38 protein-coding genes, 1 tRNA gene and 2 pseudogenes (1 of these 41 cut by a window edge) are annotated in these 48,802 nt (G+C 73.2%); 17 read left to right on the forward strand and 24 right to left on the reverse strand.

Going from position 1 to position 48,802, the window contains the following annotated elements; all coding sequences use genetic code 11:
• The 4 genes in view from AB0G79_RS26250 to AB0G79_RS26265 are tightly spaced (at most 2 nt apart) and all read left to right on the forward strand, a layout consistent with a single transcriptional unit that may run on beyond the window.
• Positions 1-654, forward strand: the 3' portion of a protein-coding gene (locus AB0G79_RS26250) for an amidohydrolase family protein (protein ID WP_360810506.1). It extends 285 nt beyond the left edge of the window; only the last 654 of its 939 coding nucleotides appear in the window; its start codon lies off the left edge, out of view; its stop codon occupies positions 652-654.
• Positions 655-656: 2 nt separating this feature from the next.
• On the forward strand, positions 657-1,964 hold the full coding sequence (ligA, locus tag AB0G79_RS26255; protein WP_360810508.1) for a protocatechuate 4,5-dioxygenase subunit alpha: 1,308 nt from the start codon (positions 657-659) through the stop codon (positions 1,962-1,964).
• Between the two features lies 1 nt (position 1,965).
• Positions 1,966-2,940: a Gfo/Idh/MocA family oxidoreductase gene (locus tag AB0G79_RS26260; RefSeq protein WP_360810510.1), complete on the forward strand. Its 975-nt coding sequence runs from the start codon at positions 1,966-1,968 to the stop codon at positions 2,938-2,940.
• Positions 2,937-3,944 carry an aldo/keto reductase gene (locus AB0G79_RS26265; RefSeq protein ID WP_360810512.1) on the forward strand — a complete coding sequence of 336 codons (1,008 nt, stop codon included), beginning with the start codon at positions 2,937-2,939 and terminating at the stop codon, positions 3,942-3,944. The genes AB0G79_RS26260 and AB0G79_RS26265 overlap by 4 nt, the downstream gene beginning before the upstream one ends.
• A gap of 114 nt (positions 3,945-4,058) precedes the next feature.
• Here AB0G79_RS26265 and AB0G79_RS26270 read toward each other — a convergent pair whose 3' ends face one another.
• The 4 genes from AB0G79_RS26270 to AB0G79_RS26285 form a co-directional block, all read right to left on the reverse strand.
• The gene (locus AB0G79_RS26270) at positions 4,059-5,876 is read right to left on the reverse strand and encodes a methyltransferase (protein ID WP_360810514.1); all 1,818 of its coding nucleotides are present in this window, start codon (positions 5,874-5,876) and stop codon (positions 4,059-4,061) included.
• A 100-nt stretch (positions 5,877-5,976) separates the two neighbouring features.
• A complete protein-coding gene (locus AB0G79_RS26275; RefSeq protein WP_360810516.1) occupies positions 5,977-7,185 on the reverse strand; it encodes a 4-hydroxybenzoate 3-monooxygenase in 1,209 nt (402 codons plus the stop codon).
• Positions 7,186-7,272: 87 nt separating this feature from the next.
• Complete coding sequence (locus tag AB0G79_RS26280; protein ID WP_360810518.1) at positions 7,273-8,154, reverse strand: YegS/Rv2252/BmrU family lipid kinase; 882 nt, start codon at positions 8,152-8,154, stop codon at positions 7,273-7,275.
• A gap of 116 nt (positions 8,155-8,270) precedes the next feature.
• On the reverse strand, positions 8,271-9,866 hold the full coding sequence (locus AB0G79_RS26285; protein WP_360810520.1) for an FAD-binding oxidoreductase: 1,596 nt from the start codon (positions 9,864-9,866) through the stop codon (positions 8,271-8,273).
• 84 nt (positions 9,867-9,950) lie between these two features.
• On the opposite strand from AB0G79_RS26285, the gene AB0G79_RS26290 reads away from it, so the two are divergent.
• The 6 genes from AB0G79_RS26290 (at position 9,951) to AB0G79_RS26315 (ending at position 16,668) form a co-directional block, all read left to right on the forward strand.
• On the forward strand, positions 9,951-10,550 hold the full coding sequence (locus AB0G79_RS26290) for a TetR/AcrR family transcriptional regulator (protein ID WP_360810522.1): 600 nt from the start codon (positions 9,951-9,953) through the stop codon (positions 10,548-10,550).
• Complete coding sequence (locus AB0G79_RS26295) at positions 10,547-12,136, forward strand: glycerol-3-phosphate dehydrogenase/oxidase (RefSeq protein WP_360810524.1); 1,590 nt, start codon at positions 10,547-10,549, stop codon at positions 12,134-12,136. Before AB0G79_RS26290 ends, AB0G79_RS26295 begins: the two co-directional genes overlap by 4 nt.
• 189 nt (positions 12,137-12,325) lie before the next feature.
• Positions 12,326-12,961: a TetR/AcrR family transcriptional regulator gene (locus AB0G79_RS26300; protein ID WP_360810526.1), complete on the forward strand. Its 636-nt coding sequence runs from the start codon at positions 12,326-12,328 to the stop codon at positions 12,959-12,961.
• 64 nt (positions 12,962-13,025) lie between these two features.
• Positions 13,026-14,402, forward strand: a complete 1,377-nt coding sequence (locus tag AB0G79_RS26305) for a GH1 family beta-glucosidase (protein WP_360810528.1) — start codon at positions 13,026-13,028, stop codon at positions 14,400-14,402.
• 16 nt (positions 14,403-14,418) lie between these two features.
• Positions 14,419-15,717, forward strand: coding sequence for an MFS transporter (locus tag AB0G79_RS26310; RefSeq protein WP_360810530.1), 1,299 nt, complete (start codon positions 14,419-14,421; stop codon positions 15,715-15,717).
• A 165-nt stretch (positions 15,718-15,882) separates the two neighbouring features.
• Positions 15,883-16,668: an IclR family transcriptional regulator C-terminal domain-containing protein gene (locus AB0G79_RS26315; protein ID WP_360810532.1), complete on the forward strand. Its 786-nt coding sequence runs from the start codon at positions 15,883-15,885 to the stop codon at positions 16,666-16,668.
• Positions 16,669-16,710: 42 nt separating this feature from the next.
• Here AB0G79_RS26315 and AB0G79_RS26320 read toward each other — a convergent pair whose 3' ends face one another.
• The 9 genes and pseudogenes from AB0G79_RS26320 to AB0G79_RS26360 all read right to left on the reverse strand — a co-directional run bounded on the left by AB0G79_RS26320 (position 16,711) and on the right by AB0G79_RS26360 (position 26,329).
• Entirely contained in the window at positions 16,711-18,249 is a 1,539-nt protein-coding gene (locus tag AB0G79_RS26320; protein ID WP_360810534.1) for an aminopeptidase P family protein, read from the reverse strand.
• Between the two features lie 57 nt (positions 18,250-18,306).
• Positions 18,307-18,816, reverse strand: coding sequence for a MaoC family dehydratase (locus AB0G79_RS26325; RefSeq protein ID WP_360810536.1), 510 nt, complete (start codon positions 18,814-18,816; stop codon positions 18,307-18,309).
• 85 nt (positions 18,817-18,901) lie between these two features.
• On the reverse strand, positions 18,902-20,263 hold the full coding sequence (locus tag AB0G79_RS26330; RefSeq protein WP_360810539.1) for a hypothetical protein: 1,362 nt from the start codon (positions 20,261-20,263) through the stop codon (positions 18,902-18,904).
• Positions 20,250-21,236 carry an ornithine cyclodeaminase family protein gene (locus AB0G79_RS26335; protein WP_360810541.1) on the reverse strand — a complete coding sequence of 329 codons (987 nt, stop codon included), beginning with the start codon at positions 21,234-21,236 and terminating at the stop codon, positions 20,250-20,252. The genes AB0G79_RS26330 and AB0G79_RS26335 overlap by 14 nt, the downstream gene beginning before the upstream one ends.
• Positions 21,233-22,090 (reverse strand): aldolase/citrate lyase family protein, encoded by an 858-nt coding sequence (locus AB0G79_RS26340; RefSeq protein ID WP_360810543.1) that lies wholly within the window; start codon positions 22,088-22,090, stop codon positions 21,233-21,235. Before AB0G79_RS26340 ends, AB0G79_RS26335 begins: the two co-directional genes overlap by 4 nt.
• On the reverse strand, positions 22,087-23,358 hold the full coding sequence (locus AB0G79_RS26345; RefSeq protein ID WP_360810545.1) for an aminotransferase class I/II-fold pyridoxal phosphate-dependent enzyme: 1,272 nt from the start codon (positions 23,356-23,358) through the stop codon (positions 22,087-22,089). The genes AB0G79_RS26340 and AB0G79_RS26345 overlap by 4 nt, the downstream gene beginning before the upstream one ends.
• Positions 23,358-24,224 (reverse strand): cupin-like domain-containing protein, encoded by an 867-nt coding sequence (locus tag AB0G79_RS26350; RefSeq protein ID WP_360810547.1) that lies wholly within the window; start codon positions 24,222-24,224, stop codon positions 23,358-23,360. Before AB0G79_RS26350 ends, AB0G79_RS26345 begins: the two co-directional genes overlap by 1 nt.
• Before the next feature lie 183 nt (positions 24,225-24,407).
• Positions 24,408-25,403: pseudogene (gene dmpG, locus AB0G79_RS26355) on the reverse strand (4-hydroxy-2-oxovalerate aldolase); the annotation flags it as partial.
• Positions 25,400-26,329 carry an acetaldehyde dehydrogenase (acetylating) gene (locus AB0G79_RS26360; RefSeq protein WP_360810549.1) on the reverse strand — a complete coding sequence of 310 codons (930 nt, stop codon included), beginning with the start codon at positions 26,327-26,329 and terminating at the stop codon, positions 25,400-25,402. The pseudogene dmpG and the gene AB0G79_RS26360, both read right to left, overlap by 4 nt.
• 693 nt (positions 26,330-27,022) lie before the next feature.
• Between AB0G79_RS26360 and AB0G79_RS26365 the strand changes: the two genes are divergently transcribed.
• Together AB0G79_RS26365 and AB0G79_RS26370 are read left to right on the forward strand one after the other, a co-directional pair.
• Positions 27,023-28,342 carry an MFS transporter gene (locus AB0G79_RS26365; protein WP_360810551.1) on the forward strand — a complete coding sequence of 440 codons (1,320 nt, stop codon included), beginning with the start codon at positions 27,023-27,025 and terminating at the stop codon, positions 28,340-28,342.
• On the forward strand, positions 28,339-29,757 hold the full coding sequence (locus AB0G79_RS26370) for a hypothetical protein (RefSeq protein WP_360810554.1): 1,419 nt from the start codon (positions 28,339-28,341) through the stop codon (positions 29,755-29,757). Before AB0G79_RS26365 ends, AB0G79_RS26370 begins: the two co-directional genes overlap by 4 nt.
• Before the next feature lie 77 nt (positions 29,758-29,834).
• Here AB0G79_RS26370 and AB0G79_RS26375 read toward each other — a convergent pair.
• Positions 29,835-30,343 (reverse strand): annotated as a pseudogene (locus tag AB0G79_RS26375) (hypothetical protein).
• A gap of 416 nt (positions 30,344-30,759) precedes the next feature.
• On the opposite strand from AB0G79_RS26375, the gene AB0G79_RS26380 reads away from it, so the two are divergent.
• Positions 30,760-31,698 carry a hypothetical protein gene (locus tag AB0G79_RS26380; protein ID WP_360810556.1) on the forward strand — a complete coding sequence of 313 codons (939 nt, stop codon included), beginning with the start codon at positions 30,760-30,762 and terminating at the stop codon, positions 31,696-31,698.
• Positions 31,699-31,727: 29 nt separating this feature from the next.
• Here the strand turns inward: AB0G79_RS26380 and AB0G79_RS26385 are convergent, their stop codons facing one another.
• On the reverse strand, positions 31,728-32,189 hold the full coding sequence (locus AB0G79_RS26385; protein WP_360810558.1) for an Rrf2 family transcriptional regulator: 462 nt from the start codon (positions 32,187-32,189) through the stop codon (positions 31,728-31,730).
• A gap of 273 nt (positions 32,190-32,462) precedes the next feature.
• Here AB0G79_RS26385 and AB0G79_RS26390 point away from each other — a divergent pair, with 273 nt between their 5' ends.
• Complete coding sequence (locus AB0G79_RS26390) at positions 32,463-35,177, forward strand: FAD/NAD(P)-binding protein (protein WP_360810560.1); 2,715 nt, start codon at positions 32,463-32,465, stop codon at positions 35,175-35,177.
• Between the two features lie 73 nt (positions 35,178-35,250).
• On the opposite strand, the gene AB0G79_RS26395 is transcribed toward AB0G79_RS26390, so the two are convergent.
• A tRNA-Leu gene (locus tag AB0G79_RS26395) sits at positions 35,251-35,335 on the reverse strand.
• 172 nt (positions 35,336-35,507) lie between these two features.
• On the opposite strand from AB0G79_RS26395, the gene AB0G79_RS26400 reads away from it, so the two are divergent.
• Complete coding sequence (locus AB0G79_RS26400) at positions 35,508-36,176, forward strand: DUF2278 family protein (RefSeq protein ID WP_360810562.1); 669 nt, start codon at positions 35,508-35,510, stop codon at positions 36,174-36,176.
• A gap of 9 nt (positions 36,177-36,185) precedes the next feature.
• Here the strand turns inward: AB0G79_RS26400 and AB0G79_RS26405 are convergent, their stop codons facing one another.
• From AB0G79_RS26405 to AB0G79_RS26430, 6 genes are all read right to left on the reverse strand, one after another.
• The gene (locus AB0G79_RS26405; protein WP_360810564.1) at positions 36,186-37,223 is read right to left on the reverse strand and encodes a LacI family DNA-binding transcriptional regulator; all 1,038 of its coding nucleotides are present in this window, start codon (positions 37,221-37,223) and stop codon (positions 36,186-36,188) included.
• A 67-nt stretch (positions 37,224-37,290) separates the two neighbouring features.
• Positions 37,291-39,120, reverse strand: a complete 1,830-nt coding sequence (locus tag AB0G79_RS26410; protein ID WP_360810566.1) for a glycoside hydrolase family 36 protein — start codon at positions 39,118-39,120, stop codon at positions 37,291-37,293.
• A 4-nt stretch (positions 39,121-39,124) separates the two neighbouring features.
• On the reverse strand, positions 39,125-40,003 hold the full coding sequence (locus tag AB0G79_RS26415; RefSeq protein ID WP_360810568.1) for a carbohydrate ABC transporter permease: 879 nt from the start codon (positions 40,001-40,003) through the stop codon (positions 39,125-39,127).
• Positions 40,000-40,821, reverse strand: a complete 822-nt coding sequence (locus tag AB0G79_RS26420; RefSeq protein ID WP_360810570.1) for a sugar ABC transporter permease — start codon at positions 40,819-40,821, stop codon at positions 40,000-40,002. The genes AB0G79_RS26415 and AB0G79_RS26420 overlap by 4 nt, the downstream gene beginning before the upstream one ends.
• Positions 40,822-41,012: 191 nt before the next feature.
• Positions 41,013-42,350, reverse strand: coding sequence for an extracellular solute-binding protein (locus AB0G79_RS26425; protein WP_360810572.1), 1,338 nt, complete (start codon positions 42,348-42,350; stop codon positions 41,013-41,015).
• A complete protein-coding gene (locus AB0G79_RS26430) occupies positions 42,335-43,672 on the reverse strand; it encodes an aminotransferase class V-fold PLP-dependent enzyme (RefSeq protein ID WP_360810574.1) in 1,338 nt (445 codons plus the stop codon). The genes AB0G79_RS26425 and AB0G79_RS26430 overlap by 16 nt, the downstream gene beginning before the upstream one ends.
• Before the next feature lie 166 nt (positions 43,673-43,838).
• On the opposite strand from AB0G79_RS26430, the gene AB0G79_RS26435 reads away from it, so the two are divergent.
• Positions 43,839-44,327, forward strand: coding sequence for a VOC family protein (locus tag AB0G79_RS26435; RefSeq protein ID WP_360810576.1), 489 nt, complete (start codon positions 43,839-43,841; stop codon positions 44,325-44,327).
• A 100-nt stretch (positions 44,328-44,427) separates the two neighbouring features.
• Here the strand turns inward: AB0G79_RS26435 and AB0G79_RS26440 are convergent, their stop codons facing one another.
• Together AB0G79_RS26440 and AB0G79_RS26445 are read right to left on the reverse strand one after the other, a co-directional pair.
• Positions 44,428-44,718 (reverse strand): hypothetical protein, encoded by a 291-nt coding sequence (locus AB0G79_RS26440; protein ID WP_360810578.1) that lies wholly within the window; start codon positions 44,716-44,718, stop codon positions 44,428-44,430.
• Positions 44,719-44,808: 90 nt separating this feature from the next.
• A complete protein-coding gene (locus AB0G79_RS26445) occupies positions 44,809-46,296 on the reverse strand; it encodes a TerD family protein (protein ID WP_360810580.1) in 1,488 nt (495 codons plus the stop codon).
• Positions 46,297-46,487: 191 nt separating this feature from the next.
• On the opposite strand from AB0G79_RS26445, the gene helR reads away from it, so the two are divergent.
• Positions 46,488-48,659: an RNA polymerase recycling motor ATPase HelR gene (gene helR, locus AB0G79_RS26450; RefSeq protein ID WP_360810582.1), complete on the forward strand. Its 2,172-nt coding sequence runs from the start codon at positions 46,488-46,490 to the stop codon at positions 48,657-48,659.
• The last annotated feature ends 143 nt before the right edge of the window (positions 48,660-48,802 follow it).

Here is a 48,802-nt window from a genome sequence, read left to right on the forward strand (position 1 = left end):
GACGCGCTCAAGGCCTCGAAGGGCACGGCCCGCGGCGTCGCGACGATCCGACCCGACATCTCCGAGGGCGAGCTGCGCGAGCTCCACGCGGCCGGTGTCCGCGGCGTGCGCTTCAACTTCGTGAAGCGGCTCGTGGACGCGTCGCCGCGGCAGGCGCTGCTCGACGTCGTCGAGCGGATCGCCCCGTACGGCTGGCACGTCGTCCTCTACTTCGAGGCACCCGACCTCCCCGACCTGCGCGACTTCTTCCTGTCGATCCCGGTGCCGCTGGTCATCGACCACATGGGCCGCCCGGACGTCACGAAGGACCCGGAGGGCCCCGAGTTCGAGGCGTTCCTCGACTTCCTGCGCGCCCGCCCCGACACCTGGTGCAAGGTCACCTGCCCGGAGCGGCTCACGGTGGACGGTCCGCTCGCCCTGGACGGCGAGCAGCTCGCGTACCGCGACGTCGTCCCGTTCGCCCGGCGCGTGGTCGAGGAGTTCCCCGACCGCGTGCTGTGGGGCACGGACTGGCCGCACCCGAACCTCAGGAGCCACATGCCCGACGACGGCCTGCTCGTCGACTTCATCCCGCACATCGCGACCACGCCGGAGCTGCGCCGGAAGCTCCTGGTCGACAACCCGATGCGCCTGTACTGGCCGGAGGAGCGCTGACCATGCCGCTGGACAAGAGCTACAAGCTGGTGCCGGGCACGACCATCTTCGACGCCGAGCAGTCCGCCAAGGGCTACCACCTCAACCAGTTCTGCATGTCGCTGATGACGGCCGAGAACCGGGCCCTGTACCTCGCCGACGAGCGCGCCTACCTCGACGCGTGGCCGCTGCGCGAGGAGCAGAAGCAGGCCCTGCTCGACCGCGACCTCAACGCCGCGATGCGCGAGGGCGGGAACATCTACTTCCTCGCCAAGTGGGGCGCCACGCTGGGCTTCTCGTTCCAGCAGATGGCGGGCTCCATGACCGGGATGTCCGAGGAGGAGTACCGCGCCATGATGGTCGGCGGCGGCCGCTCCGTCGAGGGCAACCGCATCGACCACGCGGTCCTGGAGGCGGCGCACGCCGACCCGAACCCGCCGGCCGAGCACGCCGGGATCACCGGCGCCGTCTTCACCTCGCACGTGCCGGCGATCGGCGCGGCGATGGACCTCGGGAAGACCGGGGAGTCGTACTGGCAGCCGCTGTTCGAGGGGTACGAGTACTCCAAGGAGTGGCTGCGGGAGAACACGCCCGACGTCGTCTTCCTGGTCTACAACGACCACGCGAGCAACTTCGACCTCTCCCTCATCCCCACCTTCGTCCTCGGCACGGGCGCCTCCTTCCCGACCGCCGACGAGGGGTACGGCCCCCGGCCCGTCCCCGGCGTCGAGGGCGACCCCGACCTGGCGGCGCACATCGCGCACTCCCTGATCAGGGACGACTTCGACCTCACCCTCGCCAACGAGCTGACCGTCGACCACGGCCTGACCGTCCCGCTGTCGCTGATGTTCGGCGACGTCGAGAAGTGGCCCTGCAAGGTCATCCCGTTCCACGTCAACGTCGTGCAGTACCCGGTGCCGTCGGGCGCCCGCTGCTTCGAGCTGGGCCGTGCCCTGCGCCGGGCGATCGAGTCGTACGATCGACCCCTGAAGGTCCAGGTCTGGGGCACCGGCGGCATGAGCCACCAGCTCCAGGGCCCCCGCGCCGGTCTCATCAACCGGGAGTGGGACAACGCGTTCCTCGACCGGCTGATCTCCGACCCGGCCGGTCTGGCGCGGGTCCCGCACCTGGAGTACGTCGAGGAGGCGGGCTCCGAGGGCATCGAGCTCGTCATGTGGCTGATCGCCCGCGGCGCGCTCGCCGACGTGGACGGGGGCGGCGAGACCGAGGTGAAGCACCGCTTCTACCACGTGCCGGCGTCCAACACCGCCGTCGGCCACCTGATCCTGGAAAACCGCCCGCGGGCCGAGGCGCCCGCCGTGAAGGAGTGACATGACTGACGACCGAACCCTTCGGGTCGCGCTGGCCGGCGGCGGAGCCTTCGGCGCCAAGCACGCCGCCGCGCTCCGGCGGATCGAGGGCGTCGAGGTGGCCGCCGTGGTGAGCAGCTCCCTGGAGAGCTCGCGGAAGTTCGCCGCCGACCAGGGCATCGACCGCGCCGCCGGCAGCCTCGACGAGGTCCTGGCCATGGACGACGTCGACGCGGTCGTCCTGGCCACGCCGACGCAGCTCCACGCGAGCCAGACGCTCGCCTGCCTGGAGGCCGGCAAGCACGTCCAGGTCGAGATCCCGCTCGCCGACAACCTCGGCGACGCGGAGGCCTGCCTGGAGGCGCAGCGGCGCACGGGCCTGGTCGGCATGGTGGGCCACACCCGCCGCTTCAACCCGAGCCACCAGTGGGTGAAGCAGCGGATCGAGGCCGGCGAGTTCGGCATCCAGCAGATGGACGTGCAGACGTACTTCTTCCGCCGGACGAACACGAACGCGCTGGGCAAGCCGCGCTCGTGGACCGACCACCTGCTGTGGCACCACGCGGCGCACACGGTCGACCTGTTCGCGTACCAGACCGGTTCGCCGATCGTGCAGGCCAACGCGATCCAGGGCCCGATCCACCCCGAGCTCGGCATCGCGATGGACATGTCCATCCAGCTGCGCGCGGAGAACGGCGCGATCTGCACCCTGTCGCTGTCGTTCAACAACGACGGCCCGCTCGGCACCTTCTTCCGGTACATCGGCGACACCGGCACGTACATCGCGCGCTACGACGACCTGGTCACCGGCAAGGACGAGGCCATCGACGTCAGCGGGGTCGACGTGTCGATGGACGGCATCGAGCTCCAGGACCGCGAGTTCGTCGCCGCGATCCGCGAGGGCCGCGAGCCGAACTCCTCGATCGCCCAGGTGCTGAACTGCTACCGGACGCTGGACTCCCTGGAGCAGCAGCTGAAGGCGTTCGACGCCCGATGAGTACGTCCGCATCGCGTCGCATCGGCCCCTTCGAGGTCCCGGCGATCGGCCTCGGCTGCATGAACCTCAGCCACGCGTACGGCGAGAAGGTGTCGCCGGAGCAGGCCGAGCGGGTGCTGCTGACGGCGCTCGACGAGGGGGTCACGCACTTCGACACGGCGGCGCTCTACGGCTTCGGCGCCAACGAGGAGCTGGTCGGCCGGGTGCTCGGGCCGCACCGGGACCGGATCGTGCTCGCGAGCAAGTGCGGCATGACCGGCGTCGACGGCACGCGCGTCATCGACGGGCGGCCGGAGACCCTGCGGCGTACCGTCGACGAGGCGCTGACCCGTCTCCGTACCGACGTCATCGACCTCTACTACCTGCACCGGCTCGACCGGGCGGTGCCGGTGGAGGAGAGCGTCGGCGCGATGGCGGAGATGGTCGCGTCGGGCAAGGTGCGGGCCCTCGGCCTGTCCGAGGTGTCGGCGGACACGCTGCGCCGCGCGCACGCCGTGCACCCGATCGCCGCGCTGCAGAACGAGTACAGCCTGTGGTCGCGCAATCCCGAGCGGGGGACCCTGGAGGCGACGCGGGAGCTCGGCGTGGCGCTGGTGGCGTTCAGCCCGGTCGCCCGCGGCTTCCTCACCTCGGTCGCCCCGGACCTGGCCGAGCTGCCCGGCAACGACATCCGCCGGGGCATGCCCCGCTTCGGTGCCGAGCACTACCCGGGGAACCTGGCGCTGCGCCGGGAGCTCCTCGCCGTCGCCGAGGGGGCGAAGGTGACGCTGGCGCAGCTGGCGCTCGCCTGGGTCGTCTCGCGCGCCCCGCACGTGGTCGCGATCCCCGGCACCCGCTCGGTGGCGCACCTGCGGGAGAACCTCTCGACGCTCGACGTCGAGGTGCCGGCCGAGGCGCTCGAAGCGGCCGGGCGGATCCTGAACGAGTCGACCGTCCACGGGCCCCGCTACAACGCGGGAACGCTGGTGGAGATCGACACCGAGCGCTGCGGGGACGCGGGCTGACGAAGCCCGCGGGCCGCGGAGCACCGGGTCACCGGGCGCCGGAGGGCCGGGCGGCGGTACCGACTTGTGTGGAGTCGGTACCGCTGCCCGGCCCTTCGTCGTGCCGGTGGGGGGTCAGAGCTTCCGGGCGTGGAGCGCGTGGGCGCCGAGGGCCAGGGGGCTGTGGCCGACGAGTGCGATGCCGTGCTCGGCGAGCATGGCGGCGTACTGCTCGGTCGTCCGCTCCCGGCCGCCCGTGTTGCACATCATGTGGAGGTCCCACGCCGTGGCGAGCGAGGGCGTGCCGTCGGTGGGCAGGAGCCGTTCGACGATGAGGAGGTCGGCGCCGGACGGCATGGCCTCGGCGAGGTGGCGGAGGATCGTGCGGCAGCGCTCGTCGTCCCAGTCGTGCAGGATCCGGGAGAGCAGGTAGACGTCGGCGCCGTGGGGTACGTCGGCGAAGTCGCCGGCCACGTAGTCGCAGCGCGCCCCGGCGTCGGTGCCGGCGAGGCGGGCGCGGCCCACGGCGAGGACCTGGGGGCGTTCGAGGAGGATGCCGCGCAGCGTGGGGTGGGCGGTGAGGACGCGGCCGAGGAGTTCGCCGGTGCCGCCGGCGATGTCGACGACGGTCCGGGGGCGGTCGGTGCCGGTGGCGGCGCCGGCGGCGGCCCGGGCGGCGGCGACGAGGACCGGGTGGGCGGGGAGCGGGTCGAAGATGGGGGCGCTCGACACCATGGACTGGTCGAAGAGGGCGGCGAGTTCGGGGTCGCGGGCGAAGTGGAGGAAGTGGTTCTCGCCGTAGAGGTGCTCGAAGCCGGGTTCGCCGGTCCGCACGGTGTGGGTGAGGTGGGCGAAGGACTGGTAGAAGGGTCCGCCGTACATGAGGGCGAGCGGTCGCATGGAGCGCGGGGTCTCGGCGTCGAGGAGCGCGCCGACGTCGGTGAGGCGGAAGCCGTCCGGGCCCTCGGCGACGACGCCCAGCATGTGGAGGTAGCGGAGGAGGACCGACAGGCACTCCGGGTCGGCGCCGACGGCCTCGGCGAGTTCGGTGGTGGCCGTGCCGGTGTCGCGGTTCATGGCCTCGGGCAGGCCGAGGCGGGCGCAGGTGGCGAGGGCCTGGGTGGTCCAGGCGCCGGTGAGCAGCTTCAGGAGCGTCTCGGCCGGGCCGTCGTCGGCCGCCGCGCGTACGGGCTCCGCCGCGCGTACGGGCTCCACCGCGCGTACGGGCTCCGCCGCGGGTACGGGCTCCGCCGCCGGCAGTCGTTCGAGGTGCTCGGCCAGCACGTCGCGGTGGTCGCCGCGGGCATACAACTCGACGCGCCGGTAAGGGGTCTTGGTCTCGGTGGGGGCGGCGAAGTAGAAGACGGTGCCGTCCTCGTGCGGGTTGTAGCCGCCGCCGTCGGCGGTCGCGCCGTGCCGGGCGAAGCTGGCGAGGAGTCCGCGCAGGACGAGCGGGTCGGGCCGGGTGACGTCGAAGGCGAGGTGGGCCTCGTGGTCGTGGCGGCGCTCGTCGGCGGCGATCGCGGCGAGGCCGGGGCCGGAGCCGGTGGGCACGGTCAGGGCGAAGACCTCGACCGCGCGGTTCTCCCCGCCGGGTCCGTGGGCCTCGGGGCGGAGGATCCGCACGTCGAGGTCCTCGGCCCGGCGGCCGCAGCGGGCGGCGAGGCGTTCGCGGACGACGACGCTGGGGCGTGCCGGGGTGTCCGCGTCCAGGCCGCTCGCCGCGAGCTCCGTCCGCAGCTCGCGCTCGTCGGCCGGGAAGACGAGCACGGCGGCGTGCCCGAATCCGCACTGGTCCGTCAGGGCCCGCAGTTCGGGTCCGTCCAGGCCGGGCAGGATGCGCGAGAGCAGGAGCGAGGTGTCCTGTTCGCGGACGAAGCGGGCCGTCGCGCCGAGCCGTTCCGTGTCGTCGAGGGCATGGGTGGGCTGCGTGGGGGGCTGTTCGGAGTGCATTCCCTGTCCTTGCGTGGAGGAGGAACGCCGTGCCCGTAACGAGGGCATGACGAAGTGAGGCGTGGCGACTGGCCTTGAAAGAAGATGATGTGACGATGCGTCACATGCCGACGTAGTTCTCCGCGAACCAGTCCTGATGGCCGGCCGAGGTGCGCAGCGAGGCCATGCGGGAGTGGCGCAGGCCCTCCTGGAAGGCGGCGTCGTCGGTGCCGGTGGCCGCGTGCAGCAGGCGGATCATCCAGTGCGAGAACTCCTGGGCGCGCCAGATGTGGTCGAGGGCCCGCGCGGAGTAGTGGGTGAGCGGCTCGGGGTCGCCGTCGTTCAGGTCGGCGACGAGGGCGAGGGCGAGGATCTCGGCTTCGAGGACGGCCAGGTTGGCACCCTTGGCAGCGGAGGGGCTGATGAGGGCGGCGGCGTCGCCGACGAGGAACAGGGCGCCGTGGCGCAGGGGTTCGAGGACGTCGGACTCGAGGTCGATGACGGTGCGCTGGATGACGCGGCCGCGGGTGAGGGGGCCGAACTCCTCGGCGCGCATGCGCAGGTCGAGCTCGTCCCAGATGTCCTTGTCGGTCCAGGACTCGGGGCGGGTGCCGCGCGCGCACTGGAGGTAGTAGCGGGTGATGTCGGCGGAGCGGGCCATGTGACCGGCGAATCCGCGCGGGTGGACCGCGTAGCCGACGGCGTCGATGCTCGGCGGGGCCTCGGCGAGGAGGCCGAGCCAGGAGACGCCGTGGTCGCGGTGGTGCCGGCGTACGGCTCCGGGCGGGAGCGCGCGGCGTCCGGCGCCGTGGCGGCCGTCGCAGGCGGCGACGTACCGGCCGCGCCACCGCACGGTGCGGCCGTCGGCCTCGCGGACGGTGACGGTGGGCGCCGATCCCCCGATGTCGTCGATGGAGACCGCTTCGGTGTCGAAGCGGACGCGTCCTCCGGCGTCGACGTACTGTCCCAACAGGTCGGCGACCAGCTCGTGCTGCGGGTAGACCGTGTGCGGCTCGCCCTTGCCGAGGCGCTCGTAGTCGAGGCGGAAGCGTCCGTCGACGGTGCGGAACTCGCAGACGCCGTGCTGCTGTCCGCGTCGGCTCAACCCCCCGTCGAGTCCGTGGCGTTGGAGGACGCGTACGGTTTCGGGAGCGAGGAAGCCCGCCCGTGCCCGGTTCTCCACGTCGTCGCGGCCGGACCGTTCCAGGACGACGCAGTCGACGCCGGCCCGGAGTAAGAGGTTGGCGAGGACGAGCCCGGCGGGACCGGCACCGACGATGACGACTTCTGCCGAGTCCTCAGCGACCCGGGCGTGCGTACTCTCTGTCACAGCAGTGGATCATAGGCATTCCGAAAACACGTGGGCACCCCTGAATCACCCGTATGCAGCAGTGTTTGCGAAAAGGATTCTGCCGCGTCAGGCCAAGACCTTCAGCGCGGCGGGGCACACCGTGAGGGTGACGGGGAGGCTCGCGTCGACCTCGCCGTCCGCCCCGTAGGGCAGGGCGCGGTCCGCTTCGACGCGGACCCGCGCGCCCCGGAGGATCTCGATCTGCGGCCGGCGGACGTGCGCGCCGGTCTTCAGTTCGTTCATCATCGCGAAGAAGAGGCGCTTCGGCGCCTGCTTGATGACGACGACGTCGAGGAGCCCGTCGTCGACGCGCGCGCCCGGCGCGACGTTCCTTCCGAAGCCGTAGAAGCCGGAGTTGGCGACGACGACGGTGTAGCCGGTGCGCTCGTGGAGCTCCCCGTCGATCGTGATGCGGTACGCGGCGGGCTTCCAGGCGAGGACGGCCCGGGCACCGCCGACGTAGTACGAGGCGGCGCCGCGCAGCAGCCGGGAGTGGTTGGCGTGGCGGTTGGCGACCGCGTCGACGCCCGCGTACACGCTGCCGAGGACGTGGGTCCGTTCGTGGACGGCGGACGCGACCTCGATGGTGTCGACGGCCCGCGGCCCGGCGTCGAGCAGCACCTTCGCGAGGCCCTCGGGGTCGGTGGGGAGGCCGAGGGCGCGGGCGAAGTCGTTGCCGCGTCCGGCGGGGACGAGGCCGAAGACCGTGTCCGTACCGCTGAGGGCGCCGCCGACGGTACCGGCCATGCCGTCGCCGCCGACGGCGAGGACGACGTGGCCGCGCGCCCCGGCGTCCCGGGCGATCTCCTTCGCGTGGTCGAGGCTGCGGCTGTAGACGGTGTCGAGGTGGGCACCGGCCTCCCGGAGCAGCCGGGCCACGGGGAGCAGGCTCGCCGTGCCGCTGGATCCCCCTGCGGTGGGGTTGACGACGGCGGTGAACTGTCGCATGGGAAAAGGCCTCCGGGGGGCAGGAGAAGGCGGCGGGTGTGAGGGGGCGTGCGCCGGCGCGCCGGGACCGTCACCGGGAGGGGCGGTCCCGTCGCGCCGGATCGTTCGGGACGGGTTCAGCGGCGGGGGATCAGGACGCCGGGGCTCAGCACCCCGGACGGGTCGATCTCCGCCTTCACCGCCTGGAGCATACGGATGCCGAGCGGGCCGACCTCCTGCGCGTACCAGTCGCGGTGGTCGGTGCCGACGCCGTGGTGGTGGCTGATGGTGCCGCCGGCCGCGAGGATCGCGTCGTTGGCCGCCTCCTTGGCGGGCGCCCAGTGCGCGACGGGGTCCTCGCCCTGCGCGGAGACGACGGTGAAGTAGAGCGAGGCGCCGTTCTCGTACGTGTGCGAGATGTGGCACATGACGAGCGGCGGGGTGCCCGCCTCGGTGAGGGTCTTGGTGAGCGCCTCGCGGACGGAGGCGTACAGGCCGGGGATCGCGGACCAGAAGGCCGCGGTCTCCAGGGTCTCGGCGAACGCCCCGGCGTCGAGGAGGGCGTCGCGGAGGTAGGGCGCGTTGTAGCGGCCGTGCTCCCACTTGTCGCCGGGTTCCTCGCCGATGTACTCGCCGTCGCAGGCGAGGAGGACCTGGCGGGCGGCGGCGCGGCGGGCGGCGGTGTCCTCCTCGGTCCCCTCGAAGCCGACGACGGCCATGCAGCCCGGGTTCTCGGGGAGCGCCGCGCTGCCGATGGCGTCGGGCTGGGCGAGGCCGACGAAGGTCTCGGACTCGTCGGACAGGCGCAGGACGGTGGGGCGCGGGCCGTCCTGGGCGAGGCGGCGCAGGGCCGCGGTGCCGGCCTCGAAGGAGGCGAAGCGCCAGCCCTCGTAGACGCGCTTCTGCGGGAGGGGACGGATGCGGACGGTCACGGAGGTGATCACGCCGAGCGCGCCCTCGGAGCCGAGGAGCAGCTGGCGCAGGTCGGGTCCGGCGGCCGAGCGCGGGGCGCGGCCGGTCCACAGGGTGCCCTCGGGGGTGGCGACGGTGAGGCCGAGGACCATCTCGTCGAAGCGGCCGTAGCCGGCGGAGGCCTGGCCGCTGGAGCGGGCGGCGGCGAAGCCGCCGACGGTCGCCCACTCGAAGGACTGCGGGAAGTGGCCGAGGGTCCAGCCCTGTTCGTTGAGGAGGGCCTCGGCGCGCGGGCCCCGCAGGCCGGGCTGGAGGGTCGCGGTGCGGGAGACGTCGTCGACCGCGAGGAGCTGGTCGAAGTGGCGCAGGTCGAGGGCGACGAAGGGGCGGTCGGTGGTGGGCGCGAGGCCGCCGACGACCGAGGTGCCGCCGCCGAACGGGACGGCGGCCAGGCCGTGCTCGGCGCAGGCGCGGAGGACGGCGAGGACCTCGTCGTGGCCCGCGGGCAGGACGACGGCGGCCGGGATGTCGTCGACCTCGCCGGCGCGGATGCGCAGGAGGTCGGGGGTCGACTTGCCGCGGGTGTGGCGGATGCGGCTCTCCGCGTCGTCGCGTACGCCGTCGGGGGCGGCGACGGCCGCGCGCAGCGCCGTGTGCGCCTCCTCGGTGAGCGCCGGGGCGGGCGCCTCGATCTCGGCGAGCGCGGCCGGGCCGCTCTCGCGCGGGGTGACGCCGAGCAGGTCCCGGAGGAGGCCGGTGACCGATTCGGGCAGGGGGGCCGCCTTGGCCGGGTCGCCCCAGCCGCTCCACAACATGTCCACTTCGCGCGGTTCCTCACGGTCTGTTTGACGAATGGCACTGCCACGCGGACCGCGTTGGCGTTACCTGGCATTACACTGTGACAGATGACGCCCATTCGTCACAACCATGCGGACGCGGATCCCGTACTCGACGCCGCACGCGACTGCGTGCTCGCCGTCGGCGTGCGCCGGACCACCCTCACCGATGTCGCCCGGCGCGCGGGCGTCTCACGGATGACCCTCTACCGGCGCTGGCCCGACGTGCGCAGCCTCGTCGGCGACCTGATGACCCGCGAGTGGATCGCCGTCGCCGCCGGAGCCATGCCGGCCGCCGAGGACGACGTACCGGAGCGGGAGCGGATCGTCGGCGGGCTCGTCGCCGGCACCGCCGCCTTCCGGGCCCACCCGCTCTTCCACAAGATCCTCGACGTGGATCCCGAGCTCCTGCTGCCGTACGTCCTCGACCGCAGGGGCGCCAGCCAGGACGCCCTGCTCGGGCTCCTCGTCCAGGCGCTCGAGGACGGCCACGAGGACGGATCCGTGCGGCAGGCACCGGTGGAACTCCAGGCCCGGTCCCTGCTGCTCGTCGTCCAGTCCTTCACGCTCTCGCTGCGGACGATGACCGACGAGAACGACCCCGAACTGAGCGAAGCCGCCTTCCTCGACGAGCTGCGCACCCTGCTGGAGAGGACCCTCACGCCGTGAACCTCGTGCCTCTGCCGTCGTCCCCGGACGACACCGGGCCCGCCCTCGCCGGCTCGTCCCTCAACGCCGCGCGCCGCCGCCGCGACCTGGCCCGGCTCGCCGGCGGCGAGCGGGTCGACGTCCTCGTCGTCGGCCTCGGCGCCACCGGCGCCGGCGCCGCGCTCGACGCCGCGACCCGCGGCCTCTCCGTCGCCGCCATCGACGCCCACGACCTCGCGTTCGGCACCTCCCGCTGGAGCTCCAAGCTCATCCACGGCGGCCTGCGCTACCTCGCGTCGGGCCAGCTCGACGTCGCCCACGAGTCCGCCGTCGAGCGCGGCATCCTCATGGAGCGCACCGCCCCCCACCTCGTGCGCGCCCAGCCGTTCGTGCTGCCGCTGACCCCGCTCGTCAGCCGGGGGCAGGCCGCGCTCGCCCGGGCCGGCTTCCTCGCCGGGGACCTGCTCCGCGTCGGCGCCCGCACCGCGCGCGGGACGCTGCCCCGCCCCCGTACCCTCTCCGCCGTCGAGACGCGCCACCTCGCCCCCGCGCTCCGCCCCGTCGGGCTGCGCGGCGGCCTCCTCTCCTGGGACGGGCGCCTCTCCGACGACGCCCGCCTGGTCACCGCGATCGCCCGCACCGCCGCCGCGCACGGCGCACGGATCCTCACCCGCGCCCGGGCCGTCGAGCTGTACGGCGACGGGGCGCTCGTCCGCGACGAACTCACCGGCGAGGAGCTCCGCGTCCGCGCGCGGACGGTCGTCAACGCGGCCGGGGTCTGGGCGGGCGGCCTCGTCGACGACGTCCGGCTGCGCCCCTCGCGCGGCACCCACCTCGTGCTGCGCTCGGAGACCCTCGGCCGGCTCTCCGCCGGGCTGCACATCCCGATCCCCGGCGAGTCCAACCGCTTCGTCCTCGTCCTCCCGCAGGGCGACGGCCGGGTGTACGTCGGCCTCACCGACGAGCCCGTCGACGGCGACGTCCCGGACGTGCCGGAGGTCCCCGAGACCGACATCGGCTTCCTGCTCGACGTGCTCGGCTCCGCGCTCGACGTGACCCTCCACCGGGACGACGTCGTCGGGGCCTTCGCGGGCCTCCGGCCGCTGCTCGACACCTCCGGCGCCGCGGACGGGTCCGGCCGTACCGCCGACATCTCGCGCAAGCACGCCGTCCTCACCTCGGCCGAGGGCGTCGTCACCGTCGTCGGCGGCAAGCTCACGACGTACCGGAGGATGGCGCAGGACGCCGTGGACGCGGCCGTCGCCGCGCGCGGGATGACCGCAGGGCCGTGCCGGACGGCGTCCGTGCCGCTCGTCGGGGCCGCGCCGCAGCGGACGCTCGCCGGGCTCGACGTGCCGCAGCGCCTCGTCTTCCGCTACGGCACCGAGGCCGCGGCCGTGCACGCCCTGGGCCTCGCGGACCCGGCGCTCGCCGCGCCCGTGGTCCCCGGACATCCCGTCACGGGGGCCGAGCTGCTCTGGGCCGTACGGCACGAGGGCGCCCTCGACACGGCGGACCTGCTCGACCGGCGGACGCGGATCGGGGTCGTGCCCGAGGACCGGGCGCTCGCCGAGGAGGCGGCGGGCGTGGCGTTCGCGGCCACCTGAGACAGCGCCGCCCGCCAGGGACCCGCCCGGCACAGAGGCGCCCGAATCTCCGGCGGGCGTCGAGCCGTCACCCCCATCCGGCTCGACGCCCGTCGGTACGCACGCGCGCGTACGTGCCCGTCGGTACGCACGCGCGCGCGTGTTACGTTCGCCGCGTCCGAGGGGCGGGAACGACGGGGAGCGTGGGGCGTGGCGGAGTCGACGGGGCCGCGCGTGCGGCGACAGCCGCAGCAGGCCCGCAGCAGGGCCCGCGTCGAGGCGATCCTCGCCGCCGCCGACCGGATCCTGTGCCACGAGGGGTACGAGGCCCTGACCATGCGGCGGATCGCCGAGGAGTCGGGCGCCCCGGTCGGCAGCATCTACCAGTTCTACGCCGACAAGGGCGCCGTCGTGGACGCGCTCGGCGAGCGGTACCTCAGCTCCTTCGCCACCGCCATCGACGCACTCGTGGACCGGGCCGTCGCGGGTGAACTGACCGACCTGGTCGGCACGATGGTCGACGTGTACGCCGACCTCTACCGCTCCCAGCCGGGCGGCATGGCCCTGTGGGCCGGGCGGCACCTGAGCCCCGAGCTGGCGCGGGCCGACGAGGCGAGCAACGCGCTCATCGCGGACGGCCTGGGGCGGATCGTCGAGCACCTGACGGGCCGGCCCGGCGGCGAGCAGGCCAGGCGCGCGACGCGGATGGTGGTGTGGGCCTCCAACGCCGTGCTCCACGAGGTCTTCAAGGGCGTGGGCGAACCGGACCTGGAGACGGTCGCCGAGCTCAAGCGGATGCTGGACCTCTACTGGGAGGACCTGCGCGAGCGCCTCGCACACCCCTAGAACGTGAACAGTTGTTCATGTTAGGTTGCGGCCCACCTCGGATCCGCGTCAGCGACGAAGGCAGGTGCCCGTGACCACCCGCTCCACCGACCCCACCGCTCCCCTCCCCCGGTTCCCGGCCGACTTCGTCTGGGGCGCCTCGACGGCCTCGTACCAGATCGAGGGTGCGCCGGACGAGGACGGGAAGGGACCCTCGATCTGGGACACCTTCGTCCGGCGGCCCGGGGCGATCCGCGACGGGCACACCGGTGACGTCGCCTGCGACCACTACCACCGCGTCGACGAGGACGTCGCGCTGATGCGGCGGCTCGGACTCGACGCGTACCGCTTCTCGCTCGCGTGGCCGCGCGTCCTGCCGACCGGCGCGGGCAAGGTCGAGCCGCGCGGCCTCGACTTCTACGACCGGCTGGTCGACGCCCTGCTCGCCGCCGGCATCGAGCCCACGCCCACCCTCTTCCACTGGGACCTGCCGCAGGCCCTGGAGGACGAGGGCGGATGGCTGAACCGGGACACCGCGCACCGGTTCGCCGAGTACGCGGCCGTGGCGGCGGAGCGGCTCGGCGACCGGGTCAAGCGGTGGATCACGCTGAACGAGCCGTTCGTGCACATGTCGTTCGGTTACGGCTTCGGGGTCCACGCCCCGGGCCGGGCACTGCTCCTCGGCGCGCTGCCCGTCGCCCACCACCAGCTGCTCGGCCACGGCCTCGCGGCCCGGGCGGTGCGGGAGGCGGTGCCCGGCGCCCAGGTCCTCATCGCCAACAACTGCACGCCCGTACGCCTCCGTTCGGACGCGGCGGCCGAGGGGGACAGGGCGGCGGCGGAGGCGTACGACATCCTCCACAACCGGCTCTTCAACGACCCGCTCCTGATCGGGCGTTACCCGGACCTCTCGGCCTACGGGATGACCGATCCGACCTGGGGCGGCGTCGTGCGGGACGGGGACCTACAGACGATCTCCGCGCCCCTCGACGGCCTGGGCGTCAACTACTACAACCCGAGCTGGATCACGGCCCCCGCCGATCCCGCCGCCGGGCTCCCCTTCGACCTGGCCGAGCCCGAAGAGGCCTACGAGCGGACCTCGTTCGGCTGGCCCGTCGTCCCCGACGGCCTCACCGAGCTGCTCACCGGCCTCAGGGCCCGCTACGGCGACGCCCTGCCGCCCGTGTGGATCACCGAGAGCGGTTGCGCGCAGCCGGCCGGCCTCGACGACCGGGCGCGGATCGACTACCTGGCGGGCCACCTCGACGCGCTCGCGCGCGCCGCCGCCCAAGGGGTCGACGTGCGGGGCTACTTCACCTGGTCCCTGCTCGACAATTTCGAGTGGGCCGAGGGCTTCCACCAGCGCTTCGGCCTGGTCGAGGTCGACTTCGCCACGGGCGGGCGCACGCCCCGGGCGAGCTACGCGTGGTACCGCAGGCTGATCGCCTCGCAGCGATCCTGAGCGACGGAGTCGCCGCATGTCCCGGACTTCCGCGTCGGACCCCTCGGACGGGAGAGGCGGGGCGGACACGGCAGAGGCGTCCCCGGACGCCGCCGTGTTCGCCGAGCCCACCGCCCCCGTGAGGGCAGGCTGGACGGTCGACCTCTCCCTGGCCACCCTCGCCGTCTTCATGGCGTTCATGACGCCCATCCAGATCCTGCTGCCGCTCCAGCTGGAGCACATCGACGCGCAGGACAAGAACGACGCGCTCTCCCTCGTCACCGGGCTTGGAGCGCTCGTCGCCGTCCTCGTCAACCCGATCGCCGGAGCCTGGTCGGACCGGACGACGAGCCGTTACGGGCGCCGGCGCCCCTGGATCCTCGGCGGCGCGCTCGCCGGGGCGGCGGGGCTCGCCCTCACCGCCGCGCAGCGCACCGTCGCCGGGGTCGCCGTCGGCTGGTGCCTCGCGCAGGCCGGACTCAACGCCATGCTGGCCGGGGTGAGCACGCCGGTCGCCGACCGCGTGCCGCTCGGCCAGCGCGCCCAGGTCTCCGGCTGGACGGGGCTGATGCAGTCCGTCGGCCTGGTCGTCGGCGCGCTGATCACCACCCTCGTGGTCACCGGCGTCGGCGCCGGCTACGGCCTCCTCGCGGCGCTGACCGTCGCCCTCGCCCTCCCCTTCCTTCGCCACGGCGAGCCCGCCCTGCCCCGGGAGCTGCGCCCCGCCTTCGACGCGCGCGCGTTCGCGCGGTCGTTCTGGCTGAGCCCCCGGCGGTACCCGGACTTCGCCTGGGCCTGGCTGACCCGGTTCCTGATCAACCTCGGCAACGCGCTCGGCACGCTCTACCTCTTCTACTTCCTCTCCGACGCCGTCCACCACGAGGACCCCGGCACCGGGGTCCTCGTCCTCACCCTGGTCTACACGCTGTGCGCGGCGGCGACGGCGGTCCCGGTGGGCGCCCTGTCCGACCGCGTCGGCCGGCGCAAGGGGTTCGTCGTCCTCTGCTCCGTGGTCATGACCGTGGCCGCGCTGCTCCTCGCGCTCGTCCACACCTGGCCGGCGGCGCTCGTGGCCGCCGCGGTCCTGGGCGCGGGGTACGGCATCTACCTCGCCGTCGACCAGGCGCTGGTCACCCAGGTGCTGCCCGAGGCCGCCGACCGGGCGAAGGACCTCGGCGTCATCAACATCGCCAATTCTGGGCCGCAGGTGCTCGCTCCGGCGCTGGCCGCGCCGGTCATCGCCCACCTCGGCGGCTACACCGGCCTGTACGTCGCCGCGGCTCTCGCGATCCTCGCCGGAGGCCTCCTCGTCGGCCGGATCCGGGGCGTGGACTGACCCCCGACCGCCCCGGAATGGCATGTCCCTGCCAGATTGTCGACCTTTCACACGGTCCACACAACTCGCGCGGCTCCCACCCCGCTCCCCCACAACCCCTGAGGAAATAATCAGTCCGGGGGGATTCGGTCGGCCGACCCCTGTCGTCCGATCCCGAGGAACAGCATGCCCACGAGCCAACCCACGCTCATCGAGTCCGTCCGCCGGGCTCTGCGCCTGCTCGACGCCATCGTCGAGGACGACCGCGGGCCGACCGCCAAGCACCTGGCCCGCAGGACCGGGATACCGCTCGCCACCACCTACCACCTGCTGCGCACCCTCACCCACGAGGGCTACCTCCAGCGCGAGGGCGGTGTCTACGCCATCGGGAGCGCCGCGGCCCGGCTCGGCGCCGCGGCCTCGCGCCAGTCACGCCCGGCGGACATGGCGGACTGGCTCGCCGCCCTCCGCGACGAGCTGGGCGCCGCCGTCTACTTCGCGCTGTACGAGGAGGGGGAGGTCCGGATCGCGGGCATGGCCTCGGGACCGAACGCCCCGGCGAGCGAGCAGTGGGCCGACTTCCGGCGCACCGCCCACGCCCACGCCGTCGGGCAGTGCCTGCTCGCCCAGCTCGGCGAGGACGCGCGCCGGGAGCACCTCGCCCGCCATCCCGTGGAGCGCCTGACCCCGTACACGGTCCAGGACGAGGGCGCACTGCTGCGGCGCCTCTCCCGGCTCCCCCGCGGCGGCCCGGTCTACCAGCGGCAGGAGTACGCGCTCGGGACGGTCTGCGCCGCCGTGCCCGTCACCATCGGCGACGTGCCGGCCACCGTGGCGCTCTCCCTCCCGGCCTCCCGCTCCCACCTCCTCGAACCGGCGGCGGTACGGCTCAAGAAGCGGGCGGAGGGCGTCATCACCCAACTCGCCTTCACCGTGAGGATCCCCGGGGCGTCCCGGCACGACGGCGGGTGACGGCCGGGGCGACGAACACCCCGGCCGTCACCGGCACCGCTCCTACGCCTGGTCCGCGTTCCCCGCGTTCCCCGCGTTCCCCGCGTTCTCAGCGAGTCCCGCGATCCACTCCTCGACCTCGTACGAGCCGCGCGGCATCGCGGCCGACAGGTTCTCGTAGCCGTCCTCCGTCACGAGGACGTCGTCCTCGATGCGGACGCCGATGCCGCGGAACTCCTCCGGCGCGAGCAGGTCGTCCGCCTTGAAGTAGAGGCCGGGCTCGACGGTGAGGATCATGCCGGGCTTCAGCTCGCCGTCCATGTACTCCTCGCGCAGGAGGAGCTGGCAGTCGTGGACGTCCATGCCGAGGTGGTGCGAGGTGCCGTGGACCATCCAGCGGCGGTGCCAGCCGCCGTTCTCCTTGTCGAGGGTCTGCTCCAGGGTGACGCCCTCGGGGAGCAGGCCCCACTCGTGGATGTGGCGGGCGATGACGGCGTTGGCGGCGGCGTGGACGTCGCTGAACCTGTTGCCCGGCTTCACCGCCTCCATGCCGGCCTGCTGGGCCTCGTGGACGGCGTCGTAGATCTTGCGCTGGACGTCGGTGAAGCGGCCGCTCACCGGCAGGGTGCGGGTGATGTCGGCGGTGAAGAGCGAGTCGACCTCGATGCCCGCGTCGACGAGGATCAGGTCGCCCTCGCGGACCTCGCCGGTGTTCTTGGTCCAGTGGATGGTGTTGGCGTGGTCGCCGGACGCGCAGATCGACTCGTATCCGACGCCGTTGCCCTCGTGGCGGGCGTACAGGCCGAAGACGCCCTCGACCCAGCGCTCGCCGCGGCCCTTGCGGACGGCCTCGGGGAGGGTGGCGATGATCGCGTCGAAGCCGCGGTGGGTGCCGGCGATGGCCTTGCGCATCTCCTCGACCTCCCACGCGTCCTTGCACAGGCGCATGCCGGAGAGGTGGCGCTCCAGCTCCCCGTCGGCCTCCGCCTGCTCCTCGGAGGTGAGGGCGGATCCCGCCTGGGTGCGGGTGGTGTCGACGAGCTCGGCGAGCTGGGCGTCGGCCGAGCGGACCACGCGCAGCCGGGCGGCGGCCTCGTCCTTGCCGAGGTCGGCGGTCAGCTCGTCGATGTGGCGTGCGGTGAGGCCGAGTTCGGACTCGACGTCGGCGACGGTCGGGCGGTAGCCGACCCAGAACTCGCCGTACCGGGAGTCGTTGTAGAACTCCTCGGTGTCACGGGGGGCCGGCGGGCGGAAGTACAGGACGGCCTCGTGTCCGCCTCCGGGACGGGGGTCGAGGACGAGGACGCTGTCCGGCTCGGCGTGCGCGCCGAGCCCGGAGAGGTGGGCGAAGGCGGTGTGCGGCCGGAAGGTGAAATCGGTGTCGTTGCTGCGGACCTTGAGGCCGCCTGCCGGGAGGACGAGCCGCTCTCCGGGGAACTGTCCGGAGAGGGCCTCGCGTCGGCGGGCGGCGTGATCGGCGACTTCGGCGCGGGGGGTGGGCGAACGGTCGTCGGTCGCCCAGCCGGAGGCCATGAAGTCACGGAACGCGTTGTTCGCGGGGGTGCCTCGGTGGCCTGCCTTGGGCTGGTTCTCGCTCGTCATGCCGGTCATCCTGTCAGACCGAACGATCATTCGGAGCCCCCTGGATCAAACTGGTGATCATTCCCCGACGGCGGGTTCCGCGGCCTCGCGGCAACGCACCATGAACGACCTCTCGAAGACGATGACCGTCTCACCGGTGGACTTCGTGCCGACCGTCTCGACGGTGATGATGCCCTGCCCCGGACGGGACCTGGACAGCCGCTTGCCGAGGATGCGGCTGGTCGCGTAGAGGGTGTCGCCGACGTACACGGGCTCCTTGAGACGGACCCTGTCCCAGCCCAGGTTGGCGACCGCGCGCGCCGAGAGCGCCTGGACGGTCATGCCGCCGACCAGGCAGAGGGTGATGCCGCTGTTGACCAGGATGCGGCCGTACTCGGCGCCCTCGCCGTACGTCCGGTCGAAGTGCAGCGGGTGCTGGTTCATCGTCAGCAGCGTCATCCAGGTGTTGTCGGCCTCCGAGAGGGTGCGGCCGGGCCAGTGCCGGATCACCATGCCGGGTTCGAAGTCCTCGTAGTCGCCGCCGTGTTCCTCGACGTACTCGTTGTCCTTGACGTGGCGCAGGGTCATGCCGTTTCACTTCGGGGGGTCGTCGGGGGGGGCCGGCGCGCCCGGGAACGGGCGCCCCGGCTCTCTGGACGGGGTGCTGGTGCCGTCAGACGGCGACCATCGCGTTGTCGGAGCTGCTGACGCCGCCGCGGACGCTGACGATGCCCGCGGTGCCGTCTCCGTAGAAGCGGCAGAAGAGCCCGGCGGCCCGCCCGCCGAAGAGCAGCGGGCCGATCACCGGGGCGACTTCGGCCTCGTACGTCTCGTCGGCGCCGTCGGCGACGAGGGTGACCCGGCAGGTCTGCGGCTCGACGAACTCCTGCACGATGCTGGTGCCGCTCTCGGCGACGGCCGCGCCGATCGCCGACTCCCAGGCGGCCTGGTCGACTTCGCGTCCGAGGACGACCTGCTTGCCGCACTCGCCGAGGGCGGCCTTGAGGACGAACCGCTCGCGGTTGTCGATGACGTGGCGGACCAGGTCGACCTGGCTGCCCTCGCGTTCGGTCTTGCGGTCCGACAGGACGCGCGTCCACGGGAGGTACCGCTCGACGAGCGCCCGCTCGGCGGAGGTCATCCAGGGCCGTCCCTCGGACAGCAGACCCATGGTGATCTTGCTGTGCATGAAGGTGGAGGTCTGGGTGCCGACGAGCACCACGCCGTTGTCGAGTGCCGCCTGGACCGCGTCGGTGTCGAGGCCGACCTCCAGCCAGTCCGGGATGGTGAAGTTCCGCAGCCCGACGGGGTAGCGCAGGTGCGGGGCGCAGTCCCAGGCCTCGTGCAGCTCCTCCGGCTCGAAGAAGCGCGTGGTCAGGCCGCGGGCGTTGTTGTGGTCGGCTTCCAGCTGGAAGTAGCGCTTCTCCACCCCGATGACCTGGGAGCTGCCGACCACGGCGACGCGCGGAGCGACCCCGAGCTCGTCGGCGAGCGAGCGGTACATCTCCGCGCGCACGGCGAAGGGCATCGGCGAGTGGAAGGGGAGGCGGCCGTACTGGTCCGCGTGGAGGCGGCGCCAGACGGCGAGACGGCTCTGCGTCTCCAGGACGCCGCCGAGCGCGCCGCTCACGTTGAACTCCACGACCTGCGGCCCGTTCGGGCCGATGACCAGATCGGGGCGGACGACGGAGTCGGCGTACCGCTCCTCGACGAAGGCGTCGTCCATCCACAGCCGGTTCTCGCTCTCCGGCATGCCGTAGTCCGCGAGGCGTTCGGCGGTGGTGCGGCCGGTCTCCAGGGCGGTGCGGCGCAGGAGCCCGGTGAGGGCGAGGCTCACCCGGAAGACCTCGGCGTAGGAGGCGCGCGGGATGGCCATCGGGGCGGCGGGCAGCACGGGTTGGTAGGGCCAGCCGGTGCCGTCGAGCTCCTCGCGCAGCAGGTGGCGGATGGTGTCGGCCGGTGCTGCCGGGCTCAGCAGGTGGTCACCGAACCACGCCCGTCCGATGCCCGTGCCGGGCGTCTCATGCGTGCCCATCGGCCGCTCCCACTTTCTCGCTGTGCTCTTCGTACAGGGCCACGGCGGCGGCCGTGTCCTCGATGGCCATGCCGCAGGTGCGCAGGACCGAGGTGCGGGCGACGGCGTCGCCCACTCCCCCGCCGACCAGCGTCCCGAGCGGATGCAGGTCGTCGGCCGTGATGAGGCCGCCGGCCAGGGCGGCCCGGATCTCCCCGGCGCCGTCGAGGGCGGCGGCCGGCTCCTCGACGACGGTCAGGGCGTCGGCGAGGAGGGCGGGGTCGAGCTCGACGGCGTCCGGATGGGTGCCGCCGATCACGTTGACGTGTGCCCCGGGGGCCACCCAGTCCGCCTCGACCACGGGGGTGGCGTCGTCCGTGGAGGTGGCGGTGCAGATGATCGGCGCGCCGGCGACGGCTTCCTTCGCCGTGTCGTGGACGCTCACCCGCACGGACCCCGGCAGGGTCTCGCGGGCCCAGTCGGCGAGCTTCTCGGCCCCGGCGCGGGTGCGCGAGTGGATCCGTACGGCACGGAGGGACCGTACCGCCGACACGGCCCGGATCAGGGCGCGGGCCTGGACGCCCGCGCCGATGACGGCGAGTTCACCGGCGTCCTCGGGGGTGCACCAGCGGGTCGCCAGGGCGGCGACGGCGCCGGTGCGGACGGCGGTGAGCTCGGCGCCTTCGAGGAGGGCGGTGATCCGGCCCGTCTCCAGGTCGGTCAGCGCCACGATGCCGTGGATGAGGGGCAGTCCGCGCCCGGGGTTGTCGGGGGTGAGCGTGGTGACCTTCACGCTGCCCACCCCGCGGCGCTCCCAGACGGCGGGGCTGACCAGGAGGACCTTGCTGTCGCCGTGCTCGACGACGGTACGGGCCGGGGAGGCGGTACGGCCTTCGGCGAGGTCGACGAACATCTCGCCGAGGACGTCGATGACGCGGACCATCGGCCGGGTGCCGGCCATGTCGGCGGCCTGGACCATGACGGGGGCGGTCACGCGCGCTCACCCCGGTCGCCGAAGCGGGCGGTCCAGGCGTCCTCGCGGGCGACCGTGTCGCGCGCCCGGCGGGCGAAGGGCGGGCCGACCATGTGGCCGTCGAGGACGGCGATGCCGCCGTCGGCCTCCGCCACGGCCGCCGCGACCCGGCGGGCGTGGTCGAGCTCGTCGGCGTCCGGGCCCAGGACACGGTTGATCTCGGCGAGTTCGCCGGGGTGCACCGTCGCCTTGCCGTGGAAGCCGAGGGCGCGGACCCGGGTGGTCTCCTCGGTGAGGACGTCCGGCTCGGAGAGCCGGTAGTTCGCGGTGTCGACGCAGACGGTGTCGTACCGGGCGCAGGCCATGGCCATCGCCTGACGGGCGGCCTGCATCGACTCCCAGCTGATGTCGACGCCGAGGGTGGCGGCGAGGTCGGCGGAGCCGAAGACGAGCCCGTCGGCGGCGCGGGCGATGGCGTCGATGTCGTGGATCGACTCGACGGTCTCCACCGTCACGTAGATCTCGGGCCGCACCCCCGCGGAGGCGAGCGTGCGGCGCAGCAGATCGATCTCGACGGCGGTGGTCACCATCGTCATGAGGACGATGCCGGGCTTCACCGGGGCCTCGGCGAACAGGAGCACGTCGTGGACGGCGGCGAGCGTGCCGAGCTCGTTCATCCGCACGGCGACGTTCCGCGGCCTGGGCGCCTTCTCCAGGGCGGCCCGGCAGATCTCCCGGGCGGCCGGCTTGTCGGCCGGCGGCACGGAGTCCTCCAGGTCGATCAGGTGGACGTCCGCGTCGTACGACCAGGCCTTCATGACCCTGTCGAGGGAGAGCGCCGGCGTGTAGAGGATGCTGCGGGGCCTCGCTCTCACGGCGCCACCGCTCCGGGGACGGGGTCGGCCGGGCGGGCGCCGGCCGCGATGAGCGCGGTGGCGAGCCGCTTGATCTGCTCCTCGGTCTGCCCGGCGCGGAGCATGACGCGGAGTCCGGCGGTGCCGCGGGCGACGATCGGGAAGAAGACGGGCGAGGTGTAGAAGCCCGCCTTGAAGACCTGCTGGGCGCCCTCGACGACGGTCTCGTCGCTCATGGGCACGACGCGGATCGGGTAGGTGCTCCCGGACTGCTCGGTGGCCACGAGGGAGTCGAAGAGCGCGATGTTGGCGCGCAACCTGCCCTGGAGCAGGTCGAGTTCGTCGGTGCGGTGGATCTCGGCCGAGGCGAGGGCGGCACCGACGGCGGCGGCGTTCATCTTCTGCGAGTAGCCGAGCGGGCCTGCGAAGCGCTCGACGAGGCGGCGGGTGGCCTCGGGGTAGCCGTCGAGGAGGATCGCGGTGCCGCCGGCGCCGAAGCCCTTGCTCAGGGTGGCGACGGTGATGGTCCGCTCGTCGAGGATCGGGGCGTGGGAGCGGACGTAGCCGATGCCGCGCTCGCCGTAGGCGGAGAGCGAGTGGGAGTCGTCGTAGAAGACCAGGAGGTTGTACTTCTCCTGGAGTTCGGCGAGTTCGTTCACGGGCGCGTAGCCGCCGAGGCTGTCGGAGCCGTCGACGACGTAGCAGACGCGCTCGTAGGTGCGGCACATGTCCTTGAGGAAGTCCATGTCGTGGTGGCGCGAGGTGACGACCTCGGTCTCGTCGGCGCAGCTCGGCTTGGCGTTGGCCATGGAGACGTGGGCGTTCTTGTCGAAGACCATGAGCGGCCGGGTGCCGTTGCCGAGGTGGCCGGAGGCGATGATCGGCAGGAGTCCGGTGCTGGCGGCGGCCGTCGAGATGGCGCTGATGACCATGGCGCCGAAGAGCTCGCCGAGGTTCTGCTCCAGCTCCAGGAGCACGGGCGTCTGGACGCGGGTGCGCGGGATGCAGTGGTCGAGGACGCCGAAGCGGCGGAGGGACTCGACGGCGCCGTCGATGACCTTGGGGTGGGTGTCCAGGTCCAGGTAGGAGCAGACGGTGAAGTTGACGAACTCGTGCCCGTCGGGCATGTGGAAGACGCCGTCCTCGAGGTCGCCGACGATGCCGGCGACGCCGTTCTCGTACGACATGTCCCAGAAGGTGTTGCCGATGCCGATCAGCCGGTCGTTGTTGCGGTACTTGTGCGTGGGGGTGATGGACTTGCGCTCGGCCGCGCTGTTCATGTCGGTCATCAGGAGTTCACCTCGGTGGGCTTGTAGCTGTAGACGCCGTTGAGCCGCCGGTGGGCGTACGTGTAGAGCGCGACGCCGAGCACGTGCGGCCTGCGGAGGATCTTCTTGGACTTGAGCCAGAAGTTGACGTTGATGTTCATGTCTCCCAGGGACTCGGCCTGGTGCCACCAGCCGAGCGGGAGGTAGAGCATGTGTCCCGGTTCGAGGACGAAGTCGCGGCGCCGGGCCAGCTTGGCGGCGAGCCTCGGGTAGCGCTTGAGGTCGACGTCGTCGAGGTCGAAGACCTGGGACTTGTCCCCGTACCCCTTGAGGACGGAGCGGGGGTAGTAGTCGCGGACGCCGGGCGGGGCGATGATGAACCGCTTGCGGCCTTCCAGGGCGATGTTGAAGTTCTCGAACTCGTCGAAGTGGTTCTTGGTGAAGACGCTCCGGTGGCTGATCCAGAGGTTGGCCGCGTAGAGGCTGTTCCCGTAGCCGAAGAGCTCCTCGGCGTCGAAGCCGATGACGGCGTTGACGTCGGCGGGGCTGCTGCGGATGTTGGAGACCACCCGGTGCCAGGTGTCGGTGCCGCTCAGGTTCCGCTCGTCGGCGAAGAAGTCGCGGAGCTTGATGTCCCTGGTCTCCCAGCGGCCGGGGTGGTTCTTGTCGCCGGGCTCGGTGAACAGGGTGACGGTCATCTCGGCCAGGCGGGCCGCGACCTCGTCCCGGCCGAGTCCCTGGACGCTGGCGGGGAGCTTGATGACGACGGGTTCGTCGGCCTTGTACAGGCCCTGGGGGCCGATGGCCAGGAACTCGTCGAAGGTCATGCGGGTGATCTCCACACCCGTCGTTCCGCTCGACCCGGGTGCCGCGTCGGCTACTGCCATGTCGGGGGTCCTCCTCTCTGATGGGCCGGGGTCAGACGTCCCGTCGGCCGTGGTGGTGCTGGTGCCGTCGGTTCAGACGTCGGCGTGCTGCTGGTCGGCGCCGGTACGGGCTCCGGCAGGCGCTCCCGTGCGGCCTTCGCCGAGGGCGCTCGTACGGTCTCCGCCCGGGGCGGCCGTACGTTCACCGCTCAGGGCGGCCACCACGTCGACGATCAGGTCCTCCTGGCCGGCGACGGCCTGGCGCCTGCCGAGCTCGAAGAAGACGTCGCGCGGGTCGACACCGGCGGCCGCGGAGAGCTCCACGACCCGGTGCTTGAAGCCGGAGAAGACGCCCGCGAGGCCGCTGACGATGCTCATCGAGGCGGTCACCGGCGGCGCGGGCATGAGCTCGCGCTCGGCGAGGTCGGCCGCGTCGAGGAGCGCGTACAGGTCGATGCCGGTGGTGTACCCGCTCCGTTCGAGGACCGGGACCACCACCTCCAGTTGCGTGTTCCCGGCTCCGGCGCCGAAGCCCCGGGCGCAGCCGTCGATGACGAGGGCGCCCGCGTCGGCGGCGGCGACCGAGTTGGCGACGGCCATGCCGAGGTTGTTGTGGCCGTGGAAGATGACCGGGCGGCCGTCGGCGGCCTCGACGATGGCGCCGATGCGGGCGGTGACGTCGCCGGGCAGGAAGTGGCCGGCCGAGTCCATGATGCCGACGGCCTGGGCCCCGTACGCGACGGCCCGGGCGGCCTGGTCGGCGAGCTCGGCCGGGGTGGCCATGTGGCTCATCATCAGGACGCAGTGGGCCTCGGCGCCGGAGTCCCGGAGGAAGCCGAGGTGGCGCTCGGCGAGGGTGACCTCGGTGGCGTGGACGCCGATGCGGACGACGTCGGCACCGTGGTCGATCGCCTTGCGCAGGTCGGTGGAGGTGCCCCAGCCGGGCAGCATGAAGACGCCCATGCGGCTGTGGGTGAGGGCCTCGCGGACGGTCGACAGCATCTCGTCGTCGCTGACGGCGGCGAGGCCGACCTGGAGCGAGGAGGCGCCGAGGCCGTTGCCGTGGCCGACCTCGACGACGGGGATGCGGGCCTCGTTCGCGGCCTCGGCGTAGCGGCGCAGGGCCGTCGCGCCGAGCCGGTGGCGGACGGCGTGCTGGCCGTCGCGGAGGGTCGGGTCGTGGATGGTCAGCTGCTTCACGAGGTCACCCCTGTCCGGGTCGCGCGGCCCTGGCGGGCGGCGTACTGCTCGGCGACCATGACGGCGGCGGAGTTGATGATGTCGAGGTTTCCGGCGTACGGCGGCAGGACGTCGCTGTGCGCCATGACCTCGACGGTGATCGTGACGAGATCGCCCGCGACGGCGCAGGCGATGACCTCGTAGCCGGGGGCGAAGGAGCGCACCTCGGCGGCGGCCCGGTCGACGACGGCCCGGACGGCCGCCGGGTCGGCGTCCGCGATGCGGGCGCGGACGGCGGTCCTGAAGGTCGCCGGCGGGACGGCCGGGCTGATGTTGAGGATCGCCTTGACGTCCTTGACGCCGGAGAACGTGGTGACGGCGTGGCCGGTGGTGGCCACGTACTCGTCGAGGTTCAGCCGGGTCGCGCGGCCGGCGGACTCGCTGGCGACGGTGGAGACGACCTCGAAGTACGCGACGTCGAAGCGCGCGGCGAGGGCGTGCACGACGGGGACGGAGGCCTGGCCGCCGCAGCTGATGAGGTTGACGTTGCGGCCGGTGGCGGCCGCGACGCCGGTGACGGTGGGCGCCACCATGTCGCCGATCTTGCTGGGCGTCAGGTCGATGACCAGCGTCCCCAGCGGTTCGAGGAGCGGCCAGTGCTCGCGGTGGGAGGCGGCGCTCGTCGCGTCGAAGACGATGTCGTACGGGCGCGGCGCCGCGAGGAGGGCCTCGATGCCGCCGGCGGTCGTGGGGTGGCCGAGGCTCTCGGCGTACCGGAGGCCCTCGGATTCCGGGTTGCGGCCCGCGACGAGGCGGCAGTCCAGGACCGGCGATCGGTCGATCTTGCTGACGAGGTCGCGGCCGATCGCGCCGGTGCCGATGACGGCGACCGTCGCCGGTTCGACGAGGGCCGGGGGCGCGTCGGGCAGGTCTGCCGTGAGGCTCACCGTATGCCTCCGTCGGTCCTGGTCCTGGCCGCGTGGTGGCAGGTCGGGCGGGACAGGGACGGACGTGCGAGGCGACGGCGGGTGCCTGTGGTCGGTTTCGTCATGGCCGGTTCGCGGGTTTCCATGAGCGTTGACCTCCCCCTTCGATGGACGCGCGGCTGCTTGTGGCAGCCCTGAGTTGCGGGCACGCGGGTGCCTCACCGGGATGTGTGTCCGTTCCAGACCGTGTGCCCGACGCGGTCGGCCGCGGGCGACAGAAGCCGACGCGTGGCCGCGCGGCTGGAGGACGAGGATGCCGAGTTCGCTCGGCGCGGGTCGGCGCCGCGACGGTCCGGCCCCGACGAGCGGGGCGGCGTCTCGGCGCAAGAGCGTGACGAGAAAGCCCCCTTGACGGCATGCCCTCCCTTGCACACCCTCCGCGGCCGCCGAATCAGCGGCCAGCGGCGGCGAACATACCAGAAGAGGACAGTTCACAAACCCCCTCAGACATACGGAGTTTGATCTTCATCATGGGTGCCTCACAGGTTCACCAAGAGCCCCGTGAGCGACAGGAGCTCTCCGCGCGAACGGGCCTGATGTCGCCCCTCGACGCGGCGCTGACCGGCGACTATTGTCGGCAACCCCGTGCCCTGACCGTAAGGGCACTTCGAAGGGGGAGATCATGCCCTGCCTGCTGTCCCGTCACGTGGCGTCATGAGCGCCGCGACGGGCGAGAAGGCCCACGAGGCCGGCTCACAACGGACGCGCCTGGGTGGCGACTTCTCGCGCCTCTGGTGGTCCGCCGCGGTGTCCTCGCTCGGCGACGGCGCGACGATCGCCGCCGGGCCGCTGCTCGCGACGCACCTGACCGACGACCCCCGCCTGATCGGCGCGGCCTCGGTCGCCTTCACCGCCCCTTTCATCCTCTTCGGCATCCCCGCGGGGCTTCTGGTCGACCGTGTCGACATCCGGAAGATGATGGTGCGGGTCGACCTCGTGCGAGCGGTGCTGCTCGGCGTGCTCACCGCCGGGATCCTCGGCGGCTGGGGCGGACTCCCGCTGCTGTACGGGTGCATGTTCCTGCTCGGCGTCGGCGAGGTCCTGTGCCGCAACGCCGCGCAGGTCCTCGTGCCCTTCATCGCCCCGAAGGACGGCCTGGCCACGGCCAACGCCCGGATCATGGCGGCCCAGGAGGCCGGCACCGGATTCATCGGCCCGCTCGTCGGCGCGCTGCTCTTCGGGATCGCGACGGCGCTGCCCTTCGGCGTGGACGCGGCCACCTTCCTCTGTTCGGCCGTCCTGGTCAGCCGGATCCGCCGGACGCGCCCGGTCGACGCGCCGCCCGAGACGTCCGGCGTGATGTCGGAGATGCTGGCGGGTGCCCGGTGGCTGTTCCGCCACCAACTGCTGCGCAGCCTCGCCCTGGTGTCGTGCCTGATCAATCTGGCCGGCAACGCGATGCTCGCCGTGCTCGTGATCCACAGCGGAAAGGTGCTCGGCCTGAGCGCCTTCGGCTACGGGGTCCTGCTCGCCTGTCAGGCCCTCGGGGCCGTGCTGGCCTCGCGGTTCGCCCCCGCCCTCGTGGAACGACTGGGCCGGGAGGGGGCGTTGGTGGCCACCGCCGTCCTGATCGCGACGAGCGAGACGGTCCTCGCCACCGTCCCGTCGGCGTACGCGGCGGGCGCGGCCCTCGCGATCTTCGCGTGCGGCACGGTGACGTGGAACGTCGTCGTGGTCGTCCTGCGCCAGACCCTCGTCCCGCAGCACCTGCTCGGCCGCGCCAACAGCGTGTACCGGCTGGTCGCCTGGGGCGGCCTGCCGATCGGCGCGGCCCTCGGCGGTGTCCTCGCCGCCGAGATCGGCACCCGCGCGGTGTTCGCCTCGGCCGCCGTGGCCATGGCGGTCGTCGGCGTGGCACTCGTGGCGGGCGCGCGCCGGCGGTGGATCACCAGGGCGGAGGCCGCGGCCGAGCACGAGACGCGGAGCGAGCAGGACGCCCTGACGGCCACCGAACAGGCGGAGGACACCCGATGACGACCACGAGCCCCCTCGTCCCGCCGAGGTCGCGCCTCGGCCACGCCTACGGCGAGCAGTTGGCGCGGCACCGCGCGGCGGGCGGCCACGACGAGCACGGTCACCCGACGGCGGCGGCCCGGGAGTCGGCCGCGCTCACGCTCGCGTACCAGGACCGCTTCCTCAACGGCCCCGCCTTCCTCGGCGCGGCCGAGCGCGGCGCCGTCGTCGAGGACCTCCACACCGTGTACGGGCTGCTGCGCTCACTGCCGGAGCGGCTCTTCGGCGGTAGCATCGCCGCGCTCGCCGAGGCGGTCGGCCTCGACGCCGCGCAGACGGCGGTCATCACCCGCAGCGCCCGGACGGGTTCGCTGCTGCCGCTGGGGCGCGCCGACCTCTACCACGACGGCACGGGGTTCAAGCTGCTCGAGTTCAACATCACGAGCGCGCTGGGCGGCTTCGAGAACGCGGACATCAACCGGGCGATGCTGGCCTATCCGCCGCTCCGGGAGTTCGTGGGCAAGCACGGGCTGCGGTACCGGGACACGCTGGGCCTGATGGCGCGGACCATGGCCGCCGAGTGCGCGGAGTTCGTTCCCGGGGACCGGGCACCGGTCGTCGCGGTGGTCGACACGGTCGACAACTTCGCCGTGGTGGGTCCGCGCCTGGGATCGTTCGCGGCGAAGCTCGGCGCGTACGGGATCGACGGAATCGCCTGCGACCTGGGCGAGTTCACCTATCCCGATGGCCGCCCGACGGTCAACGGCCGCCCGGTGGACGTCGTCTTCCGCTACTTCCTGCCGGAGGACCTCACCGACCCGGTCGCGACGGCCCAGTTGGAACCGCTCATGCTCGCCGTCGAACGGGGCCAGGTGGGGCTTTTCAGCCGTCTTGACGCCGAACTGTACGGAAACAAGGGCACGCTGGCGATGCTCTCCGACGAGCGGAACCGCGAGCACTTCGACGCCGCGGAGCTGGCGTGCGTCGACCGCGTCCTCCCGTGGACCCGGTACGTGCTGCCGCGGGCCACGGCCCCGGACGGCTCCCGCGTCGACATGCTGGCCTACGCCCTGGCCCACCAGGACGAGTTGATCCTCAAGCCGACGCTGCTGCACGGCGGCCACGGCATCACCCCGGGCTGGGAGGCGGCACCGGCGGAGTGGGAGGCTGCGGTCACGGCGGCGATGAACGCGCCGTACGTCCTCCAGCACCGCGTCCGCCCGGCGGCGGAGCCGTTCCCGGGCCACGAGGGCGGCGTCGAGGACGTCTTCCTCAACTGGGGCCTCTACCTGGGCGCCCGGGAGGCGGACACCGCGGAGTACGACGACGGTTACGGCGGCGGCTTCGTCCGCGCGAGCACCGACCCGTCGGTGGGCGTGGTCAGCATGGGCAGCGGCGCGGTGGTCGGCTGCGTCTTCGACGGAGGCGACCACTAGGGGGTGTCTTGCCGATCGGCCCGGCATGATCGGCGAGGCACCACCTGGGGCCTGTCTGCCCGGACCCCCGGTCCCGGTCAGGCCGCGCGGCAGAGCGTCGCGGGGTCGGCCGGGACGCCGCGTCGGACGCGGCTCTGAGCAGGACGGGCGCCATCGCCCTCGTACGGCTCCGGGCGAAGACGACCAGGCGCAGGATCCCGAACCGCGCGACGCCGGCGAGCGCGGACGCCGAGAGGTAGACGACCTGCTGGAGCACGGCCCCGGGCCGCTCCACCAGGTGCGGGAGCGACAGCATCGCCAGGCAGGTCACGGCGTACGCGCCGAGGGCGGAACCGCCCGACTGAACGTGTTGGCGCAGGGTGGCACCACCCCCGGCACCGAAGGTGAACCGGGCGTGCAGCTCGGTGGCGAGCAGCGTCGAGACGACCGTGACGAGCGCGTTGGCCAGCGCCCACGGAACCCACGTGGCCAGGCCCGCCACGGCAAAGCCGGCTGCCAGCCCCACACCGCCGCCGCACAGGACGAACCGCGCGAAGGCCCGGAAGGCGCCGGGCTCCGTCTGCCGCCCCCGTCCCACTGCCTCCATGATCCGACCCCTCGGCTCGACGCCCGCACTCTCGATGGTGCCACTATGGCACATACATGGCGCCATTGCGAGCCATTCATGACACCATGCAGGTCACGGCAGCGCCGCGGCCGAGAACGTCCGCAGAGCGGACAGGGGCCGAAAGGATTCTTCCGCGCGAGCGCCCCACTCCACTCCGGCACGCCGCGCGGCCGCGGCCGGGGAAGGGGTACGGCGCATCGAATCGGGGCATGCGATACCGCGGAATCGCCTGTGACGCGGGGGGCATCTGCCGCATATTCCGACAGCACCCTCACAAACGACTCTCTTGACGTTTCTGGCAGTTGATGATCAAGTCAAGTACTCTTTCGGTCGCTCCCGGGACTCGCGAAGACCACCCGGGATCACAACCTGGGGGGCCTGTGTTCAACGCCGCGATGCTCGATCTGCCGTTTCCACCGCGCACCAATCCGCATCGCGGATTCAGCGCGCGGGGAAACCACGCCTGGCTTCTGCGCCACCACGGGCTCGCCGCCCCCATCGACCTGTCGGCGTACGACAAATGGGACGTGCCCCGCCTCGCGGCGTTCACCAGTCCCGACTGCGAGGCCGAGGACCTGGTCCTCGCGGTGGACCTGATCAGCTTCTACTTCCTCTTCGACGACCGCTTCGACTCGGACCTCGGCCGGGCCCCGGCGCGCGTCGCGGAGGTGAGCGCCCGCCTGACCGCCCTCCTGCACGGCGAGGGGCCCGAACCGTCGTCCCGAACCCCCGTCGAGGAGGCGTTCGTCGACCTGTGGGAGCGGAGCGTGCGCGGCATGTCAGCGCGCTGGCGGGCCCGTTCGGCGTACAACTGGGAGTGGTACTTCGCCTGCCACCCCGCCGAGGCCGCCGGGCGCCTCTCCGGTCGACTCCCGGACCGGGAGGGCTACTTGGCGCTCCGCCGGGGAACGGCCGCGATGGAGACCCTCTTCGACATGGTCGAGCGGCTCAACCGCTTCGAGCTGCCGCAGGAGCTCCTGCACCACCCCGACTTCCGCCGCATGCGCCAACTGGCCGCTGACATACCGTCGTTCACGAACGACGTGCACTCCTACGCCCAGGAGCTCGAACGCGGCGACGTGGCCAACCTGGTGATGATCGTCCGCGAGGAGCGCGGCGGCACGCCGGAGGAGGCGGCCGCACAGGTCATGCGCGAGGCCCAGACGATGGTCGACCGGTTCGTCGAACTGTCGTCCCGCGTCCCCGAGATATGCGAACTCCTCGGGATCACCGCCGAGGGCCGCGACGCTGCGAACCGGTACGTGGACGGGCTCGCCGCCTGGATAGCCGGCTACCACCGCTGGGAGATAGCCACCGGCCGCTACGCCAACTAGCCCACGAGGCAGGCCTGTCCGCACGTACGTCAGGGGTACGTGCGCACGTCGTCGTTGTACTCCGCCGCCCGCTCCCGCACGAGCTCCGGCAGCGTCCCCGCCACCAGGTCCGCGAGCGTCGTGCCCTCCAGGACCTGGCGGAGACTCGTCCGCACGGCCCGCCACACGTCGGGCAGCGGGGCCGCCGCCCGCTGGTACTCCAGACCCGTCAGTTTCAGGTCACGCACGCTCACGAGCGGGCCGTCCATCGCGCGGATGACGTCGGCGAGGGTGATCTCCGCCGCCGGCCGGGCGAGGGTGTAGCCGCCCTCGGGGCCGCGCACGCTCGTCACCAGGCGCGCCTGCCGCAGATCGCCGAGGACGACGAAGAGGAACCGGCCGGGAATGTCCTGACGACCGGCGATGTCCTCGGCCTTGAGCGGCCGGTCGGGGGCGGCGGCGAGTTCGGCCATGGCCCGGATGGCGTAGTCCGTACGTGCAGAGATCCTCACCGGCCCAATGTCTCACAGGGGTTCGCCCGAGCGGCAGTCGGCGGAACCCGCACGCCGTCCCGCGCGCCCTCCCCCACTCCTTTCACGCCCTTGTCCGAATCCGGCGTTGCCCGTGCACTTTGTTCATCGACATAGTGAACATTGTTCCTCGCAGTACCTCGCAGCCATTCACAGCCATTCGCAGTTCTTCGCGTTCTTCGCACGTGCCGAGACCACCCCGCTCCGCCCGCTCCGGAGGTGCCCGTGGCGTCCGCCGCCCATCCCGTTCCCGACGTGCCCGCACGCCCACGCCTCCCCCGGCCCACGAGGCCGACCGTCGCGGTCGTCGGCGCCGGCGCGGCCGGGGCGCTCGTCGCCGTCCAGCTCTGCGAGACGGCGGCCCGGCGCCGCGGCGCGCTCGATCTCGTCCTGATCGACCCGGCGCCGGAGGCCGGCCGGGGCGTCGCCTACTCCACCCCCGCACCCGAGCACCGGCTCAACGTGCCGGTCGGCGGCATGAGCTGCTACCCCGACGACCCGGGCCACTTCCAGCGCTGGCTGACCTGCCACGGCGAGTCGACCGTCACCGCTGGGGACTTCGCGCCCCGCCACCGGTACGGCTCCTACCTCGCCGACACCCTGGGGCGCGCCATCATCGCCGCCCACGGAACCGTGTCCGTGCGCCGTCTCCGTACGCGCGCCACGCGCTGCGCCGAGACCGCCGCGGGGCGGGTCGAGCTGACGCTCGCCGACGGCGGGAGCGTGACGGCCGACAGCGTGGTGTTCGCCACCGGACCGGCGAAGGGCCGCGCCGAATGGGCCCCGGCCGTGCTCGCCGCGTCCGACCGGTTCGTGGCCCGTCCGTGGGCCCCCGGTGCGCTCGACCCCGTCGCCGACACGGACGACGTCCTGCTCGTCGGCACCGGCCTCACCGCCGTCGACCTCGCGCTCCTCCTCGACCGGCCCGGCCGTACCGTGCACGCCGTGTCGCGGACCGGCCTGCTCCCGCAGCCGCACGCGCTCGCCCCGCTGCCCGCCGTCGCGCCGCCCCCGGACCTCCCCGTGCTGCCCTTCGCGCGCCTGCGCCGGGAGTTCACGCGGTACGTCGCCGAGACCCGCCGCCTCCACGGCGACTGGCGGCCCGCGTTCGACGGCGTACGGCCCTGGATCGGCCGGCTCTGGGAAGGCCTGACGGACGACGAGCGGGCCGAGTTCCTGGGCCGCGACGCGACCCGCTGGAACGTCCACCGGCACCGGATGGCGCCGTCCACGGCCGAGGTGATCGGCCGGGCGCGGGCCGCGCGCCGCCTGCGGATCCACGCGGGGCGGGTCGCGGACGCCGCGCCGCGCGAGGACGGCGGGCTCACCGTCACCCTCGCCGACGGCCGCGAGCTGCCCGTGGCCTGGGTGGTGGACTGTACGGGGCCCGGGCTGCGGGCCGACGCGGGCGGCGACCCCCTGTGGGGCGGCCTCCTCGCCGACGGACTCGCGGTGCCCGGGCCCCTGGGCATCGGCGTCGCGACCGTCGACGGGCGGCTCCGCGACGCGGAGGGCCGGACGGACCGGCGCCTGTTCACGCTGGGCTCGCCGCGCCGGGGCGAGCTGTGGGAGACGACGGCGATCCCCGAGATCCGCGTCCAGGCGAAGGCGGTCGCCGAGGCCGTCCTGACCACGCTCCCCCATCCCTCGCGTCCGACGGCCCGTCGCCGCCCGACGGACCAGTTCGGCCTGCCGCTCTCGACCCACGCCGCCGCGGCGGCCGCGTACCGCGGCGGGCTCGGCCGGGTGATCACCGTACGGGCGAAGGCGGCCGAGGCGTTCACGCGCGCCGTCGAGCTCGATCCGGGCTTCGCGCTCGGCCACGCGGCCCTCGCGCTGCTCGGCCACGAGGGCGGCGCGGACGTCGACGTGGCCCGGGCGCTCGCCGACGCCCAGCGGAGCGTGCGCGAGCGGGCGGACGAGCGGGAGCGCTCGTTCGTCGACGTCGTGACCCGCCGGATCGCGGGCCACGCCACCCCCGGGGCGGCGGACGGCGACACGGCGCTCGTCGACCACCTGTCCCGCTTCCCCGGCGACGCCTTCGCGCTCGGCATCGCGGTCCCGACCATCGCCTTCGCGGGCGTCGGCGACCTCGACGGCAGCCTCGCCCTCCGGCTCGTCGAGAGCACCGCGCCGGCCTACGACGGCCACTGGTTCCACACCTCCCTCCTCTCCTTCGTACGGCAGGAGGAGGGCCGGATCGACGAGGCGGGCGACCTCGCGAGGGCGGCGCTCGCCGCCGAGTCCACCTCGGGGCACGCCGTCCACGCCCTCGCCCACGTCCACTACGAGTCCGGGGACCACCACGCGGGCCGCGCGTGGCTCGACGGCTGGATCGGCGGCCGGGGCCGGGGCGCGGTGCACCGGGCCCACTTCTCCTGGCACGTGGCCCTGCACGAACTGGCCCTCGACGACACCGCGGCGGTCCGCCGCCGCTGGTTCGCCCAGCTCGCCCCGGGCCAGGTGAACGGCGTACGGGCCCTGGTCGACTCGGGCTCCCTCCTGTGGCGGGCCCGGATGTCGAAGAACTGGTCGGGCCGCGTCCCGGTCGAAGGCGTCCTCGACGCCGTCGCCCGCGACCTGGTGGAGCGCCCGGCGACCGCCTTCACTGCCCTGCACAGCGCCGTCGCCCTCACGGCGGCCGGCGACCTCCCGGCCCTCCGCCGCCTCCGGACCCACGCGTCCGGCGCGGACCCGGTCCAGCGCGAGGTCGTCGTCCCCCTGTGCAGCGCCCTGGAAGCCGTACTCGAGGAGGAGTGGTCCACGGCCGCGACCGGCCTGCGCGCCCTCCTCCCCGACCTCCGCCGCGTCGGCGGCAGCGCGGCCCAACGCGAGGTCGTGGAGGAGACCCTCCTCTACGCCCTGCTGGAAGCGGGCCAGAGCGACACGGCCCGCCACCTCCTGGAACAACGCCTAGACCGCCGGGCCTCCCCCCTCGACACCCGCCGCCTGGCGGGCCTCGACGCCTGACCGGGCACCCGGTCCGAGGAATCACGCAAGAAGCGAGGGCCGTGACCCACAGGTCACGGCCCTCGCTCGCCGGTGTCCGAGGGGGGACTTGAACCCCCACGCCCGATAAAGGGCACTAGCACCTCAAGCTAGCGCGTCTGCCATTCCGCCACCCGGACAAGGTGTCTGTCGTTTCGCGGGGTTTCCCTCGCGGCGACAGAGGTAAATCTACCAGGCCTTCGGGGTGTTGTTCGACCACGTTTCCCGTGGTCAGGGCGGTTGAGGGGCGCATATGGAGAGGGATCGGGGCGAATCGGGGCGAAGGAAGGGGTTCGCTGGTTCACTTCCCGCATGCCTTTCGACCACTACGGCGTGCTGGTGGGGACGCTCTACCGGCACTACCGCGACGAGCCCGACGACCAGGGGCGCTGGTTCCACGTCAATCTGGAGGTCGACGCGCCGCTGGGGCGGTACCACTGCGCGGTCGACGTCGACAGCCACAAGTCGAACGTGGGGGTGCGGTGGAAGTCCTTCACCGTGGACGCGCGCGCCCTCGGGCCCGTGGCCGGGTTCGGGGCCGGGTATCACGAGCTGGATTCCACGGCGTTCTCCGGCGCCCTGGACTACCTGCGCCATCCCGAGCTCGTGGACCACGCCGGCGTCCTGTTCGAGCGGAGGCCCCCGTCGTGGCTGCGGGAGCTGCTCGAACTGCTCGGGTCGCGGCCGTGGGAGGCCGGGTCGAACGTCGACGCGGCCGCCGCACTGGAGGCCGTCCTCGTGCCGGGGCAGCGGGTGCTCGTCTACGGGGAGCCGTTCACGGACGATCCCGAGGGCGATCTCGGCATGCACAACGTGCACCAGAACCAGGGCGACCCGGTCGGCTCCCAGTGGTGGCCGGAGAACGGGATCTGGCAGGACGGGGCGACCCTCGCGCGGCGCGACGACGGGCGGTACGACGTCTTCCTGAACAGGTTCTCCAGTCAGGCGGCGACCACCGACCCCGACGGCCACCCCGTGTGAGGCGCGTTCCTACAGCCCCCGGCGGGTCGGGGTGCTGTCGCGGACGACCTGCTCCGCCGGCAGCAGGAGGCCGCTCGTGGGGGCCGAGGCCGGCTCCTCGATCGCGGTGGTCAGGCGGTCGACCAGGGCGTGGGCGATGTCGGCGAGCGGCAGTCGCACGCTGGTGAGCGTGGGCTGGAGGACCGTGCAGACCGGCGAGTCGTTGAAGCCCGTGACGGCGACGTCGGCGCCGACGGTGAGACCGGCCGCCCGGACGGCCTGGTAGGCGGTCAGGGCGAGCCAGTCGTCGACGCAGACCAGTGCGGTCGGGCGGTCGGGTCCGGCGAGGAGGCGGCCGATCGCGTCGGCGAGGGCGGCCGGATCGTCCTCGGGTACGCCGATCTCGAAGGCCCCGTCGGGCGCGGCGGCCGCCGCGCGCAGGAAGCCGGCCCGGCGGTCGGCGAGCCAGGGCAGGGTGGCGGCGGAGTTGACGAAGCAGATCCGGCGGTGGCCCTGGTCGAGGAGTCGGGCGACGAGGGTCGCGGTGGCCTCGGCGGAGTCGATGTCGACCCAGTTCTGCGGGCGGCCGGGGGCGGTGCGGCCGAACGCGGCGAAGGGGACGCCCGCCTCGGTGAGGGCGTCGACCCGGGCGTCGTCGTGGACGACGTCCGAGAGGACGAAGCCGTCGACCTGGCGGGCGGCGATGAGCCCGTTGAAGGACTTGGCCACCGCGCCCGCGCCCCGCGCCGGGTCGCAGCGGAAGAGCAGGATGCGGTGGTCGACGGCGTCGGCGGCGCTCACCAGGGCCTGGAGGAAGCCGCCCATCAGCGGGTTGGGGTCGGCGGGGTTGTCGGCGGGGGCCGGGTAGCCGAGGACCTTGCGGGTGCCGGTGCGCAGGCTGCGGGCGGACTGGTCGGGCTGGTAGCCGAGCTCGTCGATGGCGGCCGTGACCCGGGCGAGGGTGGTGGCGCGCAGGCGGTGGGGGGCGTTGAGGGCGTTCGAGACGGTCTGGCGGGAGACTCCCGCCGTGCGTGCGACGTCCTCGATGGTCACCTGTCGAGCGGTCATCGTTCCTCTGGATGCGGTGGTCGGCGGGCTGCGGGCGGTGGACGGCCCGCCCGCGGCCCGCCGTCGGTCAGCGCTCGCGGGTCAGGGTGAGCAGTCCGCCGGTCGGAACGGTCACCGGGGTCACGCCGGCGACGAGGTCGAGCTCGGTCTCGGACAGGATCTCACCACGGCAGTCCTGGACGCGGGCGAGGGCCCGTTCCGGCCGTTCGGCGGCGAGGAGGACCGTGCTGTCGTGGTCCGCGTTCGCGACGAGGAGGAGGTCCCCCTCGACCGGTACGGCCACGGGCAGCGGCGCGTAGCGCGCGACGATCGTCGTGCGGCGGTCGGCGGCGTGGGTGACGACCTGCGGGTAGCCGAGCTCCGGGCGCGCGGGTTCCAGGGCGCCGGTCTGCAGGACGTCGGCGTGCTCGCGGAAGACGCCCAGCCAGAAGCGGAGGACGGCGAGCTGCTCCGAGGTCTGCGTGCCGAGGTCGACGGAGATCTGCGGCACCGAGAAGAGCGCGTTGACGAGGTGGACGGCGATCGCCTCGGGCGTCTCGGCCGCGTGCCACATGATCATGTCGGCGTGGACGGCGAGCGGTCCCCCGACGAGCCGGCAGTCGACGGTGCGCTGGCGGTTCTCGGAGGGGCTGAGCGGGCAGTCGGTGGCGCGGACCATGGTGGCGTACGGCCACAGGCCGGGGCTGACGTACGGCTGGCGGTGCTCGACGATGACGTCGGGCTTCGTGCGGCGCAGCCGCGCGTCGAGGTCGGCGAGCAGCGCGCGTACGCCCTCGGGGACGGTGGCGTGGTCGGCGCCCCCGGGGGCCGGCGGGGGTTCGGCGACGGCGAAGAGGTCGATGAAGTCGAGCTTCACGCCGTCCATGTCCCATTCCTCGACGGCGCGGGAGATCTTCTCGATCAGGTGGTCGCGGACGTCCGGGTGGCGCGGGTCGAGGACGGCCGCGTCCAGCTGCGGGACCTGGCGGAGCGTCAGCCCCGCGAAGCGGTCCCAGGCCTCGTTGTGGCGGCCGATGAAGGGGACCGCGTACCAGAGGAGGTAGGCGAGGCCTAGGCGGTGGACCTCGGCGACGTGCTCGCGGAAGTCGGGGAACGCCTCCGTGTTGGCGTCCCAGTCGCCGCAGTGGCCGTAGCCGCGCGTGCGGTCGGCGGTCTGCCAGCCGTCGTCGACGATGATGCTGTCGCAGCCGATCCCGGCGGCCAGGGCCGCCTGGCGCTCGACGGTGGCGGCGTCGACGTTCTGGTGGAGGCTGTACCAGGTGGAGTAGGCGGGCATGCGGGCGGCGGGGGCGACGCCGGGGTGCCCGGCGCCCCCGGCCCACCAGTCGGCGACGTCCCCGAGGGTGGTCGCGAAGTGCCGGCCGCTCAGGTCGATCCGTATCCGCAGCGGCGGACCGTCCGGGGTGAGGTCCTGCTCGACGGTGAAGGCGAACTCGCCGCTCTCCTCGACCACTCCGGCGCCGACGCGGACGGGCGCGCTCGTCTCGCCCGCGGCCGCGGTGCACAGGGCGCGGTCGCCGGTGCCGACGAGGCTGGCGACGGGGGCGCCGAGGGCGAGGGAGACGGTCCTGGGGACGATCCAGGACGGCGGGAGCCAGCGCGTGCCGTCGGTGTTCGGGGTCCAGTAGGCGGTGGCCCCGAGGCACGGGATCCGCCATTCGGCGCGGAGGGTGAGTTCTTCCTTGGCGCTGATCTCGACGAGGGCCACGCCGTCGGCGACGGTGACGGCGGACGACTGCCAGGCCTCGCCGCCGAGTCCGGTGAGGTGGAGGGTGAGGGGGGTGCCCTCGGCGAGCGTCAGGCCGGTCGTGAGCTGTCGTTCGACGACGATGTCGGGGGTGGCGTCCGCCGGGTGGTTCGGGCGCCATGCCGGAACGGGCTGCGGGGCGGTGGTCACGGGGTCACTCCTTGGTGGCGCCGGCCAGCAGGCCGGAGATGAACTGGCGCTGCAGGACGAGGAAGAGGGCCATCACGGGGATGGCGGCGATCGCGCTGGCGAGCAGCACCTGCGCGTAGTTGGTGGTGGCGAGGCCCTGGAGGGTGGCCGTCGCGACGGGGAGCGTGTACATCTCCGGGCTGCGCAGTGCGATCAGCGGCCAGACGAACTGGTTCCAGCCGCCGAGGAAGACGAAGAGCGCGAGGGCGGCGATGATCGGCCGGTTGACCGGCAGGACGATCCGCCAGAGCACCCGCAGCTCGCCGGCGCCGTCGACGCGGGCCGCGTCGAGGAGCTCGTCCGGCATGGACTTGAGCGCCTGGCGCATGAGGAAGATGCCGAACGGGGTGACGAGGCCGGGCAGGATGATCGACTGGTACGAGTCGATCAGGCCGATCTCCATCATCATCTGGAAGATCGGGATGAGCATCACCGTGTCGGGGATGACGAGGGTGCTGAGCAGCAGGACGAAGAAGAGGTTCCGTCCGCGGAACTCGAACTTGGCGAAGGCGTACCCGGCGAGGACCGAGACGGTGACGGCGCCTATCGTCTGGACGCCGGCCACGATCAGGGTGTTCAGGAGGACGCGGTCGAGGCCGACGGCCTCCTGGAGGCCCCGGAGGTTGTCCATGAGGTGTCCGCCGGGGAGCAGCTTCGGCGGCCACGAGAAGACGTCCTCGTTGGCCTGGGTCGCGGCCATGGCGAGCCAGTAGAAGGGGCCGACGCAGAGCCCGAAGGCGGCGGCGAGGAGGAGGGTGAGGATCACGCCCCGGGGCTTCCTCGGCCCGGCCGGGCGCCCCCTCCGTGCCGTGGGTGCGGTCTTCTCGACGGTCGTGGTGCTCATCGGCGCTCCCCCATCATCCGGACCTGGACGATGCCGAGGACGGAGACGATCAGCGCGAGCGCGTACGCGAGCGCCGAGGCGTAGCCGAAGTCGAAGTACTTGAAGCCGTTGTTGTAGAGGTACATGGTCACCGTGAGGGTGGAGTTGTCGGGGCCGCCGCCGGTGAGGACGTACGGCTCGTCGAAGAGCTGGAGCGTCCCGATGGTGGAGAGCACCACGGTGAGCAGGAGGATCGGCCGCATCTGGGGCAGCGTGATCGAGAAGAAGCGGCGGACCGGTCCGGCGCCGTCGACCATGGCGGCCTCGTACAGCTCCTTGGGGATGCCCTGGAGCGCGGCGAGGTACATGACGGCGTTGTAGCCGGTGTAGTGCCAGGTGATGACGAGGACGACGGCGACGCGGGCCCAGGCGGGGCTGCCGAGCCAGTTCACCGGGTCGATGCCGACGAGCGACAGCACCCAGTTCATGAGGCCGGCGTCGCGGTTGAGGATCACGGAGAACATCACGCCGGCGGCGACCAGGCCGGTGAGGGACGGGACGAAGACGCCGAGCCGCCACAGGGGCCGCAGCCACACCTTGGCGGAGTTGAGGCCGAGGGCGACGAGCAGGGCGAGGCCGAGCATCAGCGGCACCTGGACGACCAGGATGAGCGCCGTGTTCTTCAGCGCGGTCCAGAACAGCGGATCGGCCACGAGCCGCCGGTAGTTGGCGAGCCCGGAGAACGTCGTCCCGTCGCCGTTGCCGGTGGTGAGGCTGATCCAGAAGGAGGCCGCGATGGGGTACGCCTTGAAGACGGCGAAGCCCAGGACGGCGGGCATGATCAGGAGGTACGGGAAGGACGTACGGGTCAGGAGGGCGCGCCGCGCGGGGCGGGGGGCCTCCCGGCGGGCTCCGCGGGCCCCGGACGCGCGGTGTTCCGCGGGGCCCGAGGGGCCGGTGGTGACACCGGCGCCCCGGGCGGTCGCGGTCCCGCCCTCGGAAGCTCGTTCGGACGGTGCGAGGGACATGGTCAGGCCGCCTGCTGCCGGCCGGTCTGCTGGGCGAGCTGCTTGGCCGCGGCCTTGAGCGCGTCGGCCGGTTCGGCGCCCTTGACGAGCACCTGGCTCTGGGCGTCGCTGGCGAGCTTGAGGGCGCGGCTGTAGTCGCCGGTGAAGTTGGTGGCGTCCGAGCCGAGGGCGAGCGAGTCGGTGAAGGAGCGCAGGACCTTCTGGCCGCCGTAGAAGGGGTTCGGCGCGTCGAACTTCGGGTCGTCGTAGGCCGCCTTGAGGGCGGGGAAGACGCCGCCGGCGGCGAACATCTTGTTGATCTGGGCGGGCTGCGTGAGTGCGTACTCGATGAAGCGCCAGGCGGCCTTGCGGCGCGGGCTCGTCGCGGAGACGGTGAGGAAGGTGGAGTTGACGATGACGCTGCGCTTGCCGCCGGGGACGGCGGCCGGCGGCTGCATGACGCGCCACTTGCCGCTCTGCTGGGCGTAGTTGGTGGAGAGGTACTCGATCGCCCAGGCCGGGTACGGGGCGCAGGCGAGCTTGCCCTGGCTGAGCAGGCGCTTGCCGGTGCCGGTGCCGGCGGTGTCGGCCATGAGACCGGCGTCGTTGAGGCGCTTGATGATGGTCATGGCCTTGACCGCCTCGTCGGAGGCGAGGGTGACCTTGCCCTCGTGGTCGAAGTAGAAGGCGCCCTGGAGCTGCATCAGGTTCTGGAAGAAGTCCATGTCCTGGGTGGTGCCGGGCTTGTCGAGGCCGATGAGCTGGGCACCGGTGGCGGCGCGGATCTTCGGTCCGGCGGCTATGAGGTCGTCCCAGCTGGTGATGGAGGCGGGGTCGACCTCGGCCTTCTCGAAGTAGTCGTTGCGGTAGAAGAGCCCGAGCGGGTTGACCTCCCACGGCAGGGCGTGGACGGCCTTGTCCTTGCCGAGGGTGGTGGGCCAGAGGCCCTCCGCGAAGGCGTCCTCGTACTTGTCGGCGCCGAGCTTGGAGAGGTCGGCGAAGGCCTTGGGGAACTTCTCCATGTAGCCGGGCAGGTAGTCGACGCCGATGTGGAGGACGTCGCCGACGCCCTTGCCGCCGGACGCGAGACCGACGGTGATCTTGTCCCAGATGGCCGGGTTGCCGAGGTCCTGGACGTCGACCTTGATGCCGGGGTTGTCCCGCTCGAAGTCGGGCACGACGCCGCGGAGCGCCTGGGCGGCGGTGGTCCAGCTCCAGACGGTGATCTTGCCGCTGTCGCCGTCGGCGCCGGCGTCGTCGCCCCCCGTGCCGCCGTTGTTGCCGCAGGCGGCCAGGCCGAGTCCGGCCGCCGCGGCGGTGGCGAGGTGAAGCATCTGTCGACGGCTCAGGTGGTGGGACATGACGGCTCCTGGGTGAGGGTGGTGTCGCTGGTGGGCGGGACGAGGGTGCGGGCGGTGTCGCCCGCGGCCGGGGCGGTGGTGCTGGTGTCGCCCTCGGCCGGGACCGTGGGACGAGTGGCGTCGCCCGTGGCCGGGACCGTAGTGCGGGTGGTGCGGGTGGTGCGGGTGGTGCGGGTGGTGCGGGTGGTGCGGGTGTGGCCGGTGAGCGTGTGCAGCGCGTCGGCGAGCAGGTCCGCCGCGACGGCCGGGGTGGAGAGGTGGGGCGAGAGACGGATCCACTCGCCGCGGCGCGTGGTGATCACACCCGCTGCCTCCAGGGCCCGGTGCACGGTCACGGAGTCGTGGCCGGGGAGGCGGAACGTGCCGATGCCGGCCCGTTCCCCGTACGCGAGTCCGTCGAGCAGGACCTCGGCCCCGGCCCGGCGGGCGCGGTCGAGCAGCTCGGCGAGGGTGGCCCGGACGCGGTTCCCCACGGCGGCCGGGCCACCCCGGCCGAGCAGCTCGTCCACGGCCGCGCCGATCGCCGCGGCGGCCGGGAAGTCCGGGTTGGTCGCCAGGTGGGCGGCGGCGCCCGGCAGCGGCGGCGCGGGATGCCGTACGGCGAAGGGGTCCTCGACCCCCGCCCAGCCGCCCAGCCCGGGGACGAGGCGCTCGGCGCACCGGTCGCGGATCATCAGCAGCGCGGCGCCCCAGCCGGCCCGCAGCCACTTCTGGCCGCCGCTGACGAGGACGTCGACGGCGTCCGTGTCGAGCGGTACGGCCCCGAGGCCCTGGATCGCGTCGACGACGAGCAGCCGGTCCGGGCCGAGGACCTCCTTGAGCTCGGCGAGCGGAGCGACGTACCCGGTGAGGGAGTCCACGGCGCTCACCGTCAGGGCGGTGACCTGGGGGGTGAGGTGGCGGCGCAACTGGTCGGGGGTGATGTGGCGCCACCCGACCGGGTCGACGAGACGGACGTCGGGGCCGCCGCGGCCGGCGAAGCGGAGCCAGGGGTAGATGTTGGCGGGGAACTCGCCCCGGGGTACGAGGACGGTGCCGGGTCCCCGGAGCGCGGCGGCCACGGTGAAGAGGCCGTTGCTGGTGGACGGGGCGAGGGCGATCTCGTGCGGTGCGGCGTGGAGGAGCGTGGCCGCCGAGGCGCGGGCCGCGTCGCTGAGGGCGAAGAGCCGGTCGACGTCGGCGGGGGCGGCGCGGGTGGCCAGGGCGGTCGCGGCGGCGGAGGCGGCGACGGCCGCGTGGGAGACCGGACCGATCCGGGCATGGTCGAGATAGCCCGGGGCCGGCCCCGGCGGAGCGAGGTGGCCAGGAATTTGATCGTTCAAAATATGTTCCTCAACAGGCCAGGTGCGTGGCACTCCCTGGATTTGAAGGTTCACATTAGGGAGAACGGACCACCCCGACAAGAGGTCCGGCGGAGAGATTTCCCGGACGATGGGAAGAGGTGACGGCGCCGAGCCCGCGTCGCCCCGACCGGAAGGTGGGAGTTCCGTGGCCGTACAGCCCATCCCCAAGGAGTACCCGCGCATCACGCCGTACCTCTGTGTCGACGGGGCGGCGGACGCGATCGACTTCTACGTCTCGGTGTTCGGCGCGGTCGAGCGCATGCGGATGCCGGCGCCCGACGGCACGCTCGGCCACGCCGAACTGGCCCTCGGCAACTCGGTCGTGATGCTCGCGGACGAGTTCCCCGGCATGGACTTCCGCTCCCCCGGGTCGGTCGGCGGCACGCCCGTCACGCTGCACGTGTACGTGGCGGACGTCGACGCGGTGTTCGCCAGGGCACTCGCCCGGGGAGCCCGCGAACTCCAGCCGGTCAAGGACCAGTTCTACGGCGACCGCACCGGGCAGCTGGAGGACCCCTTCGGCCACCGGTGGAACGTGGCGACACACGTGGAGGACGTCCCCGACGAGGAGATGGAACGCCGGGCGGCGGAGGCGATGAGCGCGCCGGGCGGGGACGTGACCGGGAGCGGGTGAGCCCCCTCGGTCCTGCGGGAATGACCGCGGCACCGTGCCGCGCCGGGAGGCGTCGCACGGTGCCGCGGGAGGAAGAGGGAGGAAGAGGGAGGACGGAGGGTCAGGAGATCTCGGGGAGCAGGCCGGTGGCGAAGGAGGCCTGGTCGGTGAGCTGGGTGAGCTGGCCCAGTTCGTTGACGCGGCTCAGGCCGCCCAGCTGCTCGGCGATGCCGGGGAACTCCCCTCGCGACTCCTCGGGGATGCCCATCGTGGTGACGGCGTCGAGCTCGGTCACCGGGTTGATCGGCGGCCCGAGCGGGCTGGTCGGGGCGGCGGTCGCCGCGGTCGCGCCGAGGGCCGAGAAGGCGGCGGCGACGGCGAGGACGGTGGAGATGCGTCGTGTCGAAATCACACCCACACAACGGGACTGCGTCCCGACGGACACGGCCACCGCCCGCTCCTGACGGCCGAACAGGGGACCCCCGCGGCGCGGGGGCCCTGCCTACAGCGGTCGCAGCCTCGCGCTCCACGGCCCGTCCGCGCTCTCGACCTGCACGACGAGCGGCCCCGCCGGCAAGGGCACCGTCTCGCGCCGGCTGCCGGTCTCGCAGACCACGTCCTCCATCTCGGGCAGGGTGGTGTGGTCGTGGTGTCCGCGGAGTTCGTAGAGGTTGACGAACAGGGCGTCGTCGCCCCGGTAGTCGATTACGAGGTCGGCCGTTCCGCCGGTGTGCAGCAGGACGTCCGGGCCCTGGTGCGGCACTTCCGCCTCCGTCAGCACGAGCGCCGAGGCCAGCGGCGCCACCTCCACGCGCCAGGGGCCCTCCGCTTCCAGGCGCAGGCGCAGGTTTCCGTTGGCGGGGACCGTGGCGAGCATCCTTCCTCGGAAGTCCTCCTCGGTGCTGGAGACCAGGTCTCCGTCCTCGGCCTCCTTGTTGCGGTGGTCGAGGACGTACAGGCCGGTGTAGCCGTCGCCCTCCACCTCCAGCTGGACCACGACCGGACCCGGCGGCAGTCCGGGCACGGAGATCACGTCGTTGTGCCGCCCGGTCAGGACGTGCGGGGCGAAGACGGGACCGTACGACCACGGGACCTGGGCAGGAAACGGTCCCGGTACCGCGCCGGGGGCCGGGCCCGTCGCGGGCGGCCCGAAGGACGGCGCGGCCTGCGGCGGAGGCGGGAGGTGGCCGGGCGGACCGTACCCCGGCGGGGTGGACGTCGGGGGCCCGTACGTCGGCGGTGCGTACGCGCCCGGCGGCGGACCGTACCCCGGCGGGGACTGGGGCGCGGGCGGCGGCGGGGCCGCGAACCCCGGCGCGTACGGCGCGGCGGGCGGCGGCCCGAATCCCGGCGCGGGCTCCGGTGCCGGCGCCGGCACCGGGGGCGGGGGCGGTGCGAAGGACGGAGCGGGCGACGGCGCCGGCGCGGACCCCGTCCCGTACGGTGTCGCGGGCGGCGGCGTCTGCGCGGCGGCGACGGGGGCGACCGCCGGTGCCTCCTGGGCCACGTCCACGCCGTGGTCCGTCGCCAGCCCCGCGAGCCCGCTCGCCCAGCCCTGGCCGACGGCGCGGAACTTCCATCCGCCGTCCCGCCGGTACAGCTCGGCCAGGACCATCGCCGTCTCCCCGGCGCCGTCCGTCACCTCGTACCGCGCGACCGAGCCGCCGTCGGGGGCGTACGCCTCCACGGCCAGCCCGTCCACGTCCCGCATCGCGCCCCGCTCGGTCGAGCCGACGACGAGGACGCGGGCGATCTGCGCCTCGACCGTCGGGAGGCCGACCTCCAGCCAGGACGTGCCCGTGGCCGCGTCCCCCTCGGTCAGCCGGACCGCGCCGGCCGGGTGCGCGGGCGCGCCGTGGAAGACGACGTCCGCGTCGCCCCGGACGGTGCCGCGCTCCGTGAGCAGCAGCGCCATGGCGTCCAGGCCCCTGCCCCGGACGGCGATCCGCAGCGGTACGGACGGCACCCAGCCGTTGTTCCCTTTGATCATGGTCCCCACCCCCACCAGGTGCGCTTCCGCGCACGCCTACCCAACGATCTTGCAACCGTGGGACGTCCCGGACAAGGGCGGCGGGGGAAAAGAAGAAGGGCGGAGGGAACAAGCACCTCTCGCCACTCTTAACTTATAGCGCACAGGGGGGCTTGCGGCAAGGCCCCCCGCGGAGCGGAGAATCTCGGACCATGACCCCCCTGAGCACCAGCGCGTTCGCCCTGCCCGACCGACTTTCCGACAAGGCCGACCCCGATCTGATCGCCGCCGACGAGCGGCACTTCGCGGACATCGCGGAGAGCCTGGAGCAGGTGATCGCGGAGCTGTCCGACCGTCTGGACGCCGTCCTCAGGGCTCCGGGCGGGGTCGGGCGCGAGGCGATGGAGCGGGACATGGAGGTGCACCGGCTGTCGGCGCGGCTGCGCGCGCTGCGCCGGTTCGGGCTCGACCTGTGTCTCGGGCACATGGTCGCGGGCGACGGTTCCGAGCCGCTGTACGTCGGCAGGCTCGGGCTCACGGACACCTCGGGCCGCCGGCTCCTCGTCGACTGGCGGTCCCCCGCCGCCGAACCGTTCTTCGGCGCGACCCACGCCAACCCGATGGGGCTGACGAGCCGGCGCCGGTACCGGTGGACCCGCGGCCGGATCAGCGACTACTGGGACGAGGTCTTCGCCCCGGAGGGCTTCGCCGGCCGCGCCGCCGCCCTCGACGACCAGTCGGCGTTCCTCGCGAGCCTCGGGAGCAACCGGTCGTCGCGCATGCGGGACGTGCTGGGCACCATCCAGGCCGACCAGGACGCGATCATCCGGGCGGGCTCCCGGGGCGCGCTGGTCGTGGACGGCGGCCCGGGTACGGGCAAGACGGTCGTCGCGCTGCACCGCTCCGCGTACCTGCTCCACTCCGACCCCCGGCTCGGGCACAGGCGCGGCGGCGTCCTCTTCGTCGGCCCCCACGACCCGTACCTCGCCTACGTGGCCGACGTGCTGCCGAGCCTCGGCGAGGAGGGGGTGCGGACCTGCACGCTGCGCGACCTCGTGCCGGAGGGGGCGGGGGCGCCGGACGAGACGGACGCGGAGGTGGCGCGGCTGAAGTCGTCGGCGGACATGGTCCGGGCGGTGGAGAAGGCCGTCCGGTTCTACGAGGACCCGCCGGCCGAGGGCATGACCGTCTCCACGCCGTGGTGCGACCTCTGGCTGAGCCCGGAGGAATGGGTCGAGGCGTTCGAGGCGCCGGGGCCGAGCACGCCGCACAACGAGGCGCGGGACCTCGTCTGGGACGAGCTCGTCACGATCCTGTGGGACAGGTTCGAGAGCGAGGGGAACGGCGAGGACGACGAGGACGCCGTCTCCCGGGAGCAGTTCCGGCGCGCGCTCTCGCACGACAAGGAGCTCGTCGGCGCGCTCCACCGCGCGTGGCCGCTGCTCGAACCGGGCGACGTCGTCGGGGACCTGTGGTCCGTACCGGCCTATCTGCGGATGTGCGCGCCCTGGCTCGACCGGGACGAGGTGCGGCTGCTCCAGCGGGCGGAGCCGCAGGCGTGGACGGCGTCCGACCTGCCGGTGCTCGACGCGGCACGGCAGCGGCTCGGCGACCCGAAGGCGTCGGCTCGCAGGCGGCTGCACGACGCCGCGGTGGCGGTGGCGCGGGAGCGGATGGCGGGGGTCATCGACGACATCGTGGCGGCGGACGCGGACGGCGAGGGCGCGGTGACGATGCTGCGCGGGCGGGACCTCCAGGAGAGTCTGGTGGACGACTCGGCGCTGCCGGAGGGCGGCGCGGATCCGCTGGCCGGGCCGTTCGCGCACGTCGTGGTGGACGAGGCGCAGGAGCTGACGGACGCGGAGTGGCAGATGCTGCTCGTGCGGTGCCCCTCGCGGAGTTTCACGATCGTCGGCGACCGGGCGCAGGCGCGGCAGGGCTTCACGGAGTCGTGGGAGGAGCGGCTCGCGCGGATCGGTCTCGACCGGGTGGAGGTGGCGCGCCTCGGCGTCAACTACCGCACGCCGGAGGAGGTCATGGCGGAGGCGGAGCCGGTGATCCGGGCGGTCCTGCCGGACGCGAACGTGCCGACGTCGATCCGGAGCAGCGGCATCCCCGTGGTCCGCGGTCCGGTCGGCGGTCTCGACGCCGTCGTGGAGTCGTGGCTCGCGGAGAACGCGGACGGTGTGGCCTGTGTCATCGGCGCCCCGGACTTCCCGGAGTCGGCGCGCGTCCGCTCGCTGACGCCGAGCCTGTCGAAGGGCCTGGAGTTCGACCTGGTGGTCCTCGTCGACCCAGCGTCGTACGGGGAGGGCATCGCGGGCGCGGTCGACCGCTACGTGGCGATGACGCGGGCGACGCAGCGGCTCGTGATCCTGACGTGAGGCGGGCCGGGGGGCCCCCCGCAACACCGCGCGGGGCCGCCCCGGGGGGGGGGGCCGCCCCCCCCCCCCCCCCCCCCCCCCCACACCCCAAATGGTTGGGGGCGCCCACCGCCGGGGCCGGCCCGCCCCCCAAAAAAAAGCAG

Source organism: Streptomyces sp. NPDC020807, assembly GCF_040641575.1.
Lineage (GTDB): Bacteria > Actinomycetota > Actinomycetes > Streptomycetales > Streptomycetaceae > Streptomyces.

Coding starts and splice junctions, on each gene's coding strand:
- AB0G79_RS26265 (WP_360810512.1), top strand. CDS start 2,937: ATGAGTACGTCCGCATCGCGTCGCATCGGCCCCTTCGAGGTCCCGGCG.
- AB0G79_RS26370 (WP_360810554.1), top strand. CDS start 28,339: ATGACGACCACGAGCCCCCTCGTCCCGCCGAGGTCGCGCCTCGGCCAC.
- AB0G79_RS26405 (WP_360810564.1), bottom strand. CDS start 37,223: ATGACCGCTCGACAGGTGACCATCGAGGACGTCGCACGCACGGCGGGA.
- helR (WP_360810582.1), top strand. CDS start 46,488: ATGACCCCCCTGAGCACCAGCGCGTTCGCCCTGCCCGACCGACTTTCC.
- AB0G79_RS26280 (WP_360810518.1), bottom strand. CDS start 8,154: ATGCGACAGTTCACCGCCGTCGTCAACCCCACCGCAGGGGGATCCAGC.
- ligA (WP_360810508.1), top strand. CDS start 657: ATGCCGCTGGACAAGAGCTACAAGCTGGTGCCGGGCACGACCATCTTC.
- AB0G79_RS26445 (WP_360810580.1), bottom strand. CDS start 46,296: ATGATCAAAGGGAACAACGGCTGGGTGCCGTCCGTACCGCTGCGGATC.
- AB0G79_RS26330 (WP_360810539.1), bottom strand. CDS start 20,263: ATGGGCACGCATGAGACGCCCGGCACGGGCATCGGACGGGCGTGGTTC.
- AB0G79_RS26350 (WP_360810547.1), bottom strand. CDS start 24,224: ATGGCAGTAGCCGACGCGGCACCCGGGTCGAGCGGAACGACGGGTGTG.
- AB0G79_RS26260 (WP_360810510.1), top strand. CDS start 1,966: ATGACTGACGACCGAACCCTTCGGGTCGCGCTGGCCGGCGGCGGAGCC.
- AB0G79_RS26310 (WP_360810530.1), top strand. CDS start 14,419: ATGTCCCGGACTTCCGCGTCGGACCCCTCGGACGGGAGAGGCGGGGCG.
- AB0G79_RS26420 (WP_360810570.1), bottom strand. CDS start 40,821: ATGCCCGCCGTCCTGGGCTTCGCCGTCTTCAAGGCGTACCCCATCGCG.
- AB0G79_RS26325 (WP_360810536.1), bottom strand. CDS start 18,816: ATGACCCTGCGCCACGTCAAGGACAACGAGTACGTCGAGGAACACGGC.
- AB0G79_RS26290 (WP_360810522.1), top strand. CDS start 9,951: ATGACGCCCATTCGTCACAACCATGCGGACGCGGATCCCGTACTCGAC.
- AB0G79_RS26380 (WP_360810556.1), top strand. CDS start 30,760: ATGCTCGATCTGCCGTTTCCACCGCGCACCAATCCGCATCGCGGATTC.
- AB0G79_RS26315 (WP_360810532.1), top strand. CDS start 15,883: ATGCCCACGAGCCAACCCACGCTCATCGAGTCCGTCCGCCGGGCTCTG.
- AB0G79_RS26320 (WP_360810534.1), bottom strand. CDS start 18,249: ATGACGAGCGAGAACCAGCCCAAGGCAGGCCACCGAGGCACCCCCGCG.
- AB0G79_RS26365 (WP_360810551.1), top strand. CDS start 27,023: ATGAGCGCCGCGACGGGCGAGAAGGCCCACGAGGCCGGCTCACAACGG.
- AB0G79_RS26270 (WP_360810514.1), bottom strand. CDS start 5,876: ATGCACTCCGAACAGCCCCCCACGCAGCCCACCCATGCCCTCGACGAC.
- AB0G79_RS26345 (WP_360810545.1), bottom strand. CDS start 23,358: ATGACCGACATGAACAGCGCGGCCGAGCGCAAGTCCATCACCCCCACG.
- AB0G79_RS26425 (WP_360810572.1), bottom strand. CDS start 42,350: ATGTCCCACCACCTGAGCCGTCGACAGATGCTTCACCTCGCCACCGCC.
- AB0G79_RS26400 (WP_360810562.1), top strand. CDS start 35,508: ATGCCTTTCGACCACTACGGCGTGCTGGTGGGGACGCTCTACCGGCAC.
- AB0G79_RS26415 (WP_360810568.1), bottom strand. CDS start 40,003: ATGAGCACCACGACCGTCGAGAAGACCGCACCCACGGCACGGAGGGGG.